At 57.1% G+C, this 42285-nt stretch carries 46 protein-coding genes and 1 riboswitch; of the genes, 30 read left to right on the top strand and 16 right to left on the bottom strand.

Translation table 11 applies throughout. From position 1 onward, the window contains the following. Positions 1-290: 290 nt before the first annotated feature. Entirely contained in the window at positions 291-701 is a 411-nt protein-coding gene (locus PROAA_RS07660) for a DUF4870 family protein (protein ID WP_222102153.1), read from the top strand. Positions 702-980: 279 nt separating this feature from the next. Continuing rightward, on the top strand, positions 981-1430 hold the full coding sequence (locus tag PROAA_RS07655; protein WP_186410775.1) for a cytochrome c: 450 nt from the start codon (positions 981-983) through the stop codon (positions 1428-1430). A gap of 113 nt (positions 1431-1543) precedes the next feature. Here PROAA_RS07655 and PROAA_RS07650 read toward each other — a convergent pair whose 3' ends face one another. Then, on the bottom strand, positions 1544-3481 hold the full coding sequence (locus tag PROAA_RS07650) for a sigma-54-dependent Fis family transcriptional regulator (protein WP_186410774.1): 1938 nt from the start codon (positions 3479-3481) through the stop codon (positions 1544-1546). A gap of 298 nt (positions 3482-3779) precedes the next feature. Here PROAA_RS07650 and exaC point away from each other — a divergent pair, with 298 nt between their 5' ends. From exaC to PROAA_RS07585, 13 genes are all read left to right on the top strand, one after another. Then, the gene (gene exaC / locus PROAA_RS07645) at positions 3780-5300 is read left to right on the top strand and encodes an acetaldehyde dehydrogenase ExaC (protein ID WP_186410773.1); all 1521 of its coding nucleotides are present in this window, start codon (positions 3780-3782) and stop codon (positions 5298-5300) included. Positions 5301-5368: 68 nt separating this feature from the next. Further along, on the top strand, positions 5369-5743 hold the full coding sequence (locus PROAA_RS07640) for a DUF779 domain-containing protein (RefSeq protein ID WP_186410772.1): 375 nt from the start codon (positions 5369-5371) through the stop codon (positions 5741-5743). 595 nt (positions 5744-6338) lie between these two features. After that, entirely contained in the window at positions 6339-6923 is a 585-nt protein-coding gene (locus PROAA_RS07635) for a hypothetical protein (RefSeq protein ID WP_186410771.1), read from the top strand. Positions 6924-7389: 466 nt separating this feature from the next. After that, the gene (locus tag PROAA_RS07630; RefSeq protein WP_186410770.1) at positions 7390-7626 is read left to right on the top strand and encodes a hypothetical protein; all 237 of its coding nucleotides are present in this window, start codon (positions 7390-7392) and stop codon (positions 7624-7626) included. A 214-nt stretch (positions 7627-7840) separates the two neighbouring features. Further along, positions 7841-8164, top strand: a complete 324-nt coding sequence (locus PROAA_RS07625; protein WP_186410769.1) for an immunity 53 family protein — start codon at positions 7841-7843, stop codon at positions 8162-8164. A 24-nt stretch (positions 8165-8188) separates the two neighbouring features. Further along, positions 8189-8653 (top strand): DUF6714 family protein, encoded by a 465-nt coding sequence (locus tag PROAA_RS07620; protein WP_186410768.1) that lies wholly within the window; start codon positions 8189-8191, stop codon positions 8651-8653. A 153-nt stretch (positions 8654-8806) separates the two neighbouring features. Further along, entirely contained in the window at positions 8807-9214 is a 408-nt protein-coding gene (locus PROAA_RS07615) for a cupin domain-containing protein (protein ID WP_186410767.1), read from the top strand. A gap of 87 nt (positions 9215-9301) precedes the next feature. Continuing rightward, complete coding sequence (gene ahr / locus PROAA_RS07610; protein ID WP_186410766.1) at positions 9302-10321, top strand: NADPH-dependent aldehyde reductase Ahr; 1020 nt, start codon at positions 9302-9304, stop codon at positions 10319-10321. A 390-nt stretch (positions 10322-10711) separates the two neighbouring features. Continuing rightward, on the top strand, positions 10712-11107 hold the full coding sequence (locus PROAA_RS07605) for a VOC family protein (RefSeq protein ID WP_186410765.1): 396 nt from the start codon (positions 10712-10714) through the stop codon (positions 11105-11107). 401 nt (positions 11108-11508) lie between these two features. Beyond that, positions 11509-12780, top strand: a complete 1272-nt coding sequence (locus PROAA_RS07600) for an EAL and HDOD domain-containing protein (RefSeq protein ID WP_186410764.1) — start codon at positions 11509-11511, stop codon at positions 12778-12780. Positions 12781-12857: 77 nt separating this feature from the next. After that, complete coding sequence (locus PROAA_RS07595) at positions 12858-14144, top strand: EAL and HDOD domain-containing protein (RefSeq protein WP_186410763.1); 1287 nt, start codon at positions 12858-12860, stop codon at positions 14142-14144. Positions 14145-14179: 35 nt separating this feature from the next. Further along, the gene (locus PROAA_RS07590; RefSeq protein ID WP_186410762.1) at positions 14180-15424 is read left to right on the top strand and encodes an EAL and HDOD domain-containing protein; all 1245 of its coding nucleotides are present in this window, start codon (positions 14180-14182) and stop codon (positions 15422-15424) included. Between the two features lie 132 nt (positions 15425-15556). Beyond that, the gene (locus tag PROAA_RS07585; protein ID WP_186410761.1) at positions 15557-16108 is read left to right on the top strand and encodes a gamma carbonic anhydrase family protein; all 552 of its coding nucleotides are present in this window, start codon (positions 15557-15559) and stop codon (positions 16106-16108) included. A 122-nt stretch (positions 16109-16230) separates the two neighbouring features. Here PROAA_RS07585 and PROAA_RS07580 read toward each other — a convergent pair whose 3' ends face one another. After that, a complete protein-coding gene (locus PROAA_RS07580) occupies positions 16231-17538 on the bottom strand; it encodes an N-acetylmuramoyl-L-alanine amidase (RefSeq protein ID WP_186410760.1) in 1308 nt (435 codons plus the stop codon). Next, positions 17493-17972 (bottom strand): tRNA (adenosine(37)-N6)-threonylcarbamoyltransferase complex ATPase subunit type 1 TsaE, encoded by a 480-nt coding sequence (tsaE, locus tag PROAA_RS07575; protein WP_186410759.1) that lies wholly within the window; start codon positions 17970-17972, stop codon positions 17493-17495. The genes PROAA_RS07580 and tsaE overlap by 46 nt, the downstream gene beginning before the upstream one ends. A gap of 54 nt (positions 17973-18026) precedes the next feature. On the opposite strand from tsaE, the gene queG reads away from it, so the two are divergent. Beyond that, complete coding sequence (queG, locus tag PROAA_RS07570; protein WP_222102152.1) at positions 18027-19145, top strand: tRNA epoxyqueuosine(34) reductase QueG; 1119 nt, start codon at positions 18027-18029, stop codon at positions 19143-19145. 135 nt (positions 19146-19280) lie between these two features. Continuing rightward, positions 19281-19371, top strand: a riboswitch (cyclic di-GMP riboswitch). 120 nt (positions 19372-19491) lie between these two features. Continuing rightward, entirely contained in the window at positions 19492-21810 is a 2319-nt protein-coding gene (locus PROAA_RS07565; protein WP_186410757.1) for a DUF1631 family protein, read from the top strand. A 73-nt stretch (positions 21811-21883) separates the two neighbouring features. Here the strand turns inward: PROAA_RS07565 and PROAA_RS07560 are convergent, their stop codons facing one another. From PROAA_RS07560 to PROAA_RS07550, 3 genes are all read right to left on the bottom strand, one after another. Continuing rightward, positions 21884-22723, bottom strand: a complete 840-nt coding sequence (locus PROAA_RS07560; RefSeq protein ID WP_186410756.1) for a sulfurtransferase — start codon at positions 22721-22723, stop codon at positions 21884-21886. A 14-nt stretch (positions 22724-22737) separates the two neighbouring features. After that, the gene (locus tag PROAA_RS07555) at positions 22738-23088 is read right to left on the bottom strand and encodes a SpoIIAA family protein (protein WP_186410755.1); all 351 of its coding nucleotides are present in this window, start codon (positions 23086-23088) and stop codon (positions 22738-22740) included. A 75-nt stretch (positions 23089-23163) separates the two neighbouring features. After that, the gene (locus PROAA_RS07550) at positions 23164-23307 is read right to left on the bottom strand and encodes a hypothetical protein (protein WP_186410754.1); all 144 of its coding nucleotides are present in this window, start codon (positions 23305-23307) and stop codon (positions 23164-23166) included. Here PROAA_RS07550 and PROAA_RS07545 point away from each other — a divergent pair. The 4 genes from PROAA_RS07545 (at position 23306) to folE2 (ending at position 27310) form a co-directional block, all read left to right on the top strand. Continuing rightward, positions 23306-23593, top strand: a complete 288-nt coding sequence (locus tag PROAA_RS07545; protein WP_186410753.1) for an exodeoxyribonuclease VII small subunit — start codon at positions 23306-23308, stop codon at positions 23591-23593. The two genes, PROAA_RS07550 and PROAA_RS07545, sit on opposite strands and share 2 nt — an antisense overlap. Before the next feature lie 53 nt (positions 23594-23646). Further along, positions 23647-24525 (top strand): polyprenyl synthetase family protein, encoded by an 879-nt coding sequence (locus tag PROAA_RS07540; protein ID WP_186410780.1) that lies wholly within the window; start codon positions 23647-23649, stop codon positions 24523-24525. Positions 24526-24587: 62 nt separating this feature from the next. Next, positions 24588-26498, top strand: a complete 1911-nt coding sequence (gene dxs / locus PROAA_RS07535) for a 1-deoxy-D-xylulose-5-phosphate synthase (RefSeq protein WP_186410752.1) — start codon at positions 24588-24590, stop codon at positions 26496-26498. After that, positions 26495-27310, top strand: coding sequence for a GTP cyclohydrolase FolE2 (gene folE2 / locus PROAA_RS07530; RefSeq protein WP_186410751.1), 816 nt, complete (start codon positions 26495-26497; stop codon positions 27308-27310). The genes dxs and folE2 overlap by 4 nt, the downstream gene beginning before the upstream one ends. Before the next feature lie 82 nt (positions 27311-27392). On the opposite strand, the gene rplS is transcribed toward folE2, so the two are convergent. The 4 genes from rplS to rpsP are packed head-to-tail and all read right to left on the bottom strand — an operon-like array spanning position 27393 to position 29400. Then, complete coding sequence (gene rplS / locus PROAA_RS07525; protein ID WP_186410750.1) at positions 27393-27761, bottom strand: 50S ribosomal protein L19; 369 nt, start codon at positions 27759-27761, stop codon at positions 27393-27395. 22 nt (positions 27762-27783) lie between these two features. Beyond that, positions 27784-28578 carry a tRNA (guanosine(37)-N1)-methyltransferase TrmD gene (trmD, locus tag PROAA_RS07520; protein ID WP_281182255.1) on the bottom strand — a complete coding sequence of 265 codons (795 nt, stop codon included), beginning with the start codon at positions 28576-28578 and terminating at the stop codon, positions 27784-27786. A gap of 5 nt (positions 28579-28583) precedes the next feature. Further along, entirely contained in the window at positions 28584-29126 is a 543-nt protein-coding gene (gene rimM / locus PROAA_RS07515; protein ID WP_245664203.1) for a ribosome maturation factor RimM, read from the bottom strand. A gap of 19 nt (positions 29127-29145) precedes the next feature. Next, the gene (gene rpsP, locus PROAA_RS07510) at positions 29146-29400 is read right to left on the bottom strand and encodes a 30S ribosomal protein S16 (protein ID WP_186410749.1); all 255 of its coding nucleotides are present in this window, start codon (positions 29398-29400) and stop codon (positions 29146-29148) included. 618 nt (positions 29401-30018) lie between these two features. Between rpsP and PROAA_RS07505 the strand changes: the two genes are divergently transcribed. Both PROAA_RS07505 and PROAA_RS07500 read left to right on the top strand, forming a co-directional pair. Then, on the top strand, positions 30019-31128 hold the full coding sequence (locus tag PROAA_RS07505; protein ID WP_186410748.1) for a hypothetical protein: 1110 nt from the start codon (positions 30019-30021) through the stop codon (positions 31126-31128). A 67-nt stretch (positions 31129-31195) separates the two neighbouring features. Further along, a complete protein-coding gene (locus tag PROAA_RS07500) occupies positions 31196-31429 on the top strand; it encodes a DUF2069 domain-containing protein (RefSeq protein WP_222102151.1) in 234 nt (77 codons plus the stop codon). Between the two features lie 73 nt (positions 31430-31502). Here PROAA_RS07500 and PROAA_RS07495 read toward each other — a convergent pair whose 3' ends face one another. The 4 genes from PROAA_RS07495 to ilvB all read right to left on the bottom strand — a co-directional run bounded on the left by PROAA_RS07495 (position 31503) and on the right by ilvB (position 35505). Then, the gene (locus PROAA_RS07495; RefSeq protein WP_186410747.1) at positions 31503-32138 is read right to left on the bottom strand and encodes a phosphatidylserine decarboxylase; all 636 of its coding nucleotides are present in this window, start codon (positions 32136-32138) and stop codon (positions 31503-31505) included. Between the two features lie 112 nt (positions 32139-32250). Next, positions 32251-33267, bottom strand: coding sequence for a ketol-acid reductoisomerase (gene ilvC / locus PROAA_RS07490; RefSeq protein ID WP_186410746.1), 1017 nt, complete (start codon positions 33265-33267; stop codon positions 32251-32253). A 39-nt stretch (positions 33268-33306) separates the two neighbouring features. Next, positions 33307-33798 carry an acetolactate synthase small subunit gene (gene ilvN / locus PROAA_RS07485; RefSeq protein WP_186410745.1) on the bottom strand — a complete coding sequence of 164 codons (492 nt, stop codon included), beginning with the start codon at positions 33796-33798 and terminating at the stop codon, positions 33307-33309. Between the two features lie 12 nt (positions 33799-33810). After that, complete coding sequence (gene ilvB, locus PROAA_RS07480; RefSeq protein WP_186410744.1) at positions 33811-35505, bottom strand: biosynthetic-type acetolactate synthase large subunit; 1695 nt, start codon at positions 35503-35505, stop codon at positions 33811-33813. Between the two features lie 96 nt (positions 35506-35601). Here ilvB and PROAA_RS07475 point away from each other — a divergent pair, with 96 nt between their 5' ends. From PROAA_RS07475 to PROAA_RS07460, 4 genes are all read left to right on the top strand, one after another. Beyond that, a complete protein-coding gene (locus tag PROAA_RS07475; protein WP_342669212.1) occupies positions 35602-36210 on the top strand; it encodes an RNA polymerase sigma factor in 609 nt (202 codons plus the stop codon). Then, positions 36207-36584 (top strand): DUF3619 family protein, encoded by a 378-nt coding sequence (locus tag PROAA_RS07470; RefSeq protein WP_186410743.1) that lies wholly within the window; start codon positions 36207-36209, stop codon positions 36582-36584. Before PROAA_RS07475 ends, PROAA_RS07470 begins: the two co-directional genes overlap by 4 nt. Positions 36585-36673: 89 nt before the next feature. After that, positions 36674-37186, top strand: a complete 513-nt coding sequence (locus PROAA_RS07465) for a DUF3106 domain-containing protein (protein WP_222102150.1) — start codon at positions 36674-36676, stop codon at positions 37184-37186. After that, the gene (locus tag PROAA_RS07460) at positions 37186-37611 is read left to right on the top strand and encodes an RDD family protein (protein WP_186410741.1); all 426 of its coding nucleotides are present in this window, start codon (positions 37186-37188) and stop codon (positions 37609-37611) included. Before PROAA_RS07465 ends, PROAA_RS07460 begins: the two co-directional genes overlap by 1 nt. A gap of 86 nt (positions 37612-37697) precedes the next feature. Here the strand turns inward: PROAA_RS07460 and lptG are convergent, their stop codons facing one another. Together lptG and lptF are read right to left on the bottom strand one after the other, a co-directional pair. After that, positions 37698-38771 carry an LPS export ABC transporter permease LptG gene (gene lptG / locus PROAA_RS07455; RefSeq protein ID WP_186410740.1) on the bottom strand — a complete coding sequence of 358 codons (1074 nt, stop codon included), beginning with the start codon at positions 38769-38771 and terminating at the stop codon, positions 37698-37700. Next, positions 38768-39847, bottom strand: coding sequence for an LPS export ABC transporter permease LptF (lptF, locus tag PROAA_RS07450; RefSeq protein WP_186410739.1), 1080 nt, complete (start codon positions 39845-39847; stop codon positions 38768-38770). The genes lptG and lptF overlap by 4 nt, the downstream gene beginning before the upstream one ends. Before the next feature lie 73 nt (positions 39848-39920). Between lptF and PROAA_RS07445 the strand changes: the two genes are divergently transcribed. Genes PROAA_RS07445 through PROAA_RS07435 form a run of 3 tightly spaced genes read left to right on the top strand, consistent with a single transcriptional unit; the run spans position 39921 to position 42285 of the window. Further along, positions 39921-41441 carry a leucyl aminopeptidase gene (locus PROAA_RS07445; protein WP_186410738.1) on the top strand — a complete coding sequence of 507 codons (1521 nt, stop codon included), beginning with the start codon at positions 39921-39923 and terminating at the stop codon, positions 41439-41441. Next, a complete protein-coding gene (locus tag PROAA_RS07440) occupies positions 41438-41863 on the top strand; it encodes a DNA polymerase III subunit chi (RefSeq protein ID WP_186410737.1) in 426 nt (141 codons plus the stop codon). Before PROAA_RS07445 ends, PROAA_RS07440 begins: the two co-directional genes overlap by 4 nt. After that, complete coding sequence (locus PROAA_RS07435; protein ID WP_186410736.1) at positions 41863-42285, top strand: hypothetical protein; 423 nt, start codon at positions 41863-41865, stop codon at positions 42283-42285. Before PROAA_RS07440 ends, PROAA_RS07435 begins: the two co-directional genes overlap by 1 nt.

The following is a 42285-nucleotide window of genomic DNA, read 5'->3' as shown; positions in this document are numbered from 1 at the left end:
GGCTTCGTCCAACTACCAAGGTTAGATCGTGCTCGTGAAGCGAGCCACGATCTGAACCCTTTGAACCCGTCCCTTGCGCGGCTTCAAGCACGATGGCGCGCTTTTCCGGATAGCGTCTTTATCACCTTCGTACGTCAAGTCGACCCTTGACCGCGACTAAATACTTCCGAATACTCCCGAATTCTCCGGCAAAAGTGGCATCGATTTTCCTATCCTTGCGCAATGGCCCTTGCGATCCTGGCGCTGACCCCCACATTGATGTATCTACCCACTCCCGAGGAGCGCGCTTTATGGACAATCAAGTGATGACCATCGAAGCCTCGTCTGCGCTGGAGCGCACGACGCATATCGTTTACGCGCTACACGCACTGGGCCTGGCGCTGGGCGCGTTCGGCGCTGCCACCGTGATCGGCTCTTTTCTGTTCGGCTGGCCATCGATCATCGCGGTGATCGTCAATTACATCTACCGCGGCGAGGCGCGCGGCACTTGGCTCGAGTCGCATTTCGACTGGCAGATCCGCACCTTCTGGTATGCGCTGGCCTGGGCGCTGCTGGTCGGCCTGATCTCTCTGCCGCTGACACTGGTGATCATCGGCTTCGGGACCTGGGTAGTCGGCCTGTTCATTCTCGGCGTGTGGGCCATCTACCGCGTCGCGCGCGGTTGGTTGCGCCTTAACGCACGCCAGCCGATGCCCGCATAGACTCCGTATCGTTGCAATCCAGGTTGCGCTGCGGCTTCCAGTCATCGCGGCGCGGTCGATTTCGACGCCGACAACAGCAGGGAACGGCCAGCCAGCCTGTGGCTGCGCGGCGAACGCTGCCACCTCTTTGATGCGGCGGGGCACGCACTGCCGCGTCTGCCCTCTTGACCGTATCGCCAACAACCAGGCGATATGCCGTCCGGCATGGCCACCGACCGAAGGCTCATCGGGTTATCATCATCAATTCGCGAGCTTCCCGGTCCCTTGACAGGTCACTACATGAAAACCCAACTTGCTCTGCCGACACTTCTGCTTACCTTTGCCGCCATGTGGTCAGCACCGATTCACGCGGCCGAGGCGGACGGTCGCCAACTTGTCGAAATGCCGCCTGAAGCGCGCGCCGAGTTGCGCGCTGAAATGCTCGATTTTCAAACGGCACTGCATTTGATCGTCGGTGCGCTGGCTGAGCAGCAATTCGCCACAGCCGCAGAAATTGGTGAAACCAAAATGGGCATTTCAGCCATGGGACGCCATCGCAACGCGGCGCCGAATGCACGCCCCGGCATGTTCATGCCCAACGATATGCATGCCATCGCTCGCTCGATGCACACCGCCAGCAGTGACTTTGCCAAGACTGCCAAGAGTGGCGACACTTCCAAAGCGCTCAGTTCGCTGTCGGCCGTGACCGGGACCTGCGTCGCCTGCCACCGCAGCTACCGCATTCAGTAGTCTCGTCACCAATGAGACCACTTCGGCGGTCCCTCTTGCGATACCAACCCGCCGATCAGGCAACTACCTGCAGCCCGACTCAAGACAGATAAGCGCTGACGCCATCGTCACGGCTACTCCGGCGAATCAGTTGCTCTGTTCTTCAAGCGTCGATACAAGGTATTGCGGCTGATCCCCAAACGCCTCGCTGCCTCGGACATATTGCCCCGGCTGACAGAAATTGTCCGGGCGATAACCGCTACGGAAAGTTCCTGAAGGGTTTCGCTCGCGGGGGCAACTTCAACCGCCCCGCTCATCCACGGAGCCGGTCGCTTGAACTCTTCGACGAGGTCGTCGGGCAGATGCTGCCAGCTGACTTGCGTCTCGTCTTCATCGAGCAACGCGCAGGCCGTGCGCAGCGCGTTGGCCAACTGCCGCAGGTTGCCGGGCCAGGCGTAATTTGCAAAGGCGGAGGCAATGGCGTCACTGAGTGAAACATCGCGCTCAGGCGCCATCTCCTTGAGCATTCGCGCCGTCAGCGACGAAAAATCGCAGCGCTCGCGCAATGACGGCAGGATCAGCGTCAGGCCGTTGATGCGGTAGTAAAGATCGGCGCGGAAGCGCCCGGCTTCCATCTCCGCCTTCAGGTTGCGGTGGGTAGCGCAGACCAGGACAAAATCCACGGGAACAGGCGCGCCACCGCCAACCGGCACGACCTCCCGTTCCTGCAAGACGCGCAGCAGCCGTGCCTGCTGCACATGCGGCATGTCGCCGATCTCATCGAGGAACAGCGTGCCGCCGTTCGCCGCGCGGATGCGGCCGGGGCAGCCTTCCTTGCGTGCCCCGGAGAACGCGCCGGGAGCGTAACCGAAGAGTTCGGCCTCGATCAGGTTTTCCGGCAGGGTGGCGCAATTCAGCGCAACAAAAGGTTTGGCACGACGCGGCCCCGAATCATGAAACGCCTTGGCAAAAAACTCCTTGCCCGCCCCCGATTCACCTTGAAGGACGAGTGCAATGGGTTTGCCGACGATGCGGCGCGCCCTGTCGATGGCGGATCTCAGTCGCGCATCCCCGGAGTCGAGCATCGACAAGGCGTCCTTGGGCGCCTCAGACTCGGTCACTGGCTGGACGACTACGCGAACCGTCGCGCGCCCAGGTTCGACGCGCACGAACAAGCGATTGCCGGTTTGTTGCACGACCGGCATCGCTTGAATGCCGCGTCTGCGCCCCCAGTCAACGAGATCGGCAGGGCGCAATTGCAATACTCGGGCAATCGGAGTTGCGCCGAGATCCGCCGGGCACAAACCAAGCAGCGCCAGTCCCGACTTGTTGGCTCCGACGATCCAGCCGTCCTCCGAAAGCGCGGCCACGCCTTCGGCGACCGTACCGATCCCTTCGGCGAGCGGATGAAAACGTATACGCAGCGCGTCGCCATGGCGTGCTTCGAACAGACGATTCTCGATCATCTGCGCCGCCGCGCGTACCAGACTGAAAGTGTGCGGGTGGCGCCCGCGCTGGTCGCCGGAGATGTCCAGCACGCCCAGCAGACGACCGTCCGGCGCTGTCACCGTGGCGGCAGCGCAGGTGAGGAAACCGTTACGCTCAAGAAAATGTTCGGCACCGTGCACCACCACGGGGCCGGCCTCTTCCAGTGCCGTGCCGATGGCGTTGGTGCCGCGATGTCGTTCATGCCAGGACGCACCGGGCATCAGTGCCACACGTTCGGCACGCCCGAGAAAATCACTGTCCCCCAGGGTATGCAGCACCACGCCACGATTGTCGGCGAGAAGAACCAGACTGCCGGAATCGCATGTTTGCGCGCGCAGGTATTCCATGACCGGTCGCGCATGGGCCAGGAGCTCCCGCTGTCGTTCGGCGACGCGGCTGAACTGGAGTCCATCGAGGTGGGGCGCTTCCCCAAGACGTCCGAGGGGCGCCAGGCCGGCGTCGAGACAACGTCGCCAGGAGCGTGCGACTGTCGGGCCGACGAGCGTTGCGGGCGGCACTTCGCCGAGTTCGATCAACTGATTGCGCGCTTGCCGCAATGCCGCACCGGTGGGTGTGGTCAACATGTCTCTCTCCTCCAGATTTGTGGCCCACCTTATACGGCGAGTCCTTGCTCTATTTTCACCATACGCGGCCACCCGATGGGATGCAAGGCATCCGCACCCAAAGACCCGGCACCTGTGTCATTTCGTGACAGTGCGCCAGAGCGGTACGTCACCGCAGCGTGCATTTCACCTAGCCGTGTTTCCCTAATCTATTGTGAATCATGCGCTTGCATGGATTCTCGCCCTTGGCACGTTCCCTGCAACGTGAGGACAGGTACAACCGTTCGCTGTGCCGGAAAACTCAAAGGAGGAGACCCCCATGATTTACGCCGCACCCGGCGCCGCTGGCGCCAAAGTCCAGTTCAAGACCAAATACGACAACTTCATCGGTGGCAAATGGGTTGCCCCGGTCAAAGGCCAGTACTTCGACGCGATCACCCCGATCAATGGCAAACCCTACACCCAGGTCGCCCGCTCCAGCGCGGAGGACATCGAACTGGCGCTCGACGCAGCCCACGCCGCTGCCGACAAATGGGGCAAGACCGCACCCGCCGAGCGGGCCAATATCCTGCTGAAGGTCGCCGACCGCCTCGAAGCCAATCTCGAACTGCTGGCCTATGCCGATACCGTCGACAACGGCAAGCCGATTCGCGAAACACTGAACGCCGACATTCCGCTGACCATCGATCACTTCCGCTACTTCGCCGGCTGTGTCCGCGCACAGGAAGGCGCCCTGAGCGACCTCGACGAGAACACCGTGGCCTATCACTTCCATGAACCACTTGGCGTCGTCGGCCAGATCATCCCGTGGAACTTCCCGATCCTGATGGCGGCCTGGAAGCTGGCCCCCGCTCTGGCCGCTGGCAACTGCGTGGTGCTCAAGCCCGCCGAATCGACCCCGATCAGCATTCTCATCCTTGCCGAACTGATCGCCGACATTGTGCCCCCCGGCGTGCTCAACATCGTCAATGGCTACGGCCGCGAAGCCGGGATGCCGCTGGCCACCAGCAAGCGCATTGCCAAGATAGCCTTTACCGGCTCCACCTCCACTGGCCGCGTCATCGCGCAGGCCGCCGCCAACAACCTGATCCCGGCCACGCTGGAACTCGGTGGAAAATCGCCCAACGTCTTCTTCGCCGATATCATGGACAAGGACGACAGCTTCCTCGACAAGGCCATCGAAGGTTTGGTGCTGTTCGCCTTCAATCAGGGCGAAGTGTGCACCTGCCCGTCGCGCGCGCTGATTCAGGAATCGATCTACGACAAGTTCATGGAGCGCTGCCTGGCGCGCGTAAAAGCGATCAAGCAGGGAAATCCGCTCGATACCGATACCATGCTTGGCGCCCAGGCCTCGAAGGAACAACTGACCAAGATCCTGACCTACCTCGACCTCGGCAAGCAGGAGGGTGCGCAAGTGCTGGTCGGTGGCGAACAAGCCAGCCTTGGCGGCGACCTCGACGGCGGTTATTACGTTCAGCCAACGCTGTTCAAGGGCCACAACAAAATGCGCATCTTCCAGGAGGAAATCTTCGGCCCGGTGCTGGCCGTGACCACCTTCAAGGATGAAGCCGACGCGCTGGCGATTGCCAACGACACGCTTTACGGCCTGGGCGCCGGGGTGTGGACACGCAACGGAAATGTTGCCTATCGCATGGGCCGTGCGATCAAGGCCGGTCGCGTATGGACCAACTGCTACCATGCCTATCCGGCCCACGCCAACTTCGGCGGCTACAAGGAATCCGGCATCGGCCGCGAAAACCACAAGGCGGCGCTCGACAACTACCAGCAAACCAAGAACCTGCTGGTCAGTTACGCCGAACAGAAATTGGGCTTCTTCTGATTCTCTGCCCGATAATGTGCTGAGCATACGGGGGCGTTCAACCGCCCCCTTTTTCCATGGAGATCAACATGGTTGAAAAAGTCGTCGCCACTGCCGCCGCACTTGAACTGATCGAGTTGCTCAAGGACAAACATGGCCCCGTATTTTTCCACCAGTCGGGCGGGTGTTGCGATAACAGTGCCGCCAACTGTTACCTGCCCGGCGAGCTGACCATCGGCGCCGGCGACGAATACCTCGGAGACATCGGTGGTTTCCCCTTCTATATCAGCAAGTCCCAGTACGAATACTGGAAGCACACACAACTCATCATCGACGTCATCGAAGGCACCGGCGGCACCTTCTCGCTCGAAGGGCCGGAAGGCAAGGCGTTCCATACGCGTTCGCGCCTGTTTACCGATGAGGAATGGGCGGAATTGACCAGTAGCGCAAACGGCGAAGCGTAGGGAAGAGAAGAAGCGGAGAGAAGGGCTATCTGGCGGCGGCACGGGCGGCGCTCGATGTGCCGCCGCCACAACCCGTAGTCATTGAGTCGGTGGCCGAATTCCTGCGCCGGGTCAGCGGCAGTGAATGGAACTGCTGTCCGCACTGTGGACGCGGCCAGCTTTGTATGTCGGGGGTGATCCTGCCGGAACGTCGTCTGCCGACGTCAAGGGGGCCACCGTGAGCTGGCCAGGTGGCGTACGCCTCAGCGCTTGTCGAAGCAATGGAAAGATCGCTTCCAGCCGTGCTTGCGCGCTCGCGTGCCGTTCTCGTCGGTGGCGTCAGACACGCCGAACGGGATGCCCGGAATTCGGTGAATCTGGCCCTCTTGGTCCGCCGTACTCGGGATATTCCCCGGCCAACCCCTATGCCAAACGATTGACTTCCCCGGCGCCTTCCTTACAATCCCCATAACCACCGCTCTCCCGGCGGTTCAGTCCAACAAGGTTTATCCGCCAAGATGACTCCGCGCCCTCTTCTTCCTCGCCCGCGTCGGCAGATAAACGCTATTCGTTAGCCGCTATGTCGCCGGATTTCGACTCTTTAGAACGTGACGCAATGGCTTTTCCTGATGACTCGGACAGGAAGGCCATGTTGGATATGCTTGTGCGAGGTAGAGAGCTTGATGACCAATACAACAAAACCATTAAACAATGGCAAGAACGTGATCGCCTAGGGCAACGAAGAGAGTGGTTCTTGCGCATCCTCTTCTTTCTCCCACTATCTATTGCGTTAGGTTGTTTTCCTGCCCAAGGAATATTTGAAGGAAGAATCAAGAATTTCTTTGTTGATGTTTCATGGTTTTCATCCCAAGAATATCCTTACGCTTATTGGAACAGTGACCCTTACGTTTTTTCCTTTCTGGTCTTTTTCTATACCCTGATTGCGTTTGCACTAATGTGCCCAGTTCTAGGCGTCACCCATTTTGGCCGTCGTAGAAAACCAAGGACTCGAATAGAGGTTGATCGTCAGCTCAAAGAATTTGAAAAACAGGTTGCTGCAAGAAAAGACAAGATGGTTGAGGTCGGTAGCCCTTTTGGGGTCAAGACGTATAGCCCACGTGTACCGCCGGTACTTGTTGCCTTTGTCATTTCCGTTCTCTTTGTTTGTATTATTGCCGGGGTAATCAATGCTGGACGGTAGGGCTAACCCTGCGTGTATGGACTCTCTCAGAAAGCAAGAAATTGATCGATTGGGATGGCGAAGGAAGCGCATGCAGTCGTATATCCGGCATCTGGTGTGGACTCGCAATGGTCCGTGCCGACATGGAATCTGCGCACGTCGTGGCAATCACGACAAGCGGCAGACAAGAAGTTGCCGGCGGGGTTATCCCACAGGGATTTCCTTTGGTCATCGGCGTCAATCCGTGTGGATGCGACCCGTTCGGCCATGATGGGTGATCAATCTCAAAGCAAGCGCGGGACGGGAACTGCCGGGGCAGACTTGTCCACGGTGGCGGCCGCGCAGCCCCTTCTGTGGCGGAGCGGACACCGCCAGCACCGACTCGTGTAGTTTTTCATCCGCCATGCCGCCTTCACCGTTGAAGTTCTTCCTTTTCCTTGCGCTACTGGCATGCACCCCGCTCCAAGCATCGGAGCAATGGTTCCTCATGGCACGTCATGGAGAGTGCGCCAAGGTTGAGTCACTGAAACGCAAGGTTCCCGATCTCGGCGCGGTCACCGATCCGCAGTCCTTTGCGGCGCTTATGCGCAAGAATGGGTACGCCACAGCAATCACCCAACAGGCAGTTTCGAAAGGCGCAGCGTTCGAAGTTATTGTCCCGGCAAAGGAACTCTCTTTGGTGTTTGTCACCGCCGACTTATGCAGCACATTCAGCGCGAAGTGAGCAGGTCTTCGCATGCGCATGAGGCCCAATCCATCCATCAAGCCGGACGCTGCGCGATGAAACCGCGCAGCGCCGGTCACCTTGAACGTTCGAGCACCATCGCTCGCGATGCTCGCGACCTTGCCCCGCTTGTGCGGGCGGTGCCGGTCCCGAAGCGGGCGGCATTGAATTCCCCGCACGGCGGGGGTGAAACTCAACTCTATGGTTGGCAGCCATGAATACTCTCGCGCGTCTGCAGACATGGTACCTGGCTCAATGCAATGGCGAATGGGAGCATTCGTCCGGCGTGAACATTCAGTCTTGCGATAATCCGGGATGGTGGGTAACAATCAATCTCACGGGCACGGCTTTACAGACGCAGCAGTTCGCCGAAATCGCGGAAGGTGTTGATGACCTGCGTTTTGCTCTTGGCTCACATTGGCTGAGTTGTTACATCGAGAATGGCACTTGGCATGGTGCCGGTGACGAAACAATGCTGGAGCGCATCCTTGAGGTATTTCTCGGGTGGGCAGAAGACAATGTCGGTTCATTGGAGTGAGACAGATCATGCAACGAGATTTGGATGCGATCCGAGATCAGCCGCCGAGCCCGTGAAGTGTTTCATTCCGACGCTTTGGCCGCCCCCCGGATGACGCTGCGCGGTGGCTACGCCGTGGACAGCTACGACTTCGCTCCGCCACCTGACCCGGTTCTCGACAAGCCGACGGATACGTACCTCGAAACATACACTTTCTGGGGTCTCGCCCATCTCGACCCTGCTTCGTGGCGGCACTACCTGCCCCACCTGATCAACTATGCGCTCCGACACATGGACGATCCAGAAATGGCGGTTGAAGGATTGCTCCATAGTCTGCGACCACCGGATCGGGAGCCTCCACGACTAGCGTCTCTCACAGCGGAACAGGAAGCCGTGATCGTCGCACTCCTGGAGGAGGTAGCTTTCAGCGAGGATTCTGCGAACAGCGATTTTGCAATGCAGGTGCTTGAAGAATGGTGGATTCCCATTGCGCTCTACCGTCAGCGCTAACAGGATGCGCAACCGAACTGCAGCCAAGAAATCGCGCCTGCCCGTCAGCTCCACTCGGAGGTACGCCCTTGCTGGCCAAGGGATACGAAGCGCATAATCGATGCACGGGTATTGACCGTTGGGCGACCCCCCATACCTGTACCGGAGCGAAACATGACCAAGTCCACCACCACATACTGGAATGCCTTGCATCCCGAGAATCGGGAACGTTGGACGCCGATCAAAGGTATGGAGGGCAAAGCAGAAGAACTGACTCTGAGCATCGACCAGGCAACAGGTGAGTACACGAGGCTGACCCGCTTTCTACCTGGAGCCGATACGACAGAATTTGGCGGCAAGACCCACCCCTACCCTGAAGAGGTATTCATCGTCAGCGGGCGCCTCTACGACGAAGCGTTCGATCTCTGGCTGGAGTCCGGGCATTACGCCAGTCGGCCTCCCGGAGAACTGCACGGCCCGTTCAAGACTGATGTCGGGTGTGTTGTCCTGGAAGTATCATTTCCCAATCGCACCGGTGCCGGCGATGTCGCCCAAGCAATCGTTCCACCGCACACAACGTGATAGTGCCGTGTAGCTCCGGTTGGCCCCTTTCTGCAAAGAGGTTTTCGAAGCAACACCCACCAACTCCAACTCAAGGACGGAAATGCCATGAGCACAACAAGGACCATCAATGCCTATGCCGTACTCGAAGCCGGCGGTCGATTTGAGCCTTTTAGCTATGAAGTCGGCGAACTCCATCCCGACGAAGTGGAAATCGACGTTCTTCACTGCGGGATATGCCATAGCGATTTGAGTATGGTGGACAACGAGTGGGGAATGTCAAAGTACCCTCTGGTGGCCGGCCACGAGGTGATCGGAAGGATTTCCGCCAGAGGGAGCCATGTCCTGAACCTGGAGGAAGGAACGGTCGTCGGGCTGGGTTGGCACTGCGGCTACTGCGGCCACTGTCATTCCTGCAAAACCGGAGATCAGAATCTTTGCGCAGAAGCCCAATCGACCATTGTTGCGCATCACGGCGGCTTTGCCGATAAGGTGCGCGCGGATGCCTCCAGCGTAATTGCAATTCCCGAAGGGATCGATCTTGAGTCGGCCGGTCCGCTGTTCTGTGGCGGCATCACCGTGTTCAACCCGATCGTACAATTCGACGTGAAACCCACCGACAAGGTGGCTGTCATCGGCATCGGCGGACTGGGCCATATCGCCTTGCAATTTCTCAATGCCTGGGGATGCGAGGTCACGGCTTTTACCTCAAGCGAGTCGAAGCGACACGAAGCCCTGGCGATCGGTGCGCACAAGACATTGAATTCGCGCAACCAGGGCGAGATCGAATCCGCTGCCGGCACCTTTGATTTCATTATTTCCACGGTCAACGTGAAGCTGGACTGGAACTTGTACGTCAACACACTGAAACCGAAGGGACGCCTGCATTTTGTCGGGGCGACACTGGAGCCTCTCGATCTGGGCGCTTTTTCTTTGATCACTGGGCAACGCTCAATTTCGGGATCACCGGTCGGCAGCCCGGCGACTATCGAGTCGATGCTGGAATTTGCCCGGCTGCATCAAGTCAAACCCTTGGTTGAGACGTATCCGATGAGCAAGATCAACGACGCCTTTGATCACCTGAAGTCCGGCAATACAAAATACAGGATCGTGCTCTCAAACAGATAGGAATCAGCCTGCAAGAGAAAGTCGTGTTCTGAGTCCCCCGGGCACCGCTGACCGTTGCCGTTGAAGGTCCGGTTCTGCTCTCCGAAATTTCCGCCCGGTCAAGAATCTGCTTGGATGATGGTGGAAAGCAATTGCGCGCCTGTGATGCCAAAGAGATTGCCGGAGTCGTACAGCGCCAGATGGCGGTCAACAATGCGACCGAATGCTCTCATTCTCGCCCGTTGAGTCCGGCGAAGGCCGCGATTCAAATTGCGCATTTCTCATATTTATCTGTAAGAAGAATAACTATTCCCGATGTCTCCGATGGCGCTCTGAAAAGCAGGAATTTAGCCGGCTTTGGATTGTCCACTGACAGCAGCCCATTGATGACCAATCGTGAGGGGAAAAATCATGAACGAAGTACTGCCACCGCTCGGCATCCAGCGCGTCAAAGTCGTCGCGGTTTCAGTGACAAACCTTGACCGCGCGAATCGATTCTACAAGGAAAAGATGGGCCTGGAGCCAGCGTTCGAGGGAACCGAACAGGTTGGATGGTGGCTCGGCCAAGTGATCTTGATGCTCAAACCGGACTGGGCGGCGCCGACAGACACGCCGAACCCACGCGTTACGCTCGCCACGGAGCATGCCCCGGCAACGCAGGACGCATTACGCCAGCGCGGTATCACAATCGCCAACGAAGTGCAGGTCTATGGCGATTTCTACGTCGGCAGTTTTCTGGACAGTGAAGGCAACAAGCTGTGGTTTTGCTCTCCCGCAACCGCCAGCGAGCCGCCGCACGGCACATAGTGGTCGAGACTCGCCGATTTGGCCTGCCCCCGCTGACGGCCAACGCTGCACGCCCGCTACCGTGTCCCGCGAAGGTCAGCTCCGCGCCGATAGCGCGAGTAGCGCACTTCGATAAGCCCGTTCGGTTGCATCGATCGGGATAACAATCCGGAATGATCGCGGCTGCCGTTCACCCTGCATGGCCTCTTGGCCAACCACGATGAGCTTCAGCCAGTAATCATATGCATTTCCAATGAGACGCTCTGTCCGCGCCACAACATATTGCATTGCCTCCTGTATTTGTCCGTTTCTCCGATCAAGCGCCGCAATCTGTCGCTTGTAGCTGTACACCCGGCGTTGGGTAGTGCTAAGATTTGCAAATAACGACAAGGCCTTTCCCGAATTTCAGCGAGGAACAGAAAATGCCCGACAATGACCTGCAGGAAGTCTTCCTAGGTCGGCAGCCCATCCTGGATCGCAACCAGCAACTGTTTGCCTATGAGCTGCTCTTCCGTAGCGGCAGTGCTGAGAGCGGGAACTTCGCCAGTTTTGTCGATGGCAATCAGGCCACGGCCACCGTCATTACCAATGCATTTACCGAGTTCTCGATGGCCGACGCGCTCGGCCCGTATCAGGGATTCATCAAGGTCGACCATGGACTCCTTTTCAGCGACCTGATCTACGCCTTGCCGACGCATTCCGTCGTGCTCGAAATCCTCGAAACGGTAGCCCCGACGGATGAAATGCTGGCGCGCTGCCAACTGCTCCGTAGCGAAGGCTTCGTCCTGGCCATCCGCGAACGGCCGGAATCACTCGACCAGTCGCGCCCCTTGCTGAAGCTTGCCGAAGTCATCAAGGTCGATATCAGCCGTGTTGACCCGACCCGGCTGAAGCAACTGTCCACAAATCTCAAACCGCTGGAAAAAACGATTCTCGCCGAGAAAGTGGAAAGCAATGAGCAGATGCTGCTTTGCCATGGCCTGGGCTTCGATCTCTTCCAGGGCTATTACTTTGCCCACCCCACCGTGATCAAGGGCAAGAGCCTGCACACCTCTGAACTCTCGCTGCTGCGCCTGCTCGGACTGCTCAGCCAGGATGCAGACAATGCCGAAATCGAGATCGTGTTCAAACAGGAACCCATGCTGACGTTCAATCTGCTGCGTCTCACCAACTCGGTCGGCGCCGGGATGGCCACAAAAATCACGTCACTGCGGCACGCCATCACCCTGCTCGGGCGGCGGCAATTGCTGCGCTGGCTGCAACTCCTGCTCTACAGCGGCATTTCGGGCGAAAGACAGGCGGTCAATCCGCTGTTGCAACTGGCCGCCACACGCGGACGGCTCATGGAGTTGCTGGTCGAAAGGACACCGCGAGCCAAGGCTGGCGGCCAGGAGCTCATCGATCAGGCTTACATGGTCGGCATTCTCTCCCTGATGCCGACACTGGTCGGTCACAACATGTCCGACATTCTCAAGCAGTTGCCTGTTGCCCAGCCTGTCCTGGATGCGCTCGGCAGCCGAAGCGGGACCTTGGGCGATCTGCTCGGCCTTGTCGAATCGCTGGAAGAGGATGACGGTGGTGCAAATGCGGCCCACTTGCTGCACGGCATCACCGGAATCGACGCGAAATTTGCCAATGGCTGCCTGACCCGGGCACTCGCCTGGGCCAATAATCTTGCGCGTGAATCGTCCTGAGTTGCGGCGCAAACGTTCGGCATCTTTCACTCGACAAATTTTCGTCCAAAGACCTCACAAAAACAATCTGATGACAGATGTCTGAAACCCAAAGTCCGCTGATATTCCTCGGCCGCCAACCGATTCTCGGTCGCGAACAGCAACTGATTGCCTACGAATTGCTTTTCCGCGATGGCGTTCCAGCCGCGAACGGAAGCGCCGATATCACCGATCCGACTCAGGCGACCGCGACTGTCATCACCAACGCCTTTACCGAACTGGCGGCTCATGCGGCGCTCGGACCCTATACCGGTTACATCAACATTGATAGCGACCTCCTGTTCAGCGAGCTGATCGAAGTGCTGCCGCCGCAACTCGTCGTTCTTGAGATTCTCGAAAGCATCAGTCCGACGCCCGAAGTGGTTGCACGTTGCCATCAACTGCAGGACAAGGGATTCATGCTGGCGGTCGATGACATTGCCCAGATCGAGGAAGCCTATCGTCCGCTGCTCGAATTGACCGACATCATCAAGGTCGACATCCTGAAACTGGATGCCGAACGGCTTCCGCCCCTCGTTACGCAGCTCAAGAAATTCGGCAAGAAGCTGCTCGCCGAAAAGGTGGAAACAGTCAAACAGCATTCCCAGTGCCAAAGCCTCGGCTTCGATCTGTTTCAGGGCTACTATTTCGCACAACCGACAATCATCGTCGGCAAAAAACTCAATCCGACGCAAGTTGCGCTGCTTCGCCTGCTGGGCATGATCATGGATGACGCCGACACCAGCGAGATTGAAAACGCCTTCAAGGTCGAACCGGGGCTCACCGTCAACATGCTGCGCCTGACCAATTCGGTCAGTTGCGGTCTGTCGACGAAGATCACGTCGCTAAGGCACGCGATTACGATTCTGGGACGACGACAGTTGCAGCGCTGGTTGCAGCTCCTGATCTACACCAACCCCCAAGGGAATGCTCAGGGCATCAACCCGCTACTGCAACTGGCCGCAACCCGCGGACGGCTGATCGAGTTGCTGGCCGACCGTGTGCAACCGCGCAATCGCGAGTTTTCCGATCATGCGTTCATGGTCGGCATCATGTCGCTGATGCCCACCCTGCTCGGCATGACGATGGTGGACATACTCGCCCAGCTACCCGTCGCCCAGCGCGTCAAGCAAGCCCTGATCGAGCAGCCCGAACAGAGCGGCCAGCTTGGACAGCTTCTGCTTATCGCTGCCGCCACCGAAGTGACCGACCCGGTCGAGCTTGAGGAAGCGCTGCACCGTGTTCCTGCAATCAACCTGGACTTTCTCGGCAAGTGTCTCGCCCGGGCATTCTCCTGGGCCAACAACCTCGGCCAGGAGCAGGACACAACAGCCGTCGAACAATAGCCATTTTCGCTGGCTCCAATCTCCCAGACGATACCGTGAATAACGAGCTCCTTCTCGGCCGACAGCCGGTCCTCGACCAGCACCAAAAACTTGTCGGTTACGAGCTTATGTTGCAGTTGGAGGCGGGCGACAAGACCCCACCCACCTACAACCCTTCACGGGCGGCAATGCTTATTTGCGCAGCTTACGCCGAGCTGGGAATACGCAGTGCACTGGGGCGCAACATCGCCTTCCTGCGCTTTGACCCGATGTTTTTTCATGAAGATGCGATCGAGGCAATGCCACCCGACGCCGTCATTCTCGAACTAGCTCTCGAGACAGCACCGGATGCACAAACACTCGCACGCTGCCGCGCGCTGCGCGAGCGAGACTATTCGCTGGCGCTGGCCAATTATGCTGGTTTGGATGAGCGCAGCATGCCTTTGCTGAACATGCTCGACGTGATCAAGATCGACATCCGTGAACACGATGAAAACAAGCTGCGTGAACTCGCCGGCCCTCTGGCCAAACTCCCGCTCAAGCTGCTTGCCCAGGGCGTGGAGACGCAGGAAGCGATGGAACTCTCCAAAAAGGTCGGATTCGAGCTTTTTCAGGGGTACTATTTCGCCCGTCCGGAGATCGTCAGCGGACGCCGTCTCATGGCTTCACAGATCAGCCTGATTCAACTGATCAATCTCGTCAGCCGCGATCTGGATACCGCCAAGATCGAAGACGGATTCAAACACGAGCCGGCGCTCGCCGCAAACCTGTTGCGCATCGTCAACTCGGTTGGCTACGGGCTGAACCGTCGCATCAGTTCCCTGCGCCACGCCATTACCCTGCTGGGCAGGCGCCAATTGCAACGCTGGCTGCAACTGCTACTCATGACCCCGGCAGAGGAAACACCCGACCCCAGCAGTTCCCCGCTGCTGCAGGTCGCTGCGCTGCGTGGGCGCATGATGGAATTATTGCTTAGACATAGCTATCCGCGTAACGGTACGCTGGCTGATCAAGCCTTCATTACCGGCATCATGTCGATGATGCCCACCGCGCTGGGCCTGCCAATGCACGAAATATTCGAGCAAATCGCACTTGAAACCTCGGTCATGGAGGCGCTTACCTCGCATGCGGGGGTTCTCGGCAAAACCCTGGCCCTTCTTGAATGTTTCGACGCAGACGATAGCCAAGGCTGCATGCACATGCTTGACCAGTTGCCCGAAGCCGGCCTGAGTTTGGGCACGCTTAACAGCTGTCTGGTCGAATCGCTTCGCTGGGTCAACGGCAGCACCGAAGATCGCTAGTTTTAGAATTCGCGCAACCTGCTATCAGGCCTTGGCGAGATCGATTCCTGGGGCGATAATGTTCCCACGCAACTTGCTGCAGTTTTTGCAGTTGATGTGCATATTTCTTTTACCCTCACCTGATCCTGCACCATGCCAATCTCAAACTATCTGGACACATCGCCCCAACTGGCCGAAAGAATCTTCCTCCACGAATCGTCACAAGTCATTGGAGACGTTCGCCTTGGCGATGACGTATCCGTTTGGTGCAACACCGTCATACGTGGGGATGTCAATCATATTATTATCGGGCGCTGCACCAACATCCAGGATTTTGTGATGTGCCATGTATCGCACAAGAACGAGAACAAGCCCCTTGGCTCACCGCTGATCATCGGTGACTATGTAACCGTCGGGCACTCGGCGGTTCTGCACGGTTGTGAAATCGGCAATGACTGTCTCATCGGCCTCGGCTCGATTGTCATGGACGACGCCAAGATTTCCAGCAATGTCATGCTCGGCGCTGGCAGCCTGGTTTCGCCCGGGATGCATCTGGAAAGCGGGTTCCTTTATGTAGGGCGGCCAGCAAAACGGGTACGCCCGTTATCCACTTCCGAACTGGCCTATCTCCGCTACTCCGCAGAGCACTACCTGCGCGTCAAGAACAACTACCTTGCCGGCCAGGCCGCCAATGGCGGCGACTGATTCTGTCGCTGAACTTTCACCTTAGCCTTGGAATCGCACTTCTGACTTGAATCAACCAGTGGAAAAGGAATGATCGGGCTATCGGGACACAGCGGAGAAAGATGATGTACGCGTACCCGCCGTCAATCAATGCTCGCCAGTTTCGACTTCGCCAGCGGCGGGTTCTTGGCGAAGTATTTTCGAATGCCCGAAATGATAGCCTCGGCCATTTTGTCTTGGTACGCTTCGTCGTTCAGACGCCTTTCTTCCTGCGGATTCGAGATAAAGGCCGTTTCGATAAGGATGGACGGAATATCAGGCGCCTTGAGTACGGCAAAGCCCGCCTGCTCGACGCTGGCTTTGTGCAAGGTGTTGATGCCACCAATTTCCCCGAGCACCGCTTTGCCGAGTTTCAGACTATCGCTGATCGTGGCCGTTTGCGACAGATCGAGCAGCGTGCGTGCCAGCATCGGATCCTTGACATCGAGATTGACGCCGCCAATCAGATCGGAGGCATTTTCCTTTTGCGCCAGGTAGCGTGCCGCAGAACTCGATGCACCGCTCTCGGACAAGGCGAAGACAGACGAACCGTGAGCATCCGGTCGGATGAAGGCATCGGCGTGTATCGATACGAACAGATCGGAGCGAATGCGGCGCGCTTTCTGTACCCGCACGTGCAAAGGCACAAAATAGTCTGTATTGCGCGTCAATACCGCGCGCATGTTCGGCTCGGCATCGATCTTCGCTTTCAGGCGTTTGGCTACTGCCAGCGTGACATGCTTTTCGTAACTGCCGCCACGCCCAACGGCACCCGGATCTTCACCGCCGTGCCCGGGATCGAGCGTAATTGTTATCAGGCGATCCACCACGGGCCTACCCTCCCGTGACCGGCTTGCCTTGTTTTCGGCATTCTGTACCGCTTTGTCCTCAAGCCGGTCGCCCGGGCTGGCGGGCGATGGTTCGCTCTTCTGAAGCAGAGAGAGTAACGGATCCGGGGATTCAAGCGGGTAAACATCAAGCACAAGACGATGCCCGTATTCTCCCGCCGGGGGCAGCTCGAATACCTGAGGATTGACTTCGTTCTTGAGTTCCATGACCAGACGCACAACACCCGGCTTGAAACGTCCGGCACGTAACAGCTTGATGTTCGGATCGTCCGCCGCAACCTTGTTGCCCAGCGCTTGAAGGACGCTGTTGAACTCGATGCCTTCGAGATCAACGACCAGCCGGTCCGGATTCCTGACACTGAAGTGAGTGAATTTCAGCGGCGTATCGCATTCGATGGCCACACGCGTGTAGTCATCAGCCGGCCAGACGCGAACGGCAAGAACGCTTGGTTTACGATTAACCGCGGCACGACCGACCGGGCTGACCAACAGTACCAGCGACGCACCTGCGAACTTGATCAGCTCCCGACGCGCGGCATGCGGTTGATGAGTGCGGTTAGACATCGCTGCCCAGCCTCGCTGTGCGCAACGATTTCGAGATCGCGGCCCGATTCCGGTTGGCCCGCTGCAAAGCGAAGCACAATGGACAGATCGGCTGGCGGCACATACCCTGCCGCCTTGTCGGGCCACTCGACCAAGCACACTGCATCATCGCGAAAGTATTCACCAAGTCCGGCATCTTCAAACTCTTCTGGCTCGCTGATTCGATAAAAATCAAAGTGATACCAGTATAAGCTCGAAACTACGTAAACTTCAACCAGTGTGTAGGTAGGGCTTTTGACTGGCCCGACGTGGCCAAGCCCTCGCAACAGGGCGCGAACAAGCGCCGTCTTGCCGGAGCCAAGATCACCGTTCAGCCAGACGACCATGCCAGGCGCCAGCAATGGCGCCAGTTCACGCCCCAGGACCATGGTCGTCGCCTCGTCCGGCAAATACATGGTCACGGTCGATAGATCACGATCGGAACCAACAACAGGACTATGATTCGGGCTATGCAAGAGTTGAACTCCGATACACGCACTCTGACGGCAAGCGCCTGGAACGGTTTTGATTTTGTCGCGCTGGTCAAAAAAATCAAAAACTGGGGGAAAGAGCTGGGCTTTTCCGAGCTCGGCATCGCTGGAGCCGACGTTTCAGCCACAACACCGAAACTGCTACGCTGGCTTGAACTTGGCCGCCACGGCGAAATGAATTATATGGCCAAACACGCCGCGTTGCGCGCCCAGCCGGAGACACTGGTGCCCGGAACGCTATCCGTTGTGACGGCTCGCCTTCCCTATTTACCGGCGGCAGCCGAATGCGAGCAGGTGCTTGGCAACCGCGAACTGGCCTACATTTCGCGCTATGCGCTTGGCCGCGACTATCACAAGACAATTCGTAACCGGCTGCAGAAACTGGCCAATCGGATCCATGGCGAAATTTCACAGTCGGAGCAAGAAAGCAGTTTTGCTTACCGCGTATTTTCCGATTCAGCCCCGGTCATGGAAGTCGAATTCGCGCGTCAGTCTGGAATTGCCTGGCGCGGGAAACACAGCCTGGCGCTGACCCGGAGTGGATCCTGGCATTTCCTCGGCGAGATCTACACCACGCTACCTCTTCCGCCGGACGAACTGATCAGCGAACACTGCGGTACCTGCATCCGATGCCTTGAAGCCTGCCCGACTGCCGCCATCGTCGCGCCCTACGAAGTCGACGCCCGCCGCTGCATCTCGTACCTGACCATCGAGTTGGCAGGCCCGATCCCGGTCGAACTGCGACCCCTGATCGGCAATCGCATCTATGGCTGTGACGACTGCCAGCTCTGTTGTCCGTGGAACGAATTTGCACAGCTCGGCGACCCCGATTTTGCCGTGCGAAACGGGCTTGATGCGACATCCCTCGCGACGCTTTTCTCCTGGAACGAACAGGCATTCATGACCCGCCTGGAGGGGAGCCCAATTCGCCGCATCGGTCATACGCGCTGGCTGCGTAACATTGCCGTCGCCCTTGGCAACGCAGCAAATACGGCAGAAGCGTCTGCTGCACTCAGTACACGCCTGGAACATCCTTCAGCACTGGTTCGCGAACACGTCCGTTGGGCACTGGCGCAAATACATTCCGATAGCTCTTGATTTCCTTCGGTTTTCCGATATCATTCAGTCGACAAGCAGTATCGCAACGAGCATGGGATGAGCGTAGAACTTGAGTCTCTTCTGGCTCGATTTTCGGACGATACCATTGACCGTGGTCGGAGCAACACACCGGCCTCTGAAACAAGGCAAACCCGTCGAAAGACGGCGTCGCAAAGTTACCGGCCTACCGCCGCATCATAACGGCAACGGCAGCGGGACTACCAGAAAGCGGGGTTGATCGTGATTCAGCTTTGCCAGTACAACCAAACCTGCAATACATCGCGTCCGACCGCCCTGTTGATTTTGTCCGCCTGGCAGCAGGCGGCTTTTCAATGAGGGCGATATCGTGACCCAATCCTCTTCGAGCCCGGCCGCAAACAGGGTAATCTCGCTAAACAGTCTGGGGCGGGATCGCAGCCCAGGCCGTCGCATTCTCGCTGAATGCCGGGATCAGTTGGTCAATAGCCTGTTTGTTTGGCTGCGTGAGGTTGCCGCGCCAGTCTCGGAAGAGCTTTTTCTCCTGGCGGATTCAACAAGGGAACGGCTGCAACAGACCCGTTATCTTGACCTGCGGGCTGATGTTGAAAAGGACTGGTCGCATCTGGTTGAAACCTTTCGCCGCGACCTTTCCGCTGAGGCTGACCGCTGCCAGAACCAGGAAGCCGAAAAAGATGGCAAGCGCGAAGCCTCGCTCGAAATTCCCGACTTTGAAGGTCTGCAGTTGGTTGCCGACGACGACCTCTCCGAACACATCGTCATTCGCGAGTTTTCTGCGCAGCTTTCCGAGACATGCGACGAAGAACTGTATGCGCTTAACCGACGCGTTGCGGTCTTGCTCGGGCGTGACGAACTGACCGAGAGCGACAACCCGCTCGCCCCACCCGTCGTTTGCCGTGCGCTCTCTGACGCCTGCGCTACAATCGGCTCGAATGCCGAGGAGAGACTGCTCCTATTGCGCCGCCTGGAACGGCATCTGCACCTTGCTCTGCCGCCGATCTATCAGCAAATCAATGCTTACCTGGTCGAACGGGGCATCCTGCCGGATCTCAAACGGAACTACCGGAGAAGTAGCGGATCTGCCGCCAAGTCAGCGACTTCCGAACCAGATAGCTCGTCGCCCGCGAGTATGACGCCAGCGAGTCCAACAACGTCTGGCTTGAACTCAAGTGCGGGCATTCTCGATGCTTTGCAACGCCTCGCACAAGCGCGCGTCGCCCGGCTGCCTGCGGGGCTTTCCAGCGATGGCGGGAACGCCATGCCCGGCGCGATGACATCCGGTCCGCCAGGAGAAGCGCTTGATCCAGAAAGCGTCAGTCGACTACTCTTTTCCTCGCTCAACGACCTGCAGCATGCACCATCGTGCGAGCCCGGTGGCCTGATTGTCAATCAGGTGCGGCTGGTACGCGAATCGGAAAGCGCGCAGCAGGTCGGGGGACTCGAAGCAGTAACAATCGACATCGTCGCCATGCTTTTCGATTTCATTTTCGACGATGCGCATATTCCAGTTGCCGTCAAGGCATTGATCAGCCGGCTCCAGATTCCCGTTCTCAAAGTGGCGATGCTCAACCCGGGCTTCTTCGCCGACCGTCAGCATCCGACGCGCCGGTTCCTTGGCAGCGTCTCCGGCGTATCCATTCGCTGGGGCAGTCTGGTCGACGAAACCGATCCGTTCTACTGCAAGCTCGCCGAACTCGTCGAACGAATCCAAGCCGATTTCGAAGACGATGTCGAGGTGTTCGGGACGGCACTCGCTGAACTTGAGGCTTTCGTCGATGAGTGCCAGGTTGAAGAAGACAGCACGGCTCTGACAGCCGCCAATATTGTGATTCTTCGCGAACAGGACGCCGAAGGGTGGGAGCGTGCACAACGTGCCGTACAGGCTTTCCGGGCCAGCAATTCGCCTCCAGCGCTCATCGACGCGTTTCTAACAGAACACTGGGTTGGCGTGCTGCATAAGATTGCCGTCAGAGAAGACCCGAATGAAACTGACTGGCAAACGGCCAAAGAAGCGATGAAGGATCTGTCCTGGAGTATCGAGGCCAAGAAGACGCCTGATGATCGCCTGAAACTGATCGGCATGCTGCCCAAGCTACTGGCCCAGATCAACAAAGGTCTGGACAGTGTCGATGCCAGCCCGTCCCAGCGCAGTGATTTCTTTGATCAACTGGTGCAATGCCACTCCGCGGCACTCAAAGGCGAAACCCACGCAACTCCAACGCCGGAGATTCCACCGGCATCCGGAGCGGAAAATGCATCGCCCGCCTTTAGCCCATCAGAAGAAGGGGACTTGCTGGTAACGCGCAGCACCGACAATGGCGTCGAGGTCGAAGAGGTAATTCTGGTCGGCGCGAGTCCAATCTGGCGTGCCGACGATCGTGAAATCTTTCGCTTGGTCAGCGAACTCAAGCGTGGCGACTGGGTGGAGTTCCACGAACTCGAAGGACCAGACGGCGACGTGGCAAGTACCAACCGGGAACGCCTCAACTGGATCAGCCCGCAGCGGGGAATTCTGCTTTTCAGCAACCATCGCTCGGCCAAGGCCATTTCGATTGCTCCCGAAGCGCTGGCCCGCCAGATTCGCGACGGCATAGCGACAATCGTCCGTGACGAACCGATCTTCGAACGAGCCTTAAGTGGCGCTCTTGAGTCGATGAACGCCCGCTAGATTCCGGCCGGGAATAGTGATCTCAAGCTCGGGTGAAATGCCGTTTTCCCGTTCACTTCAGAGCAGTGGCTTGTCAGCGCTCAACCGGCCGGGCTGGATCAGCACACCACTCGCTCCAGGATCCGGCATAGAGCCTCGCCCCGTGCAGCCCGGCGATTTCCATCGCCAGCAGATTGTGGCAGGCGGTGACCCCTGAACCGCATTGCATAACGGCCTTGTCAGCCTCTACTCCAGCAAGCAGCTCAAGGAAATCGCGGCGTAACTCAGCCGCGTGGCGGAAACAGCCTTTGTCATCCAGGTTGTCACGAAAGAAACGGTTGCGTGCCCCAGGAATATGGCCTCCGACAGGGTCGAGCGTTTCATTCTCACCACGGAAACGATCCGGACTACGTGCATCAATCAGGCAAAAGCCTTCTTTGTTGATATTGGCAAGCACCGATTCAGTGCTGACGACCCAATCGCGTCGGGCTATGTCAAAGACGCATGGAACCGACTGTGTCAATTCGGTTGACAGTTCCCGCCCTTCCTTCATCCACTGGTTGATGCCGCCATCGAGGAGGGCAACACGATCATGTCCCAACCAGCGCAACAACCACCACAACCGCCCCGCTATCATGCCACCAGCGTCATCATAGGCTACGACCTGCGTGTCCCGGGCAACGCCAGTAGCGCCCAGGGTACTCGCAAGACAACACGGATCGGGCAAGGGATGACGTCCATTCCGGCCATTCATCGGGCCGGACAGATCACGGTCAAGATGCAGGAAGAACGCTCCAGGCACATGCCCCTCGGCGTATGCTTTCTCGCCAGATTCCACATCCGACAACGAATGACGGCAATCGAACACCCGCCAGTCCGGACGATTCAAGTGCCTGGAAAGTTCATCGCAGGACAGTAAAGTCAAGAAATTCACGCCGCCACAATGCCTCAAATGGACTCATCCAGCCAGGCCCGTGCCTCGGCTTCGTCGTCAAACAGCCGCATTTCGGCACGGACAAATATCTGCGACAACCATGCGCTCCACGCCACCCACTGACTTAGCGTCAGGACCGCAATACGGCTAAAATCTTTGGCATGCGCACGTGAGAACACAATATCCTCCCAGGCCACATCAAGCGTAAAATCAGCCATTTCACGCAGATCAAAATATAGATCGACCGGTCCCTCGAATTTGACCTTGTAGTTGACCATGTCCTCGAATTCTTTATAGTCCGCAAGCGTAAATTCCCCGTAAACATTGACTTCGACGCGTTTGGGCTGGTGCTGGATAACAATCATGGCTGTCTCCCCTTGTGTTCACAGGAGTGTAGCATCAGTCCTGCTTGGCAGGATTCGCTTGAGAACGATGCGGCATCAATCACTCGGATTGGCAAACTTGGCTTGAAGCCGGTGAGCAGCACTGAGTAGTGCCTTGGGAACGAGGATTCGGTCGGCTTCCATTTGACCGGAAGCCCCTTCTTGAGCTATTTTGCTGAGTTTGATCAAACCTTTACCCATGGTACGAACCAACCCTGCCAATCCGCATGAAAGTGGTGCCTCCCAGCCAGCGACGCCTGCGGCGAGCGAAATGAAGTATGAAGCCGCCGTGGCCGAGCTGGAACAGATCGTCCAGAATATGGAAGCTGGGCAGTTACCACTCGAAGAGTCAATAGCGGCCTACCGACGCGGCTGCGAGTTGCTCAAGTACTGCCAGCAGCAGCTCAGTGATGCCGAACGCAAAATTCAGGTTCTGGAAGACGGTTCGCTACGGGAGTTTGACACTGCCGGCGGTGAAGCACAGTGAGCGCAATTCCCTTTCCCCGAGGCAAGACCCGAGAGCTCCCCTTCCCGGACTGGATGCGCACGGTGCAAACTCGGATAGAGGCCACGCTGTCACGCCTGCTTCCGCCTGCGGAAGCGATTCCCGCGCGCCTGCATCAGGCCATGCGCTATGCGAGCCTAAACGGGGGAAAACGTGTTCGCCCCCTGTTTGCTTTTGCTGCCGGTGAACTGACCGGTGGTTCGCCGGAAAAACTGGAGATCGTCTCCAGTGCGGTTGAGCTGATCCACGCTTACTCACTGGTGCACGACGACCTGCCGTGTATGGACAACGATGTGCTACGTCGAGGCCGACCGACCTGCCATGTCGAATACGATGAACCAACGGCACTGCTGGTTGGCGATAGTTTGCAGTCGCTGGCCTTTGAGCTCCTCGCCCGCACGGATTTAGGCAGCGAATCTGCCAACTCGGCACGTCAGCTTGAAATGGTTCGACTGCTGGCACACGCCAGCGGCTCCAGTGGGATGGCCGGCGGTCAGGCCATCGATCTCGGCGCGGTAGGAAACGTCCTGGATCAACCAGAACTCGAACTGATGCATGCCCTCAAGACCGGGGCACTGATCCGTGCAGCTGTAATGCTTGGTGCCCTGTGCGGAGAAACGCTATCGGACGAAGCCAGGGAATCGCTTGATCGCTTTGCCAAGCGCGCAGGGCTGCTGTTCCAGGTCGTTGATGACATCCTCGACTGTACGGTGAGCACGGCCACCCTTGGCAAAACGGCCGGCAAGGATGCGGTAGATGAAAAACCGACCTATGTCAGCCTGCTTGGACTGGAACGCGCCCGCGAATTCGCCGATGAGCTTGGAAAACAGGCTCTTGATTCACTCGCCATTTTTGGTGAACGCGGTCAACGCCTGATTGAGCTGACCGCGTTCATCACCCACCGCAAGTTTTAGCCGACGAGGCTGGCCTCATATTCTGACCAGAGATCGCGGTTCATGCCGGATACAGCAAACAAATGACCTCCTATCCACTGCTCGACACCATCAGCAACCCGGCGCAACTACGCGCACTGGATCGAAAGCAGTTACCCCAGCTTGCCGAAGAGTTGCGCAGCTTCCTCGTTGAATCCGTGTCCAGGACCGGGGGCCACCTCTCGTCGAATCTTGGCACCGTTGAATTGACCGTCGCGCTGCACTATGTCTATGACACACCGCATGACCGCCTGGTCTGGGATGTGGGTCACCAGACCTATGCCCACAAAGTACTTACCGGGCGTCGGGCGGGCATGTCCAGGCTACGGACACACGGAGGTGTTTCGGGTTTCCCAAAACGCAGCGAAAGTGACTACGATACGTTCGGCGTCGGACACTCATCCACCTCGATCTCTGCTGCGCTCGGCATGGCACTAGCCGTCAAGCTCAAAGGCGAAGCCCGCCAGACGGTAGCCATCATTGGTGACGGCGCGATGTCAGCCGGCCAGGCCTTCGAAGCCATGAACAACGCCGGCGTAGCCGATGCCGACATGCTCGTCATCCTCAACGACAACGACATGTCGATTTCCCCACCCGTCGGCGCACTCAACAAGTACTTGGCCCGCCTGTTTTCCGGCAGCACCTTCAACTCGGTTCGAAAAACGGGTGAGAAAGTGCTGCGCGTTTCCCCTTCGCTGCTGGAGTTCGCCAACCGGGTTGAAGAACACGTCAAGGGCATGCTGACGCCGGGCACGCTATTCGAAGAACTCGGCTTCAACTATATCGGTCCGATTGACGGCCACGATCTGGATTCCCTGGTACCCACCCTGCAGAACCTCCAGAAGCTCAAAGGACCACAATTCCTGCATGTCATTACCCGCAAAGGGCAAGGATACAAGCTGGCCGAGGCTGATCCGATCCTCTACCACGGTGTGGCGAAATTCCATCCTGAAGTGGGTATTGAGAACGGCAAGGCGGGCGGCAAACCCAGTTACACCCAGATATTTGGCGAATGGCTGTGCGACATGGCCGTAGCCGACCCCAGGTTGATTGGCATTACTCCGGCCATGGGTGAGGGATCCGGCATGATACGGTTTGCCGAACGTTTTCCCGAACGCTATTTCGATGTCGGAATCGCCGAGCAGCACGCTGTCACCTTTGCCGCTGGACTCGCTTGCGAGGGGATGCGCCCGGTGCTGGCGATCTACTCGACCTTCCTGCAGAGAGGTTATGACCAGCTGATTCATGATGTCGCCTTGCAGAAGCTACCCGTGGTTTTTGCACTCGACCGCGGAGGACTGGTCGGGGCGGACGGCCCCACACACCACGGCACCTTCGACCTGTCTTTCCTGACCTGCATTCCGAATATGGTGGTGATGACGCCCGCCGACGAAATGGAGTGCAGGAACATGTTGACTACGGCGTTCCACATTGACGGCCCAAGTGCCGTTCGCTACCCGCGCGGCTCGGGTCCGGGCGTTGCCACGGATAAAGCGCTTCTCGACCTGCCCATCGGCAAGGGAGAAATACGCCGCCGCGGCAAGGGTGTTGCCCTGCTCGCTTTTGGCAGCATGCTCGTGCCCGCACTGGGCGCTGCGCCAGAGATTGATGCCACCGTTGCCAACATGCGTTTCGTCAAACCCATTGACCGCGACCTGATAATTGAACTGGCGCGGGAACATTCCCTGCTGATCAGCGTCGAAGAGAATGCCCTGATCGGTGGCGCGGGTGCAGAGGTCGCGAGAGTGCTGGACGAAATTGACAGTCCGGCGAAACTGATACGCCTTGGCCTTCCCGACCATTTCATCGATCACGGCGATCAGGCACTGCTATTGGCGGAAGCCGGACTGGACAAGGAGGGCATTGTTCGTACGGTGCGCGTGCATCAAGGCAGCGCGCCTTCTTCAGATCAAAAATCAGGGGCGATATCCACCGCTCATCAGGAACTGCAATGAACGCACCTCAAGCTCCAATCCCGAACGCCATGGTCGATGTTCAGAACCTGGCAGACACCCGTCAGATTGCCATCAACCGGGTTGGGATCAAGTCAATCCGTCACCCGGTCAAGGTACTCGACAAGTCGGGCGGCGTGCAGCATACCATCGCCATGTTCAATATGTACGTTGGTCTTCCGCACAATTTCAAGGGCACGCACATGTCGCGCTTCGTGGAGATTCTCAATAGCCACGAACGCGAAATCTCCGTCGAGAATTTCCCGACCATGCTGCGCGAAATGCTCGAAAAACTGGAGGCGGAAACCGGGCATATCGAGATGAATTTTCCGTATTTCATCAACAAGGCGGCGCCGGTGTCTGGCGTACAGAGCCTGATGGATTACGATGTCACGCTGACCGGCGAGATCTGCCATGGCGAAATCGCTTCGACGATCAAGGTCGTCGTGCCGGTAACCAGTCTTTGCCCCTGCTCAAAGAAAATATCGGAACGCGGCGCACATAACCAGCGCTCACACGTTACCGTGACGGCCAGGATCAACGATCACCTATGGATTGAAGAGATAGTTCAGCTTGTCGAAGCCGAAGCCTCCTGCGAGCTCTACGGACTACTCAAGCGCCCGGACGAAAAGCACGTCACCGAACGCGCCTACGACAACCCTAAGTTTGTTGAGGATATGGTTCGCGACGTTGCGGCGCGCCTGAGCGCCGAACCCCGCATCTATTCTTACGTGGTTGAATCCGAAAACTTCGAGTCGATCCACAATCATTCGGCCTACGCATTGATCGAAAACCGCAACCCCGAACCCGTCTGAGTCCGGCAACCGCCGCAAAGCAAAAGGGCGAAGTCTTTCGACTCCGCCCCGTTCATGGTTTTTGGGTATCTGTATTTGTTAATCAGACCTTGCGCTTGCGCGTCAGCTTTTCCTTGATGCGCGCCGACTTGCCCGAACGCTCGCGAAGGTAGTACAGCTTGGCACGACGCACATCACCGCGGCGCTTGACCTCAATCGCCGCAACCAGCGGCGAATAGGTCTGGAACGTCCGCTCGACACCTTCACCGGACGAAATCTTGCGCACGATAAAATTGGAATTGAGACCGCGGTTACGCTTGGCGATAACAACGCCTTCGTAAGCCTGCAGACGCTCGCGGGTACCTTCCTTCACTTTCACCTGAACGACGACGGTGTCGCCCGGCGCAAACGCGGGAATGGTCTTGCCCATACGGGCGATTTCTTCTTGCTCAAGTTGCTGGATCAGATTCATTTTTTAAACTCCGTTCTGCAAACTACGTTTTATTTTCCTGACCGCATTGCTCCTGAAACTGCACCAGGAGTTGCGTTTCCTCTTTCGGCAATGATCGCCCTGCCAACAACTCGGGGCGTCGTTGCCACGTTCGGCCAAGCGCCTGTTTCAGGCGCCAGCGACGTATCTGCTCGTGGTGCCCGGACAACAACACGTCCGGCACCCGCTGACCCTCGTACTCCTCAGGCCGCGTATAGTGCGGGCAATCCAGCAAACCCGCGACAAACGAATCCTGTTGCGCCGATTCGGCGTCGTTAAGGACACCCGGCAACTGCCTGACGATAGCATCAAGCAAGGCCATCGCCGGAATTTCGCCACCCGAAAGTACGAAATCCCCGATCGAAATTTCCTCATCGACGCAGCGCTCGATCAAACGCTCGTCAACTCCTTCGTAGCGCCCGCAGAGCAGAACCATGCCCTCCTTGTTCCCCGCATCCTGCACAAACTGCATAACGCGCCGATGCGTCAGCGGCGCACCTTGCGGCGACAGGTAGACCACCCTGCTCTTCACCAACCCCGCACCTGCCTGCCGGGCCTTGGCCGCCGAAATCGCGGCCGCCAGCGGCTTCGGCATCATCACCATCCCCGGGCCACCGCCGTAAGGCCGATCATCAACGGTGCGATGAACGTCCTCGGTAAAATCGCGCGGATTCCAGAAATTCAGACTCCAGCGCCCTTCTTCAAGCGCCCGCCGCGTCACGCCTGAATGCGAAAGTGCCACAAACATTTCGGGAAACAGCGTCACCACGTCGGCCACAAAGCGCTCGTTACGGGGCACCAGAATTACCAATCGCTTTCCCAGTCGACACAAACTTTCCTTGACGCCACATCAACGTCTAGCACAACGGTCGCTACAAACGGCAGCAACTGCTCAACTTTCACTCCATCGCCAACCCGCAATACATCGTTCGCGGGGGTCTCTATCAGTCCAAGCACCTGGCCCAGCACTGTTCCTCTTGTATTGATCACATCAAGACCGATCAGATCAGCCCAGTAATACTCGCCCTTTGCTGCAGGTGGCAGATCAGCGCGCGGCACCCCGACCAGAACTCCACGCGCGGCCTCGGACGCATCCCGGTCGGGTAGACAATCCAATTCCGCGACCAGCAAGTCGCCACGCAAATTGCACTTAAGCAACCGGGTCTGACGCCATAATCCCGGAGCGCTACCCTCTTGACCGATCCACCAATAAGGCAGCCTGGCCCAGTGCGATGGATCGTCGGCAAAGGGATGCACCTTCACAGCACCGCGCAAACCATAAGGGCCTACGATCTTGCCCAGAACAACAATATCGGCAGGCGTTACGACGCCGACGGATTCAGGCAAGAGATTGTCAATAGTCCGCTCAGCTTGCAACCTTGGCGCCTGCCTGCTTGACCAAGCGGGCAGCCGTCAAGGATAACCGAGCACCCTGCTTCTGCCAGTAGCTCAGGCGATCGGCGACGATGCGCAACCCTTCTTCCTTGTCAGTAGCGATCGGATTGTAGAAACCGATACGCTCAATGAAGCGACCATCACGACGGGTGCGGGAATCAGCCACCACCAAGTTGTAGAAGGGACGCTTTTTCGCACCACCGCGGGCGAGCCGAATAACTACCATAGGATTAATTCCAAATTCCGAAAAAGCGTGCGATTATAACAATAAAGCACGAAAAATCAAGCTGATATTTGCCTGAAAGCAGTACAAGCGACACCTGTATCTACTCGCGTTTCCTAGGTTGTGTCGGGAGGTTTCGCAAATCTCCCGACGCCGTTTATAATCCACACGGTATATTATGAACCCCGTCTCCACCAATCGTATATGACTGATATTCTTGTAGATTCCGGTAGCAGCGAAGCCGATACCCTCTCACAGGCGAACATGCGCACCCTTTGCGCCTGGCTGGACGCACCGCCACTGCCAAATGCCTCTGACGAGCTGACACCCCTTCTCGGTCACTTGGAGTTTTTGCGCACAAGCCAGGAATCGCCTCAGCATTGCGCCTCAGCGCTGGGGCGCCTGTATACACGAAGCATTTCAGTGTGCACAGCCCTGCTTCCCTTATTGACCGACGTTGATCTCCCCGTTCCCCTTCCACGGAAAACCAGGCAGCTGGCCCATAGCTTGCAGGAATTGCTCCAGACACTGGCTGAGGACTTGCTGACCACTCTCGGTAGGAATGGCAATCAACAGAATAGCGAGCGGAGCCAAGAACAGAACCTTACCCTCTGGAGGTGCTTGAACGCGCTCTCCAAGCACCTGTTGATAAGCAACCTTGCTGCATCACCCGCGGTCAACGGAATCTGGCGACAACTGCATCAGATCTATGAAACCGTCCGTCGCCAGGGGCTCGAAGGCAATGTCCCGGAAGAGGCTTCAAGCTCCCTGCAGAACATCTATTTCTCCGCGATCCTCCTTGGATGCGCCCAGCCGGCGTCATTCACATCCAGCGAGATCAACTTCATCGTTGCATGTGCGGAGAATTCCGTTGACTTGATCGAACCGACTGGTGACGCTGCGACAAGAACACCCGCAACGTTCTGGATTGACCCTTCGCGTGACGCTACGGCATTAGCCTGCTCTCGCAAATTGCCGCCACCTGATACACACGTACATTATTTTTCCTGCGACCGGCTCGCGTCGAAACTGAAGAATCAACTCGATATGCTCGAGAATGGCGCTTCACCGCAGCAGATCAATCTTCCGGACTTTGCCGGCACACCTGGCGGACGAGGCGTTCTTCGTCGGCTTATCACCTACTGGTGCGAACCGGGTAAGCGCCGTTTCCCGCGTCGCCGACAGAACTACCGTGCTGCCCTGTGTTCCGGTCTGCACAGCGTGTGGCACATCTTCCAGGATGGTGATGCGGCGGCCGTTGAAACGTCGAGCTGGATGATAACCAACGAAAGTCCAGACGGTTACGCGCTCATGCACGTTTCAGGAAAGACGGGCGGCATATCCGTCGGAGACATCACCGCAATCCGCACCGAATCCGGAGCAAACTGGCAAATCTGCATGGTCCGCTGGGCATTATCAGAGAATCAGGAGCATCTGGAACTTGGCCTGCAAATCCTGGCGACACGTGCGGTGCCTGCCCACCTTGCCCGACCTTCCGAAACCGGCACCACCGTACGCCTGCCTGTTCTCATCCTGCCAGAAATCAGAGCCCTGCATTCGACTGAAATGCTGGTTATCCCTACCGGCACATTGGAGAATCAACCCTTGAAACTCGTCCTTGTTCTCGAAAAGGAGAACCTTGAGGTGCGGGAGGTGAAAAGTACTCACCTTGACGAACAAAACAGCCACATAGAGATATTCTCCATCGAGCCTGACACGCTCCCTTCCTAAACCAAGGATTCCGTCAAGTGCGGGGATTACTGTGGGGATTGTTCCACCTGAACGCAGGCGAAGTCTCGTGGATCCAAACCCCGGCAAGGCCAAGACTACCGCGATGACACTGCGTAGCCTCTATCTGACCACCTGCACCAGCCTGATCCTGCTTTATTTCGCCGAAGGCATCGTGCGCACCAGCACCGACACTGGCATGGGGCGCTGGCTGGCAGCCGGAGAAACCCTGCTTTCGGTAATCTATTTCTGCGCGGCGATCGGCTATGTCAGACTCAGCCGCAATCGGGACGATCACAAATGATCCGCCGCGCCATTCGGGATCAAACAAGCTCATGCTTGGTTTGATTTCCGATCTGGGCTGACTTGGAGGAAATCTACGAAAGCTCGGCCAAAATGCTACTCGATGCAAACACTTTCTCGCCAATCACAACTTGTGCTGTGCTATCGAGCGGCAGATAAAGGTCGACTCGCGACCCGAACCGGATAAAACCAAAACGCTGGCCTGCGCCAAGATCAGTGCCGGCGTCAACATAATTTAGAATTCGTCGTGCGACCAGGCCGGCAATCTGGACACAGGTAATGTCCCGCCCATCCGTCGTCTTCAGATGCAGGGCGCACCGCTCATTTTCCAAAGAAGCCTTGTCCAGTGCCGCATTAAGGAAACTGCCCGGCTTGTACCACTTCTGGTGAACGCTGCTCCTGACTGGCGAGCGGTTCGAATGCACGTTGAACACATTCATGAACACGCTGACCTTGAGCGCGCGACGATTCAGGTAGGGATCATCGCTTTCCTCGACCACGACGATGCGTCCGTCAGCCGGTGCAAGCACACTCTTTGATCCACCGGCAATGACACGCGGCGGGTCACGAAAGAACTGCACGCAGAAGATGAAAACTAACCAGAACGGCAGCGACCAGAAACCGGAAAAGGACGTCAGAACAGCCGCAGCAAGAGTGCCGGCGATGAAAGGCCAGCCCTCCTTGGCGAGAATCGGATGCGGATAGTTCATTAAGCTCCCGTGAAGAGTTAAGAGAAAGGGGAGAGGAGAATAACAAGGGGTGAGGCGGCGAGGCCTTGCACCTCACCCCTCACCCCACAGCCTTCACTCCTCACTGAATCGATTAGTTCCTGGACTGGTCGACGAGCTTGTTCTTCTTGATCCAGGGCATCATGTCACGCAGCTTCGCACCGACAGTTTCGATCGGATGTTCAGCGATCAGACGGCGATTCGCAGTCATCGAAGGGTAATTGGTCTTCCCCTCCTGGATAAACATTTTGGCGTATTCACCGTTCTGTATGCGCTTGAGCGCGTCACGCATGGCTTGGCGCGACTGATCGTTGATGACCGAAGGTCCCGTCACGTATTCCCCGTACTCGGCATTGTTCGAGATCGAGTAGTTCATGTTGGCGATGCCACCCTCATACATCAGGTCGACGATCAGCTTGAGCTCGTGCAGACACTCGAAGTAGGCCATTTCCGGTGCGTACCCGGCTTCGACCAGTGTTTCAAAGCCCATCTTGGCCAGCTCGACGGCACCACCGCAAAGCACGGTCTGCTCGCCGAAAAGATCGGTTTCGGTTTCTTCCCGAAAGCTGGTTTCGATTACGCCGCCTTTAGTGCCGCCATTGGCCGCCGCGTACGAAAGCGCGATATCCTTGGCCTTCTTGGAAACATTCTGATGCACAGCGATCAGCGAAGGAACACCGCCACCCTTGAGATATTCGGAGCGCACAGTGTGGCCCGGACCTTTCGGCGCCACCATGATGACATCCAGATCGGCACGCGGCACCACCTGGTTATAGTGAATGTTGAAGCCGTGGGCAAACGCCAGTGCGGCGCCCTTCTTTATGTTCGGTTCAACATCGTTGTAGTACACGCCTGGGATGTTTTCGTCGGGCAACAGCATCATCACGACATCTGCACTCTTGACGGCCTTGGCCACTTCATCAACCTTGATTCCGGCCTTCTCGACCTTGCCCCAGGACGCGCCGCCCTTGCGCAGACCAACCGTAACCTTGACGCCAGAATCCGTCAGATTCTGAGCATGCGCATGGCCTTGTGAGCCGTAACCGACGATGGTGACCTTCTTGCCCTTGATCAGCGAGAGATCAGCGTCCTTGTCGTAGTAAACTTTCATGGCGTTCCTTTCGTACCAAATATACTGATTAACTTCCGCTCAAACCTTAAGAATACGGTCGCCACGGCCAATACCGCTGACACCAGTCCGCACGGTTTCGAGGATCCAATCCGTGTCGATTGCCTGGATAAAAGCATCAAGCTTCGATCCGCTACCGGTAAGTTCAATTACGTAGGTTGACTCGGTAACATCGATGATGCGCCCCCTAAAAATATCTGCCAATCGCTTGATTTCCTCACGATCCTTGCCCAAGGCGCGAACCTTGATCAGCATCAGCTCGCGCTCAATATGCGCTGCTTCAGACAGATCGACCACTTTGATGACATCGATCAGTTTGTTCAATTGCTTGGTAATCTGCTCGATTACTTCATCGCTACCGCTGGTTACGATAGTCAGCCGGGACAATGACAGATCCTCGGTTGGCGCCACCGTCAGTGTCTCGATGTTGTAGCCTCGGGCCGAGAAAAGGCCGGCCACTCGTGAAAGCGCTCCGGCTTCGTTTTCCAGCAGTATCGAAATAATGTGTCGCATGTTGTCGTTCCCTTACAGATCTTCGGCCAGAATCATCTCGGACAGGCCTTTGCCCGCCGCCACCATCGGGAAGACATTTGCTTCCCGGTCAGTGAGGATGTCGAGAAAAACCAGATCGTCCTTGTGGTCGATGAACGCTTTTTTAAGCGCGCCCTCAACGTCCTCCGGGCGCTCGACGCGGATGCCAACGTGGCCGTAAGCTTCGGCAAGTTTTACGAAATCTGGGAGCGAATCCATGTACGACTCGGAATAGCGACTGCCGTAGAACATCTCCTGCCACTGGCGAACCATGCCGAGGTAACGGTTATTGAGGTTAATGATCTTGATTGGCAGACGGAATTGCTTGGCCGTCGATAGCTCCTGAATGCACATCTGTATCGAGCCTTCGCCGGTGACGCAAGCAACCTGCATCTCAGGGTTTGCCAGGGCCGCGCCCATGGCGTAAGGCAAGCCGACACCCATCGTTCCCAGACCGCCCGAGTTCAGCCAGCGACGCGGCTTGTCAAACTTGTAATACTGCGCCGCCCACATCTGATGCTGGCCGACATCCGAAGTGACGATCGCGTTTCCACCGGTAATCTCATAGAGCTTCTCGATGACGTACTGCGGCATGATGACGTCTTTCATCGTGTACTTCATGCACAGCCTTGAACGCCAGCCTTCAATTTCCTTCCACCAGTCGGCAATCTCGGTCTTGCCCGATTCGGCCTCGATCAGTTTGAGCATGTCCTCAAGGACATCCGGAACGTTGCCGACAATCGGCACATCAACGCGAACGCGCTTCGATATCGATGAAGGGTCGATATCGACATGAATGATTTTGTGCGGCTGCAAGGCAAAGTTTTCCGGATTGCCGATCACCCGGTCATCAAAGCGCGCGCCGATGGCCAGCAGTACGTCGCAGTTCTGCATCGCCATGTTGGCCTCGAACGTGCCATGCATGCCGGGCATGCCAAGAAACTGCGGATCGGTCGCCGGATAGGCGCCCAGCCCCATCAAGGTGTTGGTAATCGGAAAGCCGAGGCGGCGGGTTAGCTCGGTCAATTGTGGAGCTGCATTGGAGAGAATCACGCCTCCACCCGTGTAAATCATCGGCCGCTTAGCACCGAGTAAAAGCTTTACCGCCTTCTTGATCTGACCCAGATGGCCTTTGACAACCGGAGTATACGAGCGCATCTGGATGTCTTTAGGGTAGTCGAACTTGCATTTTGCCGCGGTAATGTCCTTTGGAATATCAACCACGACCGGACCGGGCCGGCCAGTGTTGGCGATGTAAAAGGCCTTTTTCATCGTTATGGCGATATCGTTCACATCCTTGACCAGGAAGTTGTGTTTCACGCAGGGACGGGTGATCCCGACAGTGTCGCATTCCTGAAAAGCATCCTGACCGATATAGTGCGTCGGTACCTGCCCGGAGATGATGACCAGCGGGATCGAATCCATATAAGCCGTGACGATACCCGTTACCGCGTTGGTCGCACCCGGGCCCGAGGTTACTAAAGCAACGCCAACCTTATGCGTCGAGCGCGCCAGTCCGTCCGCGGCATGCACCGCCGCCTGTTCGTGGCGGACCAGAACATGCTTGACTTTGTCCTGCTTGAACAATTCGTCATAAATGTGAAGGACCGCACCACCAGGATAGCCGAAAACATATTCGACCTTTTCTTCCTGTAGGCACCTGATTACAATCTCAGCACCGGTTATCATGTTAAACACCCTCGCCTTATTCGGCCAAATGGTCGAAAACCCGTAACGTTATAGCCTGGATCATAATTGGTCAAGGCTTCCACCTAGGCGCCCGATATTCAAGGGATTGCATCCCACTCGAAAACAACAAGGATTTCAGTTCTGGCCAGCCAACGCGAACTGTCAGATTTTCTTGCCGCTTCAGAACGTCGTGCATTCAAGCAGGCGATGTTTGCCGTGCGTAACGAAGAGTCGGCACTCGATATCGTGCAAGACTCGATGATGAAGCTCGCCGAGAAGTATGGCGACCGGCCGGCCGAAGAACTGCCAATGCTTTTTCAGCGCATCATGCAAAACACGATTCGCGACTACTACCGGCGCAGTAAAGTCCGCTCACTGTGGACCACTTTGCTTTCAGCGCTGACACCAAATGATGCTGAAGATTACGACCCGCTGGAAACCATTGCCGTCGAATCGGGGTCGTACACGCCGAACACTCCGGACGGACAGTTGCAGCAATCACAAGTCCTTGTGATCATTGAGAAAGAGATACAACAGCTGCCCACGCGTCAACGGGAAGCCTTCCTCATGCGTTACTGGGAGGACATGGACGTTGCGGAGACGGCTTCCGCGATGGGTTGCTCGGAAGGGAGTGTGAAAACACACTGCTCGCGTGCCACGCACACGCTGGCTACTGCTTTGAAAGCAAAAGGAATTACTCTATGAACGAACTGCATTTCGCCTACAAGGTCAGGCAGCATCTTAATCGCGGATTGCACGACCTACGCCCGGAAACGGCGGCGCGTCTTGCTGAATCCAGGCAGAGCGCCTTGGCTTGTCAAAGACAGGTTGCGAGGCAGTCGGTTCTTGCTACCGCTGGCCATTTCGCCCAGCATTACTATGACAGCCTGCGTATCAAGCAAGTGTTCGCCGCGTTCATTCTGCTGCTTTGCCTCGCCTTTGCGGCTTTCTGGGTGGCCGATCAACGCGTCACAGAGCTTGGCGACATTGATAGCGCCTTGCTTGCCGATGACCTGCCGATCAGCGCATTCACCGATAAAGGCTTCAATGCATGGTTAAAACGCGGCGCATTGGAATAATTCTCAGTTTTCTTCTTGCGACCTCGGGCTGGGCGGAAACGTCCAGCCCGTCGCTTGTTGCAACTCCACCTCAACCGATATGGAGCGAATTGACGGTACAGCAGAAAATTATTCTTGCGCCACTGAGCAGCGACTGGGATTCGTTGCCGTTCTTCCGCCAAAAGAAATGGCTGGGTATTGCCACTCGGTTTCCTACCATGACGCCGGAAGAGCAGCGCCGCATTCAGGGGCAGATGCAGGCATGGGGAAAACTGACACCGGAACAGCGGCAGCTCGCCCGGGAGAACTTCAAAACCGCCAATCAGCTCCCGGCAGAAAAAAAGCAGGAGCTCAAGCTGAAGTGGCAGGAGTATTCCAACCTCCCGGATGACATAAAGGAGAAGCTGAAGCGGCAAGCAGAACGCGATTCCATTTCAAAACCAGGCCAACCACCAGGCCAACCAACTCCACCTTCACCGCTGCCTCCTGTGGCAAGCAAGGTTGAAAGCCCGAACATTGCCCCCAACTTGCGCACGCCGCCCATCAGTCCGCAAGCCTCCGGATCGTCAGCAGCACCGCCGGTCGCAGTACCGCCAACCACCGGAACAGCAACGAAACCTTGATGCCTGTAACAATTCGCTCGGATCGCCCTGGAATTCTGCGCCGTCTGGCGGCCATGCTCTACGAAACGTTATTGCTGTTCGGCGTGCTCCTTACAACGTTTGTCTTCCCCCATGTGCTGATCGGTGCTTTCGCGCATCGCCTGGCAACAACAACGCTATTGTGGACGCACCTCTTTCTTGTCCTGCTCGTCTATTTCATCTGGTTCTGGCGCAATGGCGGCCAAACGCTGGCCATGAAAACCTGGCGAATCCGGTTGGTGTCGCATGACGGACTCCCAATCCGCCCGGCGCAAGCACTGCTGCGCTTTCTACTTTGCTGGCCAAGCCTGGGACTTGCCGGAGTCGGCATCATCTGGGCTCTGCTTGATCGCGACAGGCAATTTCTGCACGACAGGATCGCCGGCACCCAACTCGTCACCGCATAACCAGAAAAGTTTCCACCGGACTCACGCTCGGCGCCGTAGGTGAATATCTTTGTGCCAATGAGGCTTTCCCGGCAATCAGCCAGGAATCAGCGTCGCTCAACCCACCAGATCATTCCACCGGCTGCCAGCATGAACAATGCTGAAGGCGCTATGGCGCTGACGACCGGCGACCAACTGTTTATCGCGCCCAGGTTCGAGAAGAGACCATTCAACATGTAAAAAAACACCCCAATCATCACCCCGGAAAAGATCTTCAGGCTGGTCCCGCTAACCCGATTATGGGTATAGCCGAAAGGCAACGCCAATGCGACCATGACTAGGGCAGCCAAAGGGTAAATCACCTTCTTCCACAACGCGATATCGTAACGCATTGTTTTCTGGCTATTCTCTGCGAGATGCCTTACGTAAGCTGACAGATGTAGCAGGGACATTCGCTCGGGCGCAACCATCAGCACAGCGAGAATATCCGGATTGAGCGCTGAATGCCATTCCTGATCCGGCAATCGGGTGACCTCGGCCCGATCATCACGCAAGTCGGTTCGAACGACGCCGCTGAGCCGCCAACTGGCCGGCGGGATATAGGATCCCTCTTGCGCATCGGTGACCGAACGCAGCTTGGCGCTATCGTCAAAAACAAAAATGCGGATACCACGCAAACGCGTGTCCGGCAGTACGACTTTCACGTTGATGAAACTTCGTTCATCCTTGACCCAGAGTCCACTGCGCAAATCCTGGCCAACTGCCCTCCCTTTCTGATTGAGACGCAATTGCTGGGCAGCGCGCTCGGAAGGCGGCGCCACAACTTCACCAATCAGAAAAGTGATCGCAGCGAAAAATGCCGCCACTTGAAACAATCCTGAAAGCAAGCGTCCGGTCGACATTCCCGACACCCGCAACACGGTAATTTCCGAATGTCTGGCCAAAGTCGACAGAGCGTAGAGCGTCCCGATCAGGACAGCAATCGGCATAAGTTCATAAATGCGCCCCGGCATTTTCAACATTACAAACACAAGGGCGTGATGCAACTGATAAGAGCCTTCGCCCACATTCTTGACTTCAGTGATCATGTCGAAAAAACTGAATAACGCGAGAAATCCAGCAAGCACAAGCAAGATCGCGCCAGACACCTCTCGGGCCAGATAACGACGGTAGATTCTCATCTGGAAAACCGCGAAAAAGACAGCACCGCAATCCGGCGGTAGAACAGCAGTGGCAGGAGGCAGATCATGAACAGATGGACGGTCAGCATACCCGCTGCGAACGAGATCTTTCCACTAGCGACCCACGCCTGACTGATGGTCAGCAAATTGTTATACAAGAGATAAGTAAACAACGCCAAAAGCATATTTGCCGAACGGCCTGCACGCGGGTTGACGAACGAAAGGGGGATCGCCAGCAGAGCCAGAATAATTGCCGATAGCGGAACACTAAAGCGCCATAGCAGCTCAGCCCGTTGGGCAGGTAGATCCTGCTTCATCAATTCCAGCGTTGGTGAATTCTTCGTTGTTTTCTCGATTCCACGCGCCTCCTTGGTTTCGAGACGTATGGCATAACGCGCATACTGCAGAATGCGAAACTCGGGTGTCCCGGGTACAAACTCATAACGTCGTCCGTTCTCCAGAACCAGGAACCGATCCCCGTTCTCGGCAATTTCCTGATGCCCCGCAGCAGCCATCGTGACTCCCTGGCGCTGGTTCTGAACCGAACTCACAAAAACATTCTTTACCTGACTTTCATCATCGGCAACCGCTTCGACAAATACCACACGATCCCCGGATGAGGATTCCTGGAATGCGCCTGGAGAAGCCTGCCCGGCGTCCTTGCGCGTATCAAGGTTCCCGCGGTATTCGGCACTCTTGGACAGCGCCCAGGGAGAAACAAAAAGCGACAACCCGGCAATCGCCAACACCAGCGGCAAAGTGAAGGTTAACACGGGCCGTATCCACGCCGCCAGAGACAGTCCGGAAGAAAACCAGACCACCATCTCGGAATCGCGATAACTGCGTGATAGCACCAGCAAAATCGCAATGAAAGCTGACAAAGACAGCAACGCTGAAACGTAGTGCAGAGAAGAAAAACCAAGCAGCGCAACTACGGCTTCAGGTGCAATCGAGCCTTGCGCCGCTTCACCCAGAAGCTTGATCAATTGCGTCGTCAGCAGAATGGCGAAGAGCGCCACAAAAACGCCGGCAGCCGCGTGGGTAAACTCGCGCCGGGTGGCATTCTGGAAGATCATTTTTTGACTTTAACGAAAAACTGCTGTGATAATCGGCGTTTAGGACGCATCTGTACCGACCGAGGAGTAGCCGTTGGAATTTAGCATAAAAAGGGGAAGCCCGGAGAAACAACACTGTGCATGTGTCGTCGTTGGCGTTTTCGAACCACGCAAACTGACACGCTCCGCCGTCTCGATCGACGATGCGGCACGCAAGCATCTTTCCGACATCGTCCAGCGTGGCGACATGAACGGAAAAGCGGGATCAACATTGCTTCTGCACAATGTGCCGTCAACCGCGTGCGATCGTCTCCTATTGGTCGGGCTGGGCAAGGAAAAGGAATTTCACGAGAAGGAATTCTGCAACGCAATTCGTAGCGCGGTCAAAGCACTTCACGAAACAGGCGCCACCGATGGCACGGTTTTTCTGACGGAAATTCCGGTCAGAAAACGCAGTGTAGCGTGGCGCATCCGGCAGGCAGCGATCATCGCTCAGGACACCGTCTATCGCTTTAACCAGTTTAAGAGCAACAAGAACGAGGAAAACCGCCCGCTACAAAAAGTGAGCTTTACCATTGAGCGGCAAGATGAACTGAGTCTGGCCAACGAGGCCCTGGCTCAGGGTCTGGCTGTCGCCGAAGGCGTCACGCTTGCCCGGAATCTTGGCAACCTGCCCGGCAACGTGTGCACCCCTGCGCATCTGGCCGATACGGCTCTGCAGATGGCCAAGGATCATGGCCTGGATTGCCAAATACTTGAACGCACCGACATGGAAACCCTCGGCATGCACGCACTCCTCTCGGTAGCCAAGGGCTCGCACCAACCTCCGAAAATGATCGTCTTGCAGTACAAAGGCACAAAAGCCGGGAAAGGCAGCAAGAAAGCCGCAGACGAGAAGCCATTGGTTCTGATCGGCAAAGGGATCACCTTCGACTCCGGTGGCATTTCGCTCAAACCCGGTCTGGAAATGGACGAAATGAAGTTCGACATGTGCGGCGCGGCCAGCGTGCTCGGCACGATCAAAGCAGTCGCTCAAATGAAGCTGCCGATAAACCTCACGGTTATCGTTCCCACCAGCGAAAACATGCCCGGTGGTTCGGCCAGCAAGCCGGGAGACATCGTCACCTCAATGTCCGGACAAACAATCGAAATCCTCAACACCGACGCCGAAGGGCGCCTGATCTTATGCGATGCGATGACCTACGCCGAGCGCTTCAAACCGGAAGCGGTGATTGACGTCGCCACGCTCACTGGCGCCTGCGTAATCGCTCTCGGCCACGTCGCCACGGGCCTTTTCGCCAACGACGACAGTCTCGCCCACAAACTCATTCAAGCTGGCGACGAAGCACAGGATCGTGCCTGGCAAATGCCGCTGTGGGACGACTATCAGGATCTCCTGAAGAGCCCGTTCGCCGACATGGCCAATATCGGCGGGCGGGCGGCAGGCAGCATTTCTGCCGCCTGTTTCCTCTCGCGCTACACCAAGAAATTCTCCTGGGCGCACCTCGACATTGCCGGAACCGCCTGGAAATCAGGCGCAGACAAGGGTGCCACAGGTCGCCCGGTACCCTTGCTCGCACACTACCTGTTAAAACGTGCTGGGAAGCTCAGTTGACCCAAGTCTTTTTCTATCACAATGTGGCTGATCGTATCGCCGCTGTTGTTGCGCTGATCGGCAAGGCATTCCTACAGAGGAAGGCGCTGCTGGTCTACGCACCGGACGCCGAAGTTGCCGGCATGCTTGATCGCCAGTTGTGGACGCATCCGCCAACGGGATTCATTCCCCATGTGCGCGGCGACTCGCCGCTGGCTGCTGAAACACCCGTGCTGATAACCAACGACCTGGAGTCGATGCTGCACAACGAGCGTCTGTTCAACCTTTCCTCCGAAATCCCGCCCGGTTTTTCACGCTTCAACAGCGTCATAGAAGTCGTCGGGCAACATGAATCAGAGCGACTTGCAGGCCGCGATCGGGTGAAGTTCTACAAGGATCGCGGATACGAAATCAAGTATTTCAACCTTTCGGAAAAACACTGATGACAGAGCATTCCGATGTTGTTGATCGCGCCGACTCGCTGATGAGACGTCGGCGCAGCTTTGTAGCCTCAGTGTCGGGCAAGACAGAGCCCATCAGCGCTCCCCCGCCGCCGATCAGCGACGACGAAGACCTGCCCGTGCTCACCGAAGTTGTGTCCGCTGAAGCCATCATTCCGGAAACCCAACCTGAACCCTATGACGAAGAAGCTTTGCTCGCGATTGTCGCCGCCGACCTGGTACGAACCCTTGAACGACAATTGGCAATCGAGTTACCCAGCCTGATCGAAGCGACCTTGCTCAACGCTCAGGAAGAGCTGCGCTCAGGGATCAATTCCACCCTGGATATGGCACTGCGTGACTTTCTGGCGCGCCGTCATCAACTCAGCCTGTCGCTTAACGAACCCAGTCGGGACGACGACTAG

This window comes from Candidatus Propionivibrio aalborgensis (assembly GCF_900089945.1).
GTDB lineage: Bacteria > Pseudomonadota > Gammaproteobacteria > Burkholderiales > Rhodocyclaceae > Propionivibrio > Propionivibrio aalborgensis.
The sequence above is the reverse complement of the archived record's forward strand: the minus strand, read 5'-3'. Positions and strand labels throughout refer to the sequence as shown.

Excerpts from the sequence above, each read along its gene's own strand:
- PROAA_RS07435 (WP_186410736.1), top strand. The coding sequence starts at position 41,863 with ATGACAGAGCATTCCGATGTTGTTGATCGCGCCGACTCGCTGATGAGA.
- rpsP (WP_186410749.1), bottom strand. The coding sequence starts at position 29,400 with ATGGTAGTTATTCGGCTCGCCCGCGGTGGTGCGAAAAAGCGTCCCTTC.
- PROAA_RS07555 (WP_186410755.1), bottom strand. The coding sequence starts at position 23,088 with ATGATTGTTATCCAGCACCAGCCCAAACGCGTCGAAGTCAATGTTTAC.
- dxs (WP_186410752.1), top strand. The coding sequence starts at position 24,588 with ATGACCTCCTATCCACTGCTCGACACCATCAGCAACCCGGCGCAACTA.
- PROAA_RS07470 (WP_186410743.1), top strand. The coding sequence starts at position 36,207 with ATGAACGAACTGCATTTCGCCTACAAGGTCAGGCAGCATCTTAATCGC.
- rplS (WP_186410750.1), bottom strand. The coding sequence starts at position 27,761 with ATGAATCTGATCCAGCAACTTGAGCAAGAAGAAATCGCCCGTATGGGC.
- PROAA_RS07615 (WP_186410767.1), top strand. The coding sequence starts at position 8,807 with ATGACCAAGTCCACCACCACATACTGGAATGCCTTGCATCCCGAGAAT.
- PROAA_RS07540 (WP_186410780.1), top strand. The coding sequence starts at position 23,647 with ATGCGCACGGTGCAAACTCGGATAGAGGCCACGCTGTCACGCCTGCTT.
- PROAA_RS07605 (WP_186410765.1), top strand. The coding sequence starts at position 10,712 with ATGAACGAAGTACTGCCACCGCTCGGCATCCAGCGCGTCAAAGTCGTC.
- PROAA_RS07620 (WP_186410768.1), top strand. The coding sequence starts at position 8,189 with ATGCGATCCGAGATCAGCCGCCGAGCCCGTGAAGTGTTTCATTCCGAC.
- ilvN (WP_186410745.1), bottom strand. The coding sequence starts at position 33,798 with ATGCGACACATTATTTCGATACTGCTGGAAAACGAAGCCGGAGCGCTT.
- PROAA_RS07640 (WP_186410772.1), top strand. The coding sequence starts at position 5,369 with ATGGTTGAAAAAGTCGTCGCCACTGCCGCCGCACTTGAACTGATCGAG.
- PROAA_RS07495 (WP_186410747.1), bottom strand. The coding sequence starts at position 32,138 with ATGAACTATCCGCATCCGATTCTCGCCAAGGAGGGCTGGCCTTTCATC.
- PROAA_RS07545 (WP_186410753.1), top strand. The coding sequence starts at position 23,306 with ATGGTACGAACCAACCCTGCCAATCCGCATGAAAGTGGTGCCTCCCAG.
- folE2 (WP_186410751.1), top strand. The coding sequence starts at position 26,495 with ATGAACGCACCTCAAGCTCCAATCCCGAACGCCATGGTCGATGTTCAG.
- PROAA_RS07660 (WP_222102153.1), top strand. The coding sequence starts at position 291 with ATGGACAATCAAGTGATGACCATCGAAGCCTCGTCTGCGCTGGAGCGC.
- ilvC (WP_186410746.1), bottom strand. The coding sequence starts at position 33,267 with ATGAAAGTTTACTACGACAAGGACGCTGATCTCTCGCTGATCAAGGGC.
- lptG (WP_186410740.1), bottom strand. The coding sequence starts at position 38,771 with ATGAGAATCTACCGTCGTTATCTGGCCCGAGAGGTGTCTGGCGCGATC.
- PROAA_RS07600 (WP_186410764.1), top strand. The coding sequence starts at position 11,509 with ATGCCCGACAATGACCTGCAGGAAGTCTTCCTAGGTCGGCAGCCCATC.
- PROAA_RS07595 (WP_186410763.1), top strand. The coding sequence starts at position 12,858 with ATGTCTGAAACCCAAAGTCCGCTGATATTCCTCGGCCGCCAACCGATT.
- PROAA_RS07635 (WP_186410771.1), top strand. The coding sequence starts at position 6,339 with ATGGCTTTTCCTGATGACTCGGACAGGAAGGCCATGTTGGATATGCTT.
- ahr (WP_186410766.1), top strand. The coding sequence starts at position 9,302 with ATGAGCACAACAAGGACCATCAATGCCTATGCCGTACTCGAAGCCGGC.
- PROAA_RS07550 (WP_186410754.1), bottom strand. The coding sequence starts at position 23,307 with ATGGGTAAAGGTTTGATCAAACTCAGCAAAATAGCTCAAGAAGGGGCT.
- PROAA_RS07460 (WP_186410741.1), top strand. The coding sequence starts at position 37,186 with ATGCCTGTAACAATTCGCTCGGATCGCCCTGGAATTCTGCGCCGTCTG.
- ilvB (WP_186410744.1), bottom strand. The coding sequence starts at position 35,505 with ATGATAACCGGTGCTGAGATTGTAATCAGGTGCCTACAGGAAGAAAAG.
- tsaE (WP_186410759.1), bottom strand. The coding sequence starts at position 17,972 with ATGTATTTGCCGGACGAGGCGACGACCATGGTCCTGGGGCGTGAACTG.
- exaC (WP_186410773.1), top strand. The coding sequence starts at position 3,780 with ATGATTTACGCCGCACCCGGCGCCGCTGGCGCCAAAGTCCAGTTCAAG.
- PROAA_RS07585 (WP_186410761.1), top strand. The coding sequence starts at position 15,557 with ATGCCAATCTCAAACTATCTGGACACATCGCCCCAACTGGCCGAAAGA.
- lptF (WP_186410739.1), bottom strand. The coding sequence starts at position 39,847 with ATGATCTTCCAGAATGCCACCCGGCGCGAGTTTACCCACGCGGCTGCC.
- PROAA_RS07580 (WP_186410760.1), bottom strand. The coding sequence starts at position 17,538 with ATGTCTAACCGCACTCATCAACCGCATGCCGCGCGTCGGGAGCTGATC.
- PROAA_RS07630 (WP_186410770.1), top strand. The coding sequence starts at position 7,390 with ATGGCACGTCATGGAGAGTGCGCCAAGGTTGAGTCACTGAAACGCAAG.
- PROAA_RS07625 (WP_186410769.1), top strand. The coding sequence starts at position 7,841 with ATGAATACTCTCGCGCGTCTGCAGACATGGTACCTGGCTCAATGCAAT.
- PROAA_RS07650 (WP_186410774.1), bottom strand. The coding sequence starts at position 3,481 with ATGTTGACCACACCCACCGGTGCGGCATTGCGGCAAGCGCGCAATCAG.
- queG (WP_222102152.1), top strand. The coding sequence starts at position 18,027 with ATGCAAGAGTTGAACTCCGATACACGCACTCTGACGGCAAGCGCCTGG.
- PROAA_RS07655 (WP_186410775.1), top strand. The coding sequence starts at position 981 with ATGAAAACCCAACTTGCTCTGCCGACACTTCTGCTTACCTTTGCCGCC.